Genomic DNA, 57,671 nt, shown 5'->3' on the forward strand with positions numbered 1-57,671 from the left:
GGAACCCGCCAGGAAGGACAAGAGCAGCAGTTCCCGCGGGAAGCTCGTCCCGCAACGGGTCGAACACCTGCACGTCCGCGCCGGCAGCAGTCAGGAGTTCACGGTGCTCGGCATAGCCGAAGGTGAAGGCAGGGCCGCCCGCCATGGCAACCACGGGACGAGACTCGGCATGTGCGCCGACCTCGGCAACCGGATCCCATGCAGCTGCACCCACGTTCGAGGCGGCCAGTGCGCGAACAGCGTCCAGTTCGACGTGCGAGGCAATCAAGTCGGACATCGCGTCCACTGCGGCCACAGCGGCGGCGCCGTGCTCGGCCGCCGGAATCAGACCGAGGTGCCGGGAGGGAACTTCTAGTTCCGTCAACCGTGGCACAACTCCGAGCACTGCGACGCCGACCTTGTCGCACGCATGACGCAACACCTGCTCGTGACGAGCGCTCCCGACGCGATTGAGAATGACGCCGCCGATGCGCACACCTGCGTCGTAGGTCGCGAAGCCGTGGAGTACGGCGGCCAGACTCTGACTGTGCCCACGGGCGTCGATCACGAGGATTACCGGCGAACCGAGGATCGACGCGACCTGCGCCGTCGATCCCTCCGCCGACGGCTGCGAGTTGGCCTCGTCGATCTTTCCGTCGAACAGACCCATGACGCCTTCGACCACGGCGATGTCACAGCCGGCGGTTCCATGCCGGTAGAGCGGTCCGATGCGATCCGGGCCGACCAGAACAGTGTCGAGGTTGCGTCCGGGCCGCCCTGCCGCGAGTCCGTGATAACCCGGGTCGATGTAGTCCGGCCCCACTTTGAAGGGTGCAACGCTGCTTCCGGACCGTCGCAGCGCGCCGATCAATCCCGTTGCCACCGTGGTCTTTCCGCTACCCGAGGCAGGAGCGGCGATCACCACGGCCGGAGTGGAAGGACTTACCATTCGATGCCCCGTTGACCCTTTCGGCCGGCATCCATCGGGTGCTTGATCTTCGTCATTTCGGTCACGAGGTCGGCGGCGTCGATCAGCGCCTGCGGGGCATCACGCCCCGTGATGACGACGTGCTGGTTGCCTGGGCGATCGCGCAGTGTCTGCACTACCTCGTCCACGTCCACCCAACCCCACTTGAGCGGGTACGTGAACTCGTCGAGGACATAGAATCGATGCTCTTCGCCTGCAAGCCTTCTCGCGATCTCCTGCCAACCCTCCGCAGCGGCAGCAGCATGATCTTCCTCGCTACCGGCCTTGCGTGTCCATGACCAACCTTCGCCCATCTTGTGCCACTGCACCGGCCCACCGACGCCGGTTTCGTCATGCAGGTTTCCGAGCGCGCGGAACGCGGCTTCCTCGCCGACCTTCCACTTGGCACTCTTCACGAACTGGAACACGCCGATGTCGAACCCTTGATTCCAGGCACGCAGCGCCATGCCGAAAGCTGCGGTGGACTTACCCTTTCCCGGGCCGGTGTGCACGGCAAGTACCGGCGCGTTACGACGCTGACGCGTGGTCAGACCGTCGTCGGGAACTGTCTCGGGAACACCCTTGGGCATCGTGAACTCCTGAGCTGGGATCTAGGCTGCGGCGCGGACGACACCCGCGACCTGCTGCGCTGACAATTCGGCAAGGCGGACGTAACCGCCACGTAGTTCTCGGGCCAACTCGGCTGCCAGCCCCAGACGCACGAGGCCGGTCTCGCAGTCGACGACGATGGAAGCGACGGACGCGTCGGCAAGAAGATGCGCGGCGACGCGGGCGCGGTGCAGCGCGTCCTTGCCCCCGGTAGCCCGGCCGTCGGTGAGCGTGACGACGAGGGCGCGGCGCTGCGGGTCACGAAGCCGTTCCCGCAGAACCACTTCGCGAGCACGCAGGAATCCCTCTGCGAGTGGGGATTTGCCGCCGGTCCGCATCGACTGCAGGCGACGGACGGCGATGTCCACCGAAGAGGTCGGCGGCAGTACGAGCTCTGCTTCACGACCACGGACAGTGATGACCGCGACCTTGTCGCGGCGCTGATAGGCGTCGCGGAGCAACGAGACAACCGCACCGGTGACCGCGGAGAGGCGGTCGCGTGCTGCCATCGACCCCGACGCGTCGACAACGAAGACGATCAGATTGCCTTCTCGCCCTTCACGAATCGCGCCGCGGAGATCAGCGGGTGCCAGCCGCAGCCGTCCAGCAGTGCGGCCGCGCGCAACTTGAGACTCGGCTGCGGCGAAGACCGTGCTCGTCAGATGCAATCCGTGGCCACGTTCCCGCGTGGACCGCACGACTCGTCCACGGGACGACATGGACCGCGAGCGGCGTCCCGGTGCACCTTCGCCGACACCAGGAACCTCGAGGAGCTTGGCCTTGAATTCGCCGGCCGGTGGCGCCGAGGGGCGATCGGTAGCGCGTACTCCCCCACCAGGTCCGTCAGGGTCTTCCGGGCCGTCGTCGTCCGGACCCTCGTCGTCCGGACCGCCGTCTTCGGGGCCACCATCTTCCGGGCCACGGTCTTCGTCAGGGCCACGGTCTTCGGGATTCTCGGGAGGTTCGGGCTCTCCGTCGCGCGCGTCGTCCTCTACCTGCGACTGGGCGTCCTGATCGGCCTGCTCGAGTGCATCGTCCAACTGCTGCTGATCCAAGCCGGGCTCGTCGAACGGATCGCGGCGGCGGCGGTGCGGCAGCGTCAGTTCCGCAGCCACTCGCACGTCCTCCGCAGTGACCTCACTGTCGCCTCGCCAGGCAGCGTGGGCAGTCGCGGTGCGCGCCAGCACCAGGTCCGCGCGCATACCGTCGACGTCGAACGACGCACACAGTGAGGCGATTCGACGCAGCTCGCGGTTGCTCAGCTCGACCGAGTCCAGTTTCTCACGCGCCGTGAGGATTTCGGCCGCGAGCTCCTCATCGGCGGATTCGTACCGAGCGACAAACGCCTCGGGGTCGCGCTCGTAGTCGAGCCGGCGACGCACCACTTCCATGCGTACGTCGACGTCGCGGGAAGCTGCGACATCGACCGCCAGTCCGAAACGGTCCAACAACTGTGGACGCAGTTCTCCCTCTTCGGGATTCATCGTGCCGACGAGTACGAATTTGGCCGGGTGCGAATGGGAGATTCCGTCACGCTCGATGTGAACGCGACCCATCGCCGCGGCGTCGAGAAGCACGTCGACCAGGTGGTCGTGAAGCAGATTCACCTCGTCGACGTACAGAACTCCCTGGTGAGCCGCGGCGAGCAGTCCAGGTTGGAAAGCGCGCTCACCGTCGCGGAGAACCTTCTCGAGGTCGATGGACCCGATCACTCGGTCTTCGGTGGCGCCGACGGGCAGTTCCACCAAGCGGGCCGGTCGTGTCGTTCCGGCGTCGTCGACCGCGGGCAGCAGCGCAGTCAGCGCGCGCACGACCGTCGACTTGGCAGTTCCCTTCTCACCGCGGACCAGGACTCCACCGATCCCCGGATGCACAGCACACAGAATCAGCGCCAACCGCAATTGATCCTGGCCGACCACAGCACTGAACGGGAAGCCCGCCACTGGTCGATCTTCTTCACTTCGCACGTCGATATCCCTCCACCTCTCGGTTTCCTCGCCGAGAATTTGGCTGCACTCGAATGTCGCGGCAACCTGGCTGAGATCTCCCGGTCAGTCGGTAGAGGAGAGATCTTTCACAGTGGCGGGACCGCGCCTGGATCGAACAGGACTTCCCCGCGAACATTCGGTATCGAAAAAACCCTAGTCGGCTCGCTTTTCCACGAGCCGACCAGGGTCAAATCTCCGACAAACTAGCTGACAGCCACGAAAGGCTCTCCCCCGCCACGGCGCATCGGGGTGTGCGGGATGCCGTCTTCGATGAACTCTTCGCCGTCAGCCTTGAATCCGTGCTTGGCGTACATCTCGACCAGGTAGGTCTGGGCGTTGATCCGACACGGCGCTTCGCCGACCTCGGCAAGTGCGGCCTGCAGGAGGCGGGTCGTGTGGCCCTGGCCGCGAGCCTGACGCGACGTGCAGAGGCGTCCGATTCGGAAGCTCTTGTTTCCGTCGTCGTGCTCTTCGAGCAGACGGAGTGTGCACACCACCTGGCCGTCCTGCTCGAGCCAGAAGTGGCGTGTTTCCGTCAGCAGGTCCCGCCCGTCCAACTCGGGATACGGGCAGGCCTGCTCGACGACAAAGACCTCCACTCGAAGCTTCAACAACTCGTAGAACGTCTTGTTGTCGAGGTCGAGTGCCCATGAACGCTTCAAAGCTGCTGTTGCCGTCATGGGTTGGACTATCACACAGTCGCGACGGTATCCGCGACCGGAGCCGATTCGGAAGCACCAGCGGAATCGAGCTCGAGAACCTTCGAGGACCAATCCCAGACCTGGTTGAACAGGCCTTCGTTGTCGGTGAGTTTGACGCCGATGGACGGAACCATCTCGCGAAGCTTGCCCTTCCAACCCTGGAACTCGGTCGGGAAGCAGCGCTCGAGTACGTCCAGCATCGCCGGGACGGCCGTGGACGCACCGGGCGAAGCGCCGAGCAGGCCGGCGATGGAGCCGTCCTCAGCGGCGACCACAGCGGTACCGAATTCGAGGACGCCGCCCTTGCCCTTGGCACGGCGGATCACCTGGACGCGCTGGCCCGCGGTGATGAGCTCCCAGTCCTGAGCCTGCGCCTTGGGCGCGAATTCACGCAGATCCCAGATGCGACCGGCTTCGTTCTTGGCGAGTTCGCTGACCAGGTACTTGACCAGGCCGAGCTCGCTGACGCCGACGCCGAGCATCGAGAGGATGTTGTTCGGCTTGACCGAGCCGGGCAGGTCCGTGACGCGACCCTGCTTGAGGAACTTCGGCGACCATCCGGCGTACGGGCCGAACAGCAGACCCGGCTTGTTGCCGATGACACGGGTGTCGAGGTGCGGCACCGACATGGGCGGGGCGCCGACGGCAGCCTTGCCGTAAACCTTGGCGCTGTGCTGGTCGATGAGTTCGGGGTTGGTGCATCGCAGGAAAGCACCGCTGACCGGGAAGCCACCGAAGCCCTTGGCTTCCTTGATGCCGGACTTCTGCAGCAGGTGCAGGGCGCCGCCACCAGCACCGACGAACACGAAGCGCGAGCGAACGGTGCGCTTTTCGCCGGTGCGACGGTTGGTGACCTTGACGGTCCAGGACTTGTCCGAGTTCTGGGTCAGGTTGGTGACCTCGTGGCCGAAGTACATCTTGCCGCCGGTCTTACCGATGTAGCCGATGAGCTGCTTGGTGAGCGCTCCGAAATCGACGTCGGTGCCGTCCTGGCTCCAGTTCAGGGCGATGGGATCGGAGAAGTCGCGTCCCTTGGCCATGAGCGGCAAACGCTCGCTGAACTCGGCCGGATCGTCGATGTACTCCATGCCGCGGAAGAGCGTGTGGCCGGCAAGTGCGTCGTAGCGAGCACGCAGGTACTTGGCGTTGGCCTCACCGTGAACGAAGCTCACGTGTGGGATGGGGTTGATGAATTCCTTGGGCTGAGTCAGGACGCCCTGCTCGACCGCGTGTGCCCAGAACTGGCGGGACACCTGGAACTGCTCGTTGACGTTGACGGCCTTCTTGATGTCGACCGTGCCGTCGGAGTTCTCCGGGGTGTAATTGAGCTCACACAGGGCGGAGTGACCGGTTCCCGCGTTGTTCCAGGGGTCGCTGCTCTCGGCTGCGACGGCATCGAGCCGCTCGAAGGTCGAGATCGACCAATCGGGCTGCAGCTGGCGCAGCAATGCACCCAGCGTGGCGCTCATGATGCCTGCGCCCACGAGCACTACATCCGTCTTCGTCTCTACCGCGTTCTGATTCGACACTGGAGAATCGACTTCCTTGTCATTAGCCGTGCGCGCATCCGCCTGCTGTGTTACGCCGAATAGGTTACCCGTGCGTACTCGCGCGGTTCACCACCCCCAATTGTGCTCTACAACGCGCACCCGAAACGACGATTAGATTGTGATTTGTGACTACTTGGGTTCCAGACGTCCTCGGTGACGGATATCAGCAGCTGACGATCCCGCTCGGAACGGATCCGGACGGCGAAGGCGAGGTGGACGCAACACTGGTCCGCTACCAACCGCGGAAGGAGGCGGTGAAGACACGTCGTGCCGTCTTGTACGTGCACGGATTCACCGATTACTTCTTCCAGAAGCACCTGGCCGAGCATTTTGCCGAGCAGGGCTACGCATTCTTCGCACTCGACTTGCGCAAGTGCGGGCGATCCCTCAAGCCGGGACACACGGCGCACTACGTCTCCGACCTTGCGCTCTACGACGCCGAACTGAACGAGGCGCTGCGCATCGTCCGCAGCGAGACCGACGGGAGCGAGGTGCTGCTCATGGCGCACTCGACCGGCGGTCTGATCGTCCCGCTGTGGCTGAACCGTTTGCAGCGCAAGCCCGGTGGCAGCGACGGCGCCGGAATCTGCGGGCTGGTGCTCAACAGTCCCTGGTTCGATCTTCAGGGCCCCTCGGTGGTGCGTAACGTGGGAACCACCGCGATCGACGCCCTCGGACGGGTATCGGCGAAGACGGTGATTCCGGGAACCGGACTACCGACTTACGGTTCCAGCCTTCATGTTTCGGCAAACGGAGTGTGGGACTACAACCTCGACTGGAAGCCGCTGGCCGGCTGCCCCGTCACCTTCGGCTGGATGCGGGCCGTCCGAGCGGGTCACGCGAAACTTCACCGCGGCCTCGATATCGGAGTGCCCGCGCTGATTCTGCGCTCGAAGAAGTCGCAGTTCGCCAAGGCGTACAACCCGAGCGTCGACCTCGCCGATTCCGTTCTCGACGTCAAGCAGATCGCACGCTGGGCGGGTTGCCTCGGCGATCGCACCACCATCGTCCCGATCGACGGCGCCCGTCACGACGTGTTTCTTTCGACCGAGAAGCCCTTGGCCACAGCCTTTTCCGAACTCGACCTGTGGCTGGAGTGGCTCGACGGCCACCTCACTCCGGCCGCAGAAAGTTCGGCAAGCACAGCAAGCAACACACAGGAGATCGCGCAGTGACGCACTACGACCTTGCAATCATCGGCAGCGGATCCGGAAACTCGCTGCCCGACGAGCGGTTCGACGGCAAGAAGATCGCAATCCTCGAAGAGGGCACCTTCGGCGGAACGTGTCTCAATGTCGGGTGTATCCCGACCAAGATGTTCGTCTACGCCGCCGAGGTGGCACGCACCATCACCACTGCCGAGAAGTACGGCGTCGACGCCACGCTCGACGGCGTCCGTTGGTCCGACATCGTCAAGCGCGTCTTCGGCCGCATCGATCCCATTTCCGCAGGTGGTGAGCGGTACCGCAGCGAAGACAGTCCCAACACCACCGTCTACCGCGGCCACGCCACGTTCACCGGAGACAAGACGATCGACACCGGAACCGGCGAGACGATCACCGCCGACCAGGTGGTCATCGCTGCCGGTTCGCGTCCGATCATCCCGGAAGAGATCGCGTCGAGCGGTGTGAAGTACTACACCAACGAAGACATCATGCGACTGCCCGAACTTCCCGAGCACCTGGTGATCGTCGGTTCCGGATTCATCGCCACCGAGTTCGCACACGTGTTCTCCGCGTTGGGTTCTCGCGTCTCGATCATCGGTCGCAGCCAGAGACTGCTGCGGCACCTCGACGACGAGATCTCCGAGCGCTTCACCGAGTTGGCCGAACAGAAGTGGGACGTCCATCTGGGCTCCCCCCTCACGTCGGTACGCGGCGACGGCGACAAAATTGCCGTCGAACTGGCAAACGGCACAGTCGTTTCCGGTGACGTCCTTCTCGTAGCAGTGGGCCGCCAGCCCAACGGCGATCTACTCGGTCTCGACAAGGCCGGCGTCGAACTCGACGACAAGGGCTCGATCGTGGTCGACGAATACCAACGCACCACCGCCGAGGGCGTCTTCGCACTCGGTGACGTCTCGTCGCCGTACCAGCTCAAGCACGTCGCCAACCATGAAGCGCGCGTTGTTCAGCACAACCTGCTTCAGGACGCTTGGAAGGACACGTCCGAGCTTCGCAGCACCGATCACCGCTTCGTGCCGGCAGCCGTGTTCACCGACCCGCAGATCGCCGACGTCGGAATGACGGAGAAGCAGGCTCGCGACGCCGGACTCGACATCACCGTCAAGGTGCAGGCATACGGCGACGTCGCGTACGGCTGGGCGATGGAGGATCAGGAGGGCATCTGCAAGGTGATCGCCGAGCGCGGCACCGGACGCATCCTCGGTGCCCACGTCATGGGCACTCAGGCTCCGACCGTCATCCAGCCCCTCATCCAGGCGATGAGCTTCGGTTTGTCAGCTCAGGACATGGCGCGTGGCCAGTACTGGATCCACCCGGCCCTGGCCGAAGTGGTCGAGAACGCGCTGCTCGGCCTCGACATCTGAGCCCCGCAGCCCTAATGACGCCGAAAAGGCGGGCACTCCGCACAGTGGGAGTGCCCGCCTTTTCGTAGGTCAGAGTTTCACCAGGGGCTGGTACGCAGCACGATCTCGGTTGCGAGTTCGGCCGGTGCCGACTTGACGACGTCGTCGACACCCGGAAGTTCCGTCACGCGGAAGTCGGAGTACACGAAACGACCGCTGGCGTCGGCGATGGCCCGACCTCCACTGCCCACGACTACGGTGGTCGGAACCTCGACCGGCGGTACGCCGGCAATATCGCTGGCCGACGGATGTCCACGGTCCACGGCGATCAAACTCGCGAAGCGGCCGAACTGACGTGCAGCCAACAGCCACGCGAGATCGGCGCCCTCCCGGTGACCGACCAGGTTCACCCAGGCGATGTTCAACTCGTCCAGAAGTACCACTGCCGAGGTCTCGTCGAGATTCTCGATCGATTCCACCGCGACGGTCCGCAGATCCGAATGATGCAGTCGCTCACACACATCGTCGTACAAGTCGACGGGGTCGCCCTTGCCGGGGAGCAGGAGTACCGCATGCTTGCTGACCGGCCCGTCGATCCGAACGGTGCACGAACCACTGCCCACCGCAACTCGAGTCAATTCCATGTCTGGAAACGGTACGCGATCCACACTGTGGAGGACCCTGGAGTCGACAGAAGTATGACCACTCATACATTCTCACCACCGCCGGCGAGTCCGATTTGTTCGCTCTGCACCGCCTCTCCCCTGAGCGAAAGTGGCTTTCGGCGCATCTGAGGCGACGGACGTACCGTTCGCTCGAGTGGGGGGTGGGCGAAGCGCCGAGCGCCTGACCGGAGGAAGCGCCTCGGTCAGCCCCTCATTGCCGGCTGATCTCGGTGCCGGCTGATCTCGGTTCCCGTCGACGTAACCAGCAGAACCAGTGCGTCCGCAGTGCGCGCGCAGAACGCGTCACCGTCGGCGAGGCCACTCGTGAGGCCCCGCACGATGGTGGTTGCAACGAGAATGTCGAAGGCCACATCGGCGGTCGACACGATTTCCGTGTCGGACCGCTCGGGAAATTCGACACGCACGCGCTCGGCGAGCGCGAGCCGGGCCGGGTCTTCCGATCTCCGAACCAGTTGTTCGTAGGCGCCGTCTTCTTGATGGTAGGCCGACAGCAGGCCGGGAATCGCCGCGCGCGTTGCCGGTTCGGCAACTCTCGCGAGGAACCATCTCGTCCAGGCCTGCATGTCGTCACGCAAATTCGACGTGGTCACCGGTAGCGCCGCATCCTGCATTCCGAAGACCGCATCCTCGATGATGGATTCCTTGGTCGCCCAGCGCCGATAGATTGCCGCGGTGCCCAGTTCGGCCCTTCGCGCGATGGCTGTGATCGTGGTCTTCTGGTAACCCTGCTCCGCCAGTAACTCGCGGGCGGCGGTGAGGATGGCGTCGTCCACCTGCGGATCTCGAGGGCGCCCCACTCCGACGGTGCCGATACGTCGATCTTTGCGTTCGTCCACAACTGCGGACAGTACCCGACCGGTTTCGCGAAAACTATTACGTTGCGTAGCGCTCCGTAATAGATTGTGAACACCCCACTCCGTCGACACAAGGACCGACTGTGATCACACCGCACGACGAACTACTCATTCATCAACTCCCGACGACACTCGACCACGTCTCCCAAAGTGACCTGCGCTGGACCGAACGCATCGTGATGTACGGCTTCGACAAAACGGGCGAGATCAGCATCATGACGGGACTGGCCAAATACCCGAACCGCAACGTCCTCGACGCCTACGCGATGGTGACGCGCAAGGGTGAGGAAGCCCGCGTGGTGCGCCTGTCCACCGAGTTGAACCCTCAGACCGGAGGACTGGCAGCGTGGAGTGTGGGGCCGTACACCTATGAAATCGTCGAACCACTCCGCCAGGTACGTTCCACGGTCGACGCAAACGAACACGGATTGAGCCTGCAACTCGACTTCCACGGCGACTTCCCGGTGTACGAGCAGACGGCAGCGTTCCATCGCACGCGCGGCCGCGTTCGCGAAGACGCCCGACGCTTCTACCAGAACGGCACCGTCACGGGTTGGATCGAAATCGACGGCACCCGCATCGACATCGATCCCGACAACTGGTGGTTCGGCCGCGATCACTCGTGGGGCGTACGACACGGCGGTGGCGGCGGCAGTCTGTCCGAGGGCGCGAACCTGCAGCCGTCCGAGGTTCCGGACGGAGTCCTCTATTACATGGGGATATTCCAATTCGACGACGAGGTAGTGCATTTCGCGCAGCGCGAAACCAGTACCGGCGCGCGCTGGCAGTTCGAGGGCGAGGTCCTCTTCCCGATCGGTTCCGGCAAGGACGCGCTACCGATCATCGACGTGGAACACGACCTGAAATTCCGTGACGACATGCGGGTGGTCGAATCCGGCACTTTCACCGTGCACCGAGCGGACCGGACCACCGACGTGATCGAGGTGAATCCGGTGTGCGATTTCTGGCCCGGACTGGCCGGTTACGACGAGTACCGGGGGTACGCCTCCGGCATGTACCGCGGCAAGGACTTCAGCGACAGCTTCACCGTCGACATCACGAACCTCGACGAAATCCGGCAGGTGAGCATGCTCAGCGAGACGCTGTGCGAGGTCCGCATGGGAGACAAAGTCGGATACGGGCTCGTGGAAATGGTCTTCATGGGCGTGAATCCCCGCTACGGGTACACCGATTGGAGCAACACACGGACAGGTACGAACAATGACTGACCGAACAGCCGCAGAAGACATCGCACCCGCCCTTGAACCACTTGTCCGGGAGCACATTCCGGGTACTCGAGGCGCCAAGATCGTCAACTTCAAGCGCACCGAACGCGGATTCTCGACGGAGACATACCTGTTCGACCTCGATGGCGCCACTGGCGAGTCGAGTGGTTTTGTTTTCCGGCGTCCACCGGAGGTTTCGCTGTTCCCCGACTACGATCTCCGCCGCCAGTTCCTCGTGACACAAAGGCTCGCGAAGTCCGACCTCGCAGTCCCCCACGTTCGGTGGATCGACAGCGGTGACAACCCACTCGGCAGCCCCTACTACGTCATGGACCGCATCGGTAATGCCGAGGCGCCCAGCGACTTTCCGTCATATCACAGTGCCGGGACATACTTCGAAGCCGATGAGGCAGGCCGAGCGAAGATGTGGTGGGGATGCGTCGAGACGATTGCGCAGATTCATCGCTTGGACCCGGACAAGCTCGAACTCGGATTCCTCTCCTACCCCCAGTTCGGCACCCATCCGGTCGAACAGGCGGTGAACTACCTCGACTGGGCCGTTCGTTGGGCATCGCCGGACCTACCGCCGATATTCGACAAAGCACTGGCCTGGCTGAGGGAGAACATCTACCAACCCGAACACGTGACACTGTGCTGGGGCGATGCCCGGATGTCGAACATCCTCTACGGCCCGGACCAGTCGATCGCCGGGGTTCTCGATTGGGAGATGGCGTACCTCGGCGATCACGAGGCCGACCTCGCCTGGCTGTTGTTTCTCGATTGGGCGTGTAGCGAATTCGAGGGACACACACCTTTGCCAGGCACTCCCAGCCGAGAAGAGACCATTGCCCGCTACGAGGAACTGACCGGCTGGAGGGTCGAGAACCTTTTGTTCAACGAGGTACTCGCTGCGGTTCTGCTCGCTGTTCCGCTCCTGCGCCTGTCCACGCACCTCCAACTCGGCGAACATACGGATATCACCGCGTTCYGCAAACATCGTCTCGAACAGTTGCTGCTAGACGCGTAGTCGTCCGCGTGTGATTCTCCGCAAGGCTCCCGAATCATTCCGACGGGATTTCCTGCCACTCGGCGGACAAGCGCGAAACCCACACAGGCGTGCGCCGTTCCATGAATGCACGAACACCTTCCGCCGCGTCCGGCTTCCCCATGACGCGTAGATGCAGGTCCGTTTCGATGGCCGCCACCGTCTCCGGTCGACAGCTGCTGCTCTGGCTCTGCCAGAGCAGTCGCTTCGAGAGTGCCACCGACATCGGTGCAGTGTTCGTCGCAATGTCTCGGGCGATCACCAACGCCGCCGAAAGCACTTCGTCAGCGGGCAGGCAACGGCTACCCAACCCGAGCGCGATTGCCTCGGCTCCGTCGGACGTCCTTCCAGTCAAAAGGATGTCGGCGGCCACAGCCATTCCGGCGATGCGCGGAACCGTCCAATGCGCCATCGCATCCGGCAACACACCGAGGCGAACCTGCGGAATTGCATACTTGGCGTCAGCTGCAAAGATTCTGATATCGGCCTGCATCGCGATGGTGAGGCCGATTCCGATCGCATGTCCGTTCACCGCTGCGATGACCGGCTTTCGCAACTCGAACGCCGGCGGATCCACCGGTGATGACGAAAACTCCTCGCCGTCAGGTGAATCGAAGGTGCCGGCGCCGTCGCCAAGATCTGCACCCGCGCAGAATGCTGGTGGCGCACCGGTCAGCACGATCACGCGAACGGAATCGTCTTCGTCGAGCTTTCGGTACGCCTGCCCCAATTCTCGACCCATGTGCTTGTTGAAGGCATTCCGTTTGTCAGGCCTGTCGAGGGTCACGACGGCAACGCCGCCGTCCACCGAAACCGAGATCATTGCCCCACCGCTTCCGTCCCGACGGCGTCGGCCGGATGCGCAGCCAGGACGTACAGAGATCGTGCGAGGGCATCTACAAAGCCGTCCTGACCCTCGAGCCCACGGGTCAGCCCCTGCATTGTCGTCGTTCCGGCCAGCAGATCGAACAAGAACATCGCATCTGCACCTGCCGGGATCTCACCACGCCTCACCGCGTCGTCCAGCAGATCCTGAAACGCTGCACGAACCGGCGCACCGATAGCCAACAGACGTTGTCGCGCCTCTGCCGTCCGCGAATCGGCAAGCAGGCCAGGAACTCCGGCCCGCGCCGCGGGGCGGGCAGCGCGGACCAGGAAGATGTGCACCCACGTCGTCAGATCCACCCGCAAATCACCGGTCGACCGAGGCAATGGATGTCCGCCCGGTCCATGCACTGCTTCTTCGATCAGGGCTTCCCGTGACGACCAGCGACGGTAGATGGCCGGCGTATTGACACCGGCAGTCCTGGCAATCGCCGAAATGGTCGTCTGCTGATACCCGACTTCGGCCAGCAGTGTGCGAGCTGCAAGCAGCACAGCCTCGTCCTTGCCTGGGTCGCGCGGTCGTCCGATACGGGCGGGAGACTCGGTTTTCACCATTACATATTAACTCGTAACGTTATCTCCTACCTGAACGAACGCAGTTCAGGTGCCGGACGGCTTGGGGAGCCTCGTCATTCCGTAGACGTGATCAGCGCGCACCGTGAGGATCTGTCGACGCTCCGCAACCATTGCTTCGCGGTACTCCTCCCAATCAGGATGCTCCTGGCCGCTGATGTCCCGGTACAGCTCGACCAGTGCGTCAGACACTTCGTCGTGAGGATCGGCCGCGACGGGTGTCACCACGGCAAGTCCTTCGATCACGGCGTAGCTCCAGAAGTCGGGCGCGCTGACGTGGAGGGAAACCTGCGGATCGCGGATCGCATTTTTACTCTTGGCGCGATCGGCTGTGATGGACACGGAAGCCGTCTTCGACTCGACGTCCCAGCGGTAAATGATGTTGGACAACTGTGGGCGGCCGTCACGCTTGACGGTTGCCAGCACGCCTTGTTTTCCCTGGGCCACGAGTGCGAACAACGCTTCGGCGGTGTCTGTGTCATTGCTCATATCTGCACCAACGACGCCGTGCGGCCGGTTTGTTCCGGAGGCAGTCCAGTTCGAAGATCGCGGACCGCAATCGCGCGATGTCTCTTCCCCCGATGGACGACAGCGGACAAAGATGGTCGGCATGGCAACTTCTCACGACATCCTCCGACTGACTGCGTTCAGTTCGGATCCGGCCGGCGGTAATCCCGCCGGCGTGCTGCTCGACGCCCGCGGGCTCGACGACCCCGAATTACAATCCGTTGCAGCCGAAGTCGGGTATGCCGAGACGGCGTTCCTCATCGAACCGGAACTCGGAGGCAACCCGCGCCACAGCCGGATCCGGTACTTCTCCCCTATCGCCGAAGTACCGTTCTGCGGTCATGCCACTATTGCGACGGCCATCGCTCTCACCGAGCGAGACGGCGACGGAACCTTCACATTCGAAACACCGATCGGACCGGTATCCATCGACACGGCGACCGACGAGGACGGAAGGTCGACCGCGACCTTCACCAGCGTCGAACCGTCGGTCTCGCCGATCGATCACGCCGTGCTGACAGCGCTGCTCGGGCTCATCGGCGTCGATTCGTCTGCGCTCGACGCGCGGTATCCCGCAATGCTTTCGTACGCCGGCAACACTCACCCGATCGTCGTACTTCGTGATCAGTCGACATTCGACGAGTTCACCTTCGATCCATCCGCAATGCGAATTCTGATGGACGCGCAGGGGTGGGCCGGCACGGTGACAATCCTGCACCCCCTCGACGACAACACCTTCGAAGCCCGAAATCTGTTTCCGGTGGGAAACATCGTCGAGGATCCTGCAACCGGGTCCGCAGCGGCGTCGACCGGCGGTTACCTGCGCAAACTCGAACCCGCGGCCACTCCGCGGCGGATCACCATCCACCAGGGCCGACACGTCGGGCGTCCCAGTGTGCTCGAGGTCGACATCCCAGTCGACGGCGGTATCTCGGTCACCGGCACCGCAGTGCCCGTCGTCGACGGGCAATAGTCAACCTCAGCGATGAGTTTCTGCCCGCCGGCGGGTCTATTCACCAGAGCGACGTCACAAGACCATCGCATCGAGCCGGGAGAACACCATGTCTGCAATCACGTCAACCGCACACAACCTCCACGTCACCAAGCCACGTGCCGTACTCGGCGCCACGGTAATTGCTCTCGTCGTCAATCTGATCCTGTGGTTGATCGGCCTCGCATTGGGCGGATCCTTCGAGATGACAGATCAGGGAAAGCCGGCGAGCGTCGCGCCTGGTGGGGTCATCACATTGACGGTGGTGCCACTGCTGGTCGGTTTGTCGGTCGCAATGTTGATCTCACTGAAGTGGGAGCCGATCATCCGCATCGCCCAGATCGTGGGTGCAGTCGTGGCGCTCGGCACCATCGCTTTGACCATTGCCGCAGACTTCGACGCCGCCAGCACGGTCATGCTCGCGCTGATGCACGTGGTTGTCGCCGCGGGCGTCGTCGTCGCGCTCGAGGCTGTACGTCGGTCCCCCTCGAACTAGACAGCGGTAGGCGGCGCCGAATACGTCTCGACGATCTCGGCTGCCACGTCGCGCAACCGGGTATTCGTCGTCTGAGACTGCTTGCGCAGCATGTGAAATGCGGTGTCGGCGTCGATCCGATGGATGGCCATCAGCATGCCTTTGGCCTGTTCGATCGGCGCCCGGGTCTCGAGCGCACGTTGCAAGGCATCAGCCACCGCCTTGGCGGACTTGAAACGAGAGAAGTCGCCGATCGCGCGTGAGACCGTTGTCGTGAGAATCTCCATGACATCCGCGTCGACGCGGTCGAATGCCGCTGAGTCGCGTCCGTACAGGTTGAACGAACCCAGTCGCTGATCCGGCGTGAAGAGCGGCGCCGCGAGAAAGGACTTGATCCCTTCGTCCTTCGCCGCCGCCGCGAACCGCGGCCAGCGTTCCGCGCTGGTCTCGGCATCGACGACAACGGTTTCACCGCTTCGAGCGGCATGCAGACATGGTCCGTCGCCGGCGTCGTATTGCTCGATGTCGACACGCAGAGTCCGCGAATCGGTATGAACGGCGGTGTAGGTCTGCCCGGCCAGATCGATGGTGACGCCGATGCTGTCGGCGCCCTCGATGGCGTCGTTCGCGATTTCGACGGCGCGCTGGAGCAAAACCACGAGTTCGTCCTCGTCGCCGATACTTCCTCCGAGCGCTGCCAGCAACTCCCGGACCGCGCTTGCAGTCAGCCGAGTTTCCGCAGCCTCGACGGCGACGTCAGCACCCGTTGCCGTCGCATCGTCCGGCATTACCGACGGCACCGAATCCTCGGTTCTCGGGTCGAAGCCTCTGGGGTCGAAAGCGGTATCCACGACGAAGCATTCTTCCAGCTACCCGGGCCGTCAGGAGAGTGAGTTCGGTGACAGAACCCGGCAAACCGCCGAGTCGTCATCGCCATCGGTCGAGCGCGAGACCCAGATTCCGCCTCGCGCGAGTGTGTTGGCCGCGCACCGCGTCCGGACTCAGTTCCAGGACAACTGCGATCTGTGGATACGTCATGCCCTCCACTTCCCGCAAGACCCAGGCGGCGCGCTGACGCAGCGGTAGACGATCGAGTTCGGCTTCAAGGGCGTCGAGAAATGCTGTGCCGCATACTTCCTCGCTCGGATCGCGCAATCGAGTATCGACTTCGTCCCGAAGTCCGTCGACATCGGCGGCGCAGGAGCCGACTTTTCGATGGACATCCGAGATCTTGCGAGAACAGATCGCGAACAACCAGGTCTTGATGCTCGAGCGCCGCTGAAACCCCGGAAGTTGGCGCCAGGCGGCAACGCAGGTTTCCTGGACGATGTCGTCGACGTCACTCTCACTGGTGACGAGTCGACGGGCAAATCGATACAAGTGCGGGCCGTATCGGCGAACGATGACGTCGAAGGCCGCATGATCGCCGAGCATTGCCGAGTCGACCAGCACCTCGTCACTGAAGTCGGTAAGCAAGCCGTCGAATTGATCTGTCACCGCGCACACTCCTACTAGGGAGCCGTCGCGGGAGTGAGGCCTGGCTATTCTACCGCGTGCACGCCGACGCCCGCGGGAGCGCTCTCAGGCTTCGAGTGCGGAGGCAATGACGGGAAGCCCGACAGGCGCCCCACCGTTGATCAGTTTCTCGAGTAGATCCTGATCGAGGTGCTGCTCGACGAGATCAGCGAGAAGGTCGAGTTGTTGTTCTCGCACCGCGGCAACCGAGGTGTCGGGTGCAGCAACAAAACCGGGAACCGCGATCTCACGCAGCAGGCTGCGCCGAAAGTCGTCACTCTCCAGGAGACCATGCCAGTGTGTCCCTCGAACAGACCCTCGCACACTGCCTTCCGGCACACCGCTCGAGTCCGCCAGCAATGGGCGGTCCCCGTTGCGCACGACGCGTCCGTGATGAATCTCGTACCCTGACACCGAGATACCGTCGGCGGAACCGGTTACCTGCGCCAGCACTTTGTCCGGAGCGAATTCGATGTCGAGGTCCAGCAGACCGAGTCCTGCGGTGATCCCTGATCCTGATTCGACGTCATCGACGATGGAGTTACCCAGCATCTGGTATCCGCCGCAGACTCCCAGCACTGCCTGCCCGCGGCCCGCTCGGGCGATGATCTCGTCAGCCAGGCCGGTACTACGCAACCACTCGAGGTCACTCACGGTGGACTTACTACCGGGAATCACCACGAGGTCTGCGTCGCGGATCCGCGACGGATCGGTCACCCACGAAACTGCCACGCCCGGTTCACATGCCAGCGCCTCGACATCCGTCGAGTTGGAGATGCGCGGGAGCCGGACCGCAGCAACGGTGAGCCAAGCCGAACCGACGGGTGGGCCAGGGCGCCCTACCGGGGCGTTGCCGGTGACGCCAAGCGAATCCTCGGCGTCGAGCCAAAGATCGTCGGCAAACGGGATCACTCCGAGAGTGGGTCGACCGGTGAGGCTGCGCAGTTGATCCAGTCCGGGTTCCAACAGTGCAACGTCACCGCGGAATTTGTTGATCACAAATCCCGCGATCAATGCCTGGTCGCTCGGCGAGAGCACAGCAACGGTCCCGAACAGATGGGCCAGGACGCCGCCGCGATCGATGTCACCGACGACGACGACCGGAATCTGCGCAGCCTCAGCCAATCCCATGTTGGCAAGATCCGTTGCGCGCAAGTTGATTTCGGCCGGTGAACCGGCGCCTTCACAGATCACGACGTCGAACTCGGATCGAAGCGATTCGAGATCTTCGGCCACGACGGCGCGAAGCCACTGCCGATGCTGCATGTAATCGCGAGCACCCACCGTGGTCATCGCCTTGCCCCGAACGACCAGTTGCGAAGTGCGATCACTCCCCGGCTTGAGCAGCACGGGATTGAATCGAACACTCGGCTCCAGACCGCATGCCCGCGCCTGAAGTGCCTGCGCACGGCCGATCTCTCCGCCGTCCAGCGTGACCACGGAGTTGTTCGACATGTTCTGCGCCTTGAACGGCGCCACTCGGACGCCTCGACGCGCCAACATGCGACACAATCCGGCTACCAGAACGCTCTTGCCTGCGTCGGAAGTAGTGCCGGCTACCAGCAGAGCGCCGCGCATCGCCGAACTCAAGGCAGGGTGAGAATCTCTGCACCGGTCTCGGTGACCACCAAGGTGTGCTCGAACTGCGCCGTCCACTTACGGTCCTTGGTGACGACGGTCCAGCCGTCCTCCCAGATCTCGTAGTCGATACCACCGAGGTTGATCATCGGTTCGATCGTGAAGACCATGCCCGGTTCGATGATCGTCTCGACCGCGGGCTCGTCGTAGTGCAGGATCACGAGGCCGTTGTGGAAGGTCTCGCCGATTCCGTGTCCGGTGAAGTCCCGGACGACGCCGTACCCGAACCGATGGGCGTAGGACTCGATGACGCGTCCGATCACGTTGAGCGCGCGGCCGGGCTTGACGGCTTTGACGGCCCGCATCGTTGCCTCGTGTGTGCGCTCGACGAGCAAGCGGTTCTCTTCGGACACGTCACCGGCGAGGAACGTCGCATTGGTGTCCCCGTGCACTCCGTTGATGTATGCGGTGACGTCGATATTGACGATGTCTCCGTCCTGGATCACGGTCGAGTCGGGGATTCCGTGGCAGATCACCTCGTTGAGAGACGTGCAGCACGACTTGGGAAAGCTCTTGTAGCCCAACGTCGACGGGTATGCGCCGTGGTCGAGCATGAACTCGTGTGCGATGCGGTCGAGCTCGTCGGTCGTGACACCGGGAGCGACAGCCTTGCCGGCTTCCTGCAGCGCGCCGGCAGCGATCTTGCTGGCGATGCGCATCGCCTCGATCGTCTCCGGCGTCTGAACCCAGGGCTCGTTGCCCTCTTTGGCGGTCGGCTTCCACGCGTACTCGGGCCGCTCGATCTTCGAGGGCACAGCGAGGACGGGAGAGACGGTTCCAGGGACCAATGGGGTACGCACAGACATGCAGAACAGCCTAGACCTCGCGTCGCGCGTCAGCCGGATGCACTCCAGTTCCGGAAAACCGGATCGACGAGAATTCTGATGGGGGTCGACATCGTCTGTCCGAATTCCTCGAAGAGCTTGTCGCGAGATTCGAAGGTGCCCAGATCACGGTCGACGAATTCGGAGAAGTCCAAGCAATCGCACGAAATTGATTTGCCCCAACTGATCGGAGCGCGTCCGATCGCGTCGAACAGTGTCTCCTCGCCGGTATTCGTGAACGGTTCGAGCGCTGAGACCACCGCAGGTGAAACGATCTCGGAGATGTCCTGCCAGCGCCCGTCGACCAGAAATTCCGGCCACGCCAGCAGCACTGACTTCGGAATCACCGCATGTAGACGCCGAAATCTCGGGTACCAGAACTCCCCACGAAGTACGAGACCGCGAACTCGGGTGGCGATACCTCGGCGGCGAGCCAACGCTTCGACGATAGCCAGTCTCTGACTGCATGATCCGCGTCCTCGGCTCAATGTCACCGAGACGGGTTGCCGGTCGTCGAGGCCGTACACCGGCCGAATATTTGCAGCGACGCTGCGATGCGCCGACACCAGGAACTCCTGCGCCGACTGGATCGCACCTTCTGCAATGTCCTCGTAGAGGCGAGCCACGTCATCGTGGCCCCAGTCGAGAATCGGCGTCGCGGTTATATCGCCACCGGACACATCGTGGCGGATGTCACCTTCGCGGATTCCGCCGAGCAGCACGCACGTCATGTCTCGACCGTAGTGCGCGACCGGAATCGGTGGAGCCTGACAGAATCCGAACCGTGAAGAAATGGCTGCTGTTGATCACCGCGATCCTGACCGAGGTGTCTGCGACTCTGGCTCTGCGCGCGGCCCTCGATCACCCCGCCTGGTACGTCGTGGTCGTCGGCGGATATCTCGCAGCATTCACCGCGTTGTCGTTCGTCCTGCGGGAGGGCATGGGACTCGGTGTTGCATACGGAATCTGGGGCGCAACCGGAGTTGTCCTGACCGCGGTGTTCGCGACTTTCCTTTTCGGCGACCCCCTGACAGCCACCATGGGCGTCGGCATTGCCCTGGTCATCGGCGGAGTCCTCTGCGTTGAACTCGGTTCCCAGGTTGCTGCCGACAGCGGGCCGGCGGACCCGGCATGACCTTCGTATTTCTGATCGCTGCAATTATTTCCGAGGTCACCGCGACGTTGTCACTACGGATGGCGTCGCAGGACGGCAGCGACAAACGATGGCTCGCGGTTGTCACCGTGGGGTACCTCGCCGCTTTCGCTTTCCTCACGCTCGCACTCGACGCGGGCCTGACGATCGGCGTTGCGTACGGCATCTGGACTGCTTGCGGGGTGGCGCTGACGGCAATCGCATCCCGCATTCTCTTTCGCGAACCGCTGACCAAGCTCATGATCGTGGGGATCGGCCTTATCGCGGCAGGCGTGCTTCTCATCGAACTCGGTGCGGGCCACTGAGCCCAGCAAACAGGGTGTAAGGTTTACCTAACTTTGCTTTGGAGGTAGTCCGCGGTGCCGATCCCTGCCCTGCGTGAAATCGACGGTGGCCTCCACCTGTCGGATTCCGACCGCCACACTCCGATGGCGCGCGCCGTCCCGGCGCCGTTCCAACTGACGACGTACATCGTCGAGACCGACCACATCACCCAGTGGCCACAGCACGCTCATGCCGAGCACGAACTCATCTGGTCCGACCGCGGCGTCGTCAACATGATCATCGACAATCAACTCTGGACCGTCACGCCCGGCGTCGGCCTGTGGATCCCTCGCGGGGTCCTCCACGAAGGTCAAGCCAATCCCCACGTCGCATTCCGCGCCACTCTCTTCACCCCCGAGTTGTGGACTCCCACCTGGAACGAACCGTGCATCGTGACCTTGAGTGAGGCAGCCCGGGTACTGCTGATACACCTCGCCCATACCGGAATGCCTGCAGAACAACGCCTTCGGGCACAGCAGGTCTGTGTCGATCTCCTCACCCCGGCATCGGCACCTCACTTCGACGTACCGATCCCCCGCGATCCCCGGCTTCGACAACTCGTCGACAAAGTGTTGTCGGATCCCGCCGACGATCGGTCACTCGACCAGTGGGCGCACGTTCTCAACCTCAGCCGACGCACGGTCACCCGGATTTTTGCCGCGGAACTTGCGCTCAGTTTTGCGCAATGGCGCACTCTGGTTCGCATGAGCACAGCACTGGGCATGCTCGGGACCGGGATGAGTGTGAACGCCGTCAGCCGTCGAGTCGGCTACGGGACGTCGAGCTCGTTCATCGCTGCTTTTCGTAAGACGGTCGGCTACACCCCTGGCAATGCGCTCGCCGCTGTCAACTGACTCGAGCCTGACCTGTTGTCGACATCTGCTGGCCCCTTCGCTACACGCACGCGCCCTACATTCACTTAGGTAAGCCTGCTCTCATGTGCGTACCGCACTGAGTCGTGCAAGCACTTCCCCGATCAATCCCGAGGAGTTTCGCGTGTTCAGATCTGCCCGTCAGAGAATTCGTCCCCAACGGAAGAGGCGAATTGTCGTTGCGCTGATGGTGGCGGCCGCACTGCCTCTGACCGCCTGCACGCAGTCGTCATCGGACGCCCAGGAAAATAGTTCGTCGGCATCTGCTGTCGAGGACGGCGCATACCCCGTCACGATCGAGCACGCATTCGGCGGCACCACCATCGACAAGGAACCGACCAGGATCCTCACCCTCGATTCCGCAGCGGCCGACACTGTCATCGCCCTTGGCGTCACTCCGATTGCAATGCAGAAGGACTCGTGGGCCGGCGACGCCGACGGCTTCCTCCCGTGGACGCGCGCGGAACTCGAGAAGTCGGGCCAGCCGCTGCCCACACCGGCGCCGTACTACTCCGACAGCGGTGAGCTTCTGTTCGAGCAAATCCTCAATGCCGCACCCGACCTGATTCTGGCCCCGTACTCCGGTTTCTCCGAGCAGGACTATCAGCGCCTGAGCTCGATCGCCCCGACACTCCCCTACGACACCAAGCCGTACCAGCCGAGTTCGTGGCAAAACCTCGCCACCGATGTCGGCAAGGCCTTGGGGCGCCCGGCCCAGACCGCGGATTTGATCAAGTCCGTCGAAAAGACGGTGGAAGAGTCGAAGACCAGCCATCCTGAATTCAATGGAGTCACGTTCGCCTTCGGGTCCTACATCCGCGAAGGCGAAACCGAGACCGCCATCTACGGCCCGGACGATCCGCGCGTGAAGTTCGTCGAAAACCTCGGGCTCACAGTTGCTCCCGACGTGGTCAACGGTGCCAAGAACTTTGCAGGCGACTCGTTCCTGTTCGGCATCAGCATGGAAAAGCTCGACACGATAAACACCGACGTATATCTCGGATGGGCAAGCGATCAGTCGGAAGTCGACAGCACGTTGGCCAACACCCTGTTCGCACGGTGGCCGGTTATCGCCAACGGGAAGGACTTGTGGATCACCGACAATCGCCTGACAGCCGCCACCATGTACGTCAGCGTTTTGAGCGTTCCATGGGCAACTGACGAGCTGGTCCCCCAGTTGACCGAACTGGTTGCGAAGTAGCAGCTCGGCCGTCCTGATCAGAGACTTGTAGGCCACTCACTGCGCAGCGTTGCAAAAACCACAGTGTCGGTCCACTCGTTCTTGATCCACGCGTTCTGCCGAAAATGCGCCTCTCGCCGCAACCCGATTCGCCGCGCGAGTCGCGCCGAGGATTCGTTTCTCGCATCCATCTGCGCGACCACGCGGCGCAATCGGGGTGTCGCGAAGACCAGGTCGATCAGAGCGGTCACAGCTTCCGTCGCGAACCCTCGGCCGCCGAAGTCGGGCGAGAATAGGTCGCGGCGAGACATTCTGGTCTGCACTGCCTCTCGCGCATCGTCCGGGCTCCAGGGTTCGTTGAACAAATACCGGCACACGTCGCTACGCCCGTAGAAGGTGAGAAGGTCCTGATGATCGCCGGGACGGTAGGTACGAAGCACCAGTCGATCCGTCCGAATTGTTACCGGCGCAGTCGTCGGCGTCATGCCTGCGTCCTCCACATCCATGCCGTCACGGTAGATCCTCTCGGATTCGTGGGCGAGCGAATATCGCGAGGATATTCAGCGCTCAATGTTTGATTTGCCCCGTGGCGGGATACTTCACCACCGTAAATAGTCGCAATACGGAGTTACGCCAGGCAATTTCGCACTTGATACCAAGGGGCGGTCATGGCCGAGGAATCACTGGTCAAGCAAGGTGTGGCAAAAGGAAGCGCGCTGGGCGGAGCCGTTCTTCTCGTCACCGTCGGCGTGCTCGAAATTCTCCAAGGCATCTCGGCGATATCCAAAGACGATGTGACCGTCGTCGGCCCTGAATACGCGTACCAATTCGACCTCACCTCCTGGGGATGGATTCACCTCGTACTCGGCGTGCTCGTCACCGCTGTCGGAATCATGCTCTTCACCGGCGCGACGTGGGCACGGGTAGGCGCGATAATCTTCTGTTCGCTGTCGATCCTCGCGAATTTCCTGTGGCTACCCCACTCTCCGTGGTGGTCGATCACCATCATCGCGCTCGACGTATTCGTCATCTGGGCTGTCGCGACATGGAATCCCGACGTGATCTGAGGTCTCGACTCCGGATCCACCCATCGAATTCAGCGTTTTCATCTGTGCGGCAGCAGTTTCCCTCCGGAGAGGAACATGATGGCAAACGGCACGAACGACGGCCCACTCCAGGAGGACGAACGTGCCGAACTATCCAGGTTGCGGCAAGAGGTTGCAACGCTCCGCGAGCAGACTCCCAGCGCCCGCGAAACGACCGTCGAGCAAGTCTCCCGGCCACCTCGACACGGACTGCGGTGGACTGCCGTGGCGATACTGCTGGTGTTGGTCGCGCTCCTTGCCGTCTTGTCCGTGACCACCCGCTTCACCCGTAGTCAGATACTCGACACGGACCGCTACGTCAGTACGGTCGCGCCACTGGGCGAGAACCCCGCCGTTCAGGCCGAGATCACGAATCAGATCACCGACGAGATCTTCGATCGTGTCGACGTCGAGGGGCTCACCACCGACGCACTCACCGCACTGACCGACGTGTCGAATCTTGCGGCCAACGCGCCGCGTCTGGATCAAGCCGTAGTGGGGTTGGCACCGGTGATCGCCGGCCAGGCAAAGAGCTTTGTTCATGACACGGTGGGCTCGCTCGTTCGGTCACAACAGTTCGAGGACTTGTGGATTCAAGCGAACCGATCGGCGCACAACGCACTGGTCTCGGTCATGACCGGAGATTACGGCCCCAATTCCGTCGAAGTCGATCAGAGCGGAACCGTCAGCATTTCGCTCAGTACGATCATCGACAGGGTCAAAGCAGCTTTGATCGACCGCGGCTTCGCCTTCGCAGACAAAATCCCCTCCGTGGACAAGGAATTTGTTCTCTTCCAGTCCCCCGAGCTGGTGAAGGCTCAGCGAGCCGTCTCGGCACTCGACAAGGTCTCAGCGGTGCTGCCGTGGTTGGGAATCGCTTGCGCGGCAGCCGCTGTCGCCGTTGCGCCAACCGGTCGCAGGCTCCGCGCACTGTCCCTGGTCGGCCTGTCGATTGCGTTGGGAATGCTGGTTCTCGCGATCGGAATTCTCATCGGACGCGCAATCTACCTCGACAGTGTGCCCACCGATATCCTCTCGCCAGACGCCGCGACTGCCGTCATCGACACAGTTCTGGTACCACTGCGCACGAGCCTGCGAGCGGTCGCGGTCCTCGGCGTGGTGATAGGGCTCGGGGCCTACCTGGTCGGTGGGTCGTCGTCGGCGATCGCCGTTCGACGAGGCTACGGGCAGGCATTGGACTTCGTCCGGCATTCTTCAAGCGGCCGTACGCCGAATCAGGTGGAGCGGTGGGCCAATCAGCTTCGTGTTCCGCTGCGCTGCGCCATCATCGGCATCGCCGCACTGTTGCTGCTCTTCTGGCGCTACCCCACCGGTCTGGTCGTGGGTTGGATCGTCATCATTGCGCTGGTTGCACTCGTAGCTCTCGAAGTGCTGGTTCGTCCCGCACGCGCCGCCGCGCAGGACGCCCGGCCTGACGACGCCGGAACCGACGACGCCAGGCCTGGGGCAGAAGATACAAAAACTACGCCAGCGCCTTTGCCTTGATTGCCTGGAATTCCTCTTCGTTGATCGCGCCGGAGTCGAGAAGCTCTCTGGCGTCGGCAATCTGCTGAGTCGGAGACCTGCCGGCGACGGTTCGAATGTAGTCACTCTGCGCGTGTATGTGCTGTTGAGCGGCCTCCATCGACCGCCGAGTCATTCCGTCATTCTTGACAACCACGTAGATCATCGCCGACAAGAATGGAATGACGAAGAGGAAAATCATCCACAACGCCTTGGCCCAACCCGAAGTCTCGTGATCACGGAACAAGTCGGTGATGATCGAGAACAACACGCTCAAATACGCCACAAAGGCAAAGCAGACGAAGATGAACCAGAAGAATTCCCAGAAACCTTCCATGTCAACGCTCCCTGTACTCGGTTTACACATAAGGAGTTCGGGAGGCTGACATTCCGCGCCTGAAATCTGCAGTCGGCCAAAACTCCCTGGTCCAAGGTCATTTCAGTATGCGCCGACGACGTCCGTTCCGGCTACAGTTCGAGAGGGTTCAGCACTGCGGACCGTTCATCCATTATCGGAATCACGATCATCCGGTTCGAGATCTCGTGTCTGGCCGCCTTTTCGACAAGGAGAGGCACGAAATCACGTATCCGACACCCCGCAAAACGTTGGTGAATTGTTCGCACTCTGTTTTCGATCTCCGGTGGAGGAACATTCGGATACCGGGAAATCAGGCGAGTGATCACCCGCTCGACGTGGAGCAACTCTTCGTCGCCAGTCATCAATTAATACTCGCGCTGATCGCTGACACCGTCAAGACTCGAAACGGGCTCGAAAACAACACGATTCGAGTCGCGATCCCGGAGAGAATAGGTTGACCGAATACGGGGCATACACATACGAGCGGACGATGCCCCGCGCGCTCACGTCTCCAAGGAGTGGAAGTGGGAAAGAACGCTCGGATTCTTCACGACGACGCGGCACTCGTCGCAGAAAAACCGATGAAGAACAAGGTATACCGCCACGAACTCAAGCCGATGCACGGTGAGCTCGTGGCTTTGCAGGAGTGGGTCAAATCGTCTGGCGCCAAGGTCTGCATCGTGTTCGAAGGCCGAGATACCGCGGGGAAGGGCGGAGTAATCAAAGCCATCACCGAACGCGTGAGTCCACGAGTGTTCCGGGTGGTTGCTCTACCGGCGCCGACCGAGCGAGAGCATTCGCAGATGTATGTCCAGCGTTACGTCCCACATCTCCCGGCGGCGGGCGAGATCGTCATCTTCGACCGAAGTTGGTACAACCGTGCCGGAGTCGAACGAGTGATGGGCTTTTGCACCGAAGAACAGGCTCATCAATTTCTCCAGCTCATTCCGACCGTCGAACGCGCGATCGTGGAATCGGGAGTCATCCTGCTCAAGTACTGGCTCGAGGTCAGCGAAGAACAGCAGCTCTTACGTCTGCAAAGCCGGATCGACGATCCTCGAAAGATCTGGAAGCTGTCGAATCTCGATCTGAAGTCGTTCAGTCATTGGTACGACTACTCGCGTGCTCGCGACGAGATGTTTCGCTTCACCGACACCGGCTGGGCGCCCTGGTATGTCGCAAACAACGACGACAAGAAACGCGGACGACTCAACATCATCAGTCACATTTTGAGTCAGATCCCCTACGAGCCCGTGCAATCCACTGACATCACCCTGCCGAAACGGCAGAAGGCCCACGGCTACCAGACGCCCAAACAACCGCTTCACTGGATTCCGACCCGGTATTGACGATCGCCAAGGAAAGGACGTGCGGTCATGAGCCCCACGCCGTGGCATGCGCAGAGTGGCGAATCAGTCGTGTCCGTACTGCAGTCGGACCAGCAGCGCGGACTGCAATCGAGTGAGGCCGACCAACGTCGACAACGCTACGGGTCGAACGAAATCACCTCGACGCCACCGCCGTCGACGTGGTCGATCGCACTGCTGCAACTGAAAGATCCGATGAACTTGATGCTCGTCGCCGTGGCCGCGGTCAGCATCGCCATCGGTGAAGTGCCGACAGCGATCGTGGTGGCGGTGCTCGTCGTGCTCAACATCGTCCTCGGAACTCGACAGGAGTTGAAGGCACGGGCCAGCGTCGACGCGCTCGCCAAGATGCAGACACCCCAAGCACGTGTCATTCGTGACGGGAACCTGATTCAGCTCGACGCTACCGAACTGGTGCCGGGTGACGTCGTCCAAGTCGAGGCAGGAGACATCATCGCTGCCGACGGGCGGTTGCTCGCCTCGACCACCCTGGAGACACAGGAAGCCGCATTGACCGGGGAAAGCGCGCCGATCCCGAAGGACCCGAAAACGCTGAGCAATGAGGATATTCCACTCGGAGACCGCAGCAATCTGGTGTTCCAGAACACCTCGGTCACCCGCGGCACAGCGACCATGGTGGTCACCGAGACCGGAATGCAGACGCAGATCGGCCAGATCGCGTCGATGTTGTCGGCCGTCGCCCCTGGCAAGTCGCCACTGCAACGAGAATTGGACTCTCTCACCAAACTTCTCGGCATCATCGCGTGGACGGCCGTGATCGTCATCGTCGTCATCGGACTCATTCGTGGTCAGGACCTGACAACGCTTCTGCTCCTTGGTATCGCGATGGGAGTGTCCGCGATTCCGACCGGCCTGCCAACCTTCGTCCAGGCAATGCTGGCCTACGGGGCCCGTCAACTGGCCGATGCCAAGGCCGTCGTGAAGAACCTGACCGACGTCGAAACTCTCGGCGCGACCAGTGCAATCAACTCGGACAAGACCGGCACGCTGACCATGAACCAGATGACCGTCCGATCGCTGTACGTCCACGGCCGTTGGTACACAGTCGACGGCGAAGGCTACGCCAAAGCGGGAAGGATCACGCAGGTTGCCGGCGAGGCACCGCCCGACTTCACCCTTCTCGCATACGGACTGTGTCTCGACAGCGATGCAACGGTTTCCGATTCCGGGGAAGTTGTCGGCGACCCGACCGAGGCCGCACTCGTGGTGCTCGCGGCAAAGATCGGTGCCGACGCCCCACTCACCAGACGGACCTACCCGCGGGTGGCGACGGTTCCGTTCGATTCCGCGTACAAGTTCATGGCCACGTACCACCATCTCGAAGTCGACGGCTCAAGTCAGTTCGTCGGATTGGTCAAGGGCGGACCCGATGTCGTCCTCGCTCGTTGTTCTTCGGCCTTTCTCCCCGGCCGCCGGCAGGTACCGATCGAGGAAGTCCGAGACGAACTCACGGCAGCAAATCAGTCCATGTCCGAGAAGGGTCTTCGGGTGCTGGCATTCGCGGTCAGACGACTCGACGGACGGGAAGACGCTGTCGTGGCGGACCCTATGTCCTTTGTCGAGGACCTGACGTTTGTCGGTATGGCAGGCATCATCGACCCGCTGCGTCCGGAGGCGGTCGATTCGGTGCGAACCGCACACCGGGCCGGCATCGAGGTCCGCATGATCACCGGTGACCATGCCATCACCGCCGCCGCGATCGGTGCCGAACTCGGACTCGGCCCGGGCGCGGTCGGCGGAGCCGAATTGCAAGCGATGACCGATGACGAACTCTCGGCCGCGTTGCCGAACCTGCACGTGTTCGGCCGAGTCACTCCGCAGGACAAACTTCGCTTGGTCGATGTCATGCAGAGCGGTGGCGCCGTGGTCGCGATGACCGGAGATGCTGTCAACGACGCCGCCGCGTTGAAGAAGGCCGATATCGGCGTCGCCATGGGCTCGGGCAGTGAGGTAACCAAACAGGCGGGCAAGATGGTGCTCACCGACGACAACTTCGGAACCCTCATCACCGCGATCACCCTGGGCCGCAACATCTACGGGAAGATCGTCTCGTACATCCGCTACCAGATGTCGAAACTCTTCTCGTTGGTACTCCTCTTCCTCGCTGCGAGCATCTTCAACATCAACGAGGGTGTGGCACTGACACCGCTGATGGTGCTGTTCCAGCACTTCTTCATCACACTGTTCCCCGTCGCCGTGATCATGCTCGACCCGCCGCCACCGGATCTGATGAACAAGCCGCCACGCGATCCCAAGATGCCGATCGCACATCGAAGCGCAGTCGCTCAGTGGCTCGCGTACGGCGTCTTGCAATTTGCCGTGACACTCGCAGCGATGCTTCTCGCACCCGGCGAAATGAGCACTACTGAGGCGAATGTCCCCATGACCACCGCATTCGTAGTGCTCTCTCTCGGTTCGATATTCGCTGGGTTGACCATGCGGCGTGATCCCGAGTCCGGCCTTGTTCCGCCGGTTCTCGGTGCCATCAAGATCTTGACCATCCCCACGGTCGTGACCGTATTTGCCGTCGAGGCGGGTGTTCTCCAGGATCTCCTCATGACAACCTCACTGACCGGCGCCCAGTGGCTCGTCTGCCTAGGCTGGTCGCTGATCATCCCGGTTCTCGTCGAGTTGGAAAAGGCGATCCGACGCCGCCGCCTCTCACCGACACCTGTCGCCATCACCGCGACCACTGCAGTTGCCCCCGAGCGCGCCCGTCACTCCGCTGAGGGAGGGACAATCACACGATGACGTGGACGGAGGGTCTAGGTCGGCTACCGGGGATCGCGACTGCCCGCGGGTACCGCCGCGAATGGCTGCGAACCGACATCACAGCAGGGCTCGTCTTGACGGCCCTGCTGATCCCGGCGGGGATGGGCTACGCCGAGGCCGCCGGATTGCCCGCGTACGCCGGTCTGTACGCAACCATCGTGCCGTTGCTCGCGTACGCGGTAGTCGGACCGTCGAAGATTCTTGTACTCGGGCCTGATTCGTCGCTGGCACCGCTCATCGCCGCCGCAGTCATACCGCTGGCGGTGGTCGGCGATTCGGAGAACGCGCTTGCACTCGCCGGGGTTCTCGCCGTCCTTGTCGGGCTCATCCTGGTGATCGGCGGATTCCTGCGTCTGGGTTTCGTGACCGAACTCCTCTCGAAACCGATCCGCCTCGGCTACCTCAACGCCATCGCGCTCGTCGTCGTAATCGGTCAGATTCCCAAGCTGCTCGGTTTCTCCGTCGACGCGTCCGGCCTCCTCGGTGAAATCGGTGAGATCGGAAAGGCTCTGGCCGGTGGAGATGTCGATCCCCTCGCTGCCGTCATCGGCGTGGGTTCGCTCATTGTCATTGTGGTCTTCCGGCTCTGGGTACCTGTTGTACCCGGTGTGCTGGTCGCCGTCGTCGCGGCAATAGTCTTGTCCGCCGCCGCCGGTCTCACCGATGACATCGGCATGGTCGGCGCACTGCCGGAAGGACTTCCCCTCCCCTCTCTCGGTGGAGTCACCTGGCAGGACGTCGGGCACCTGATCGGACCGGCGGCCGGTATCGCGCTGATTGCCTTCGCCGACACCGGCGTTCTCTCGCGCACCTTCGCCGCCCGACACGGCGAGGACGTGAACGGCAGTACCGAGATGAAGGCGATCGGTGTCGCGAACGTGGCCGGCGGACTGTTCGGCGGATTTCCGATATCGGCGAGCGGATCACGGACGCCGGTAGCCGAACAGAGTGGGGCGCATACACAATTGGCCGGTGTCGTCGGAGCACTCGCCGTCCTGGTGTTTGTCCTCGTCGCTCCCGGACTGACGGCATATCTGCCCGATGCAACACTGGCCGCCGTCGTCATCGTCGCCGCGTGTGCACTGATCGACGTGGGCGGCATGGTCCGCATGTGGCGCATGAGCACCGTGGAATTCGGCCTCGCCGTCGCGGCGTTTCTGGGCGTTGCCCTGGTCGGGGTGCTTCAAGGCATCCTTGTTGCGATCGGACTCTCCTTCGTAGCGGTCATCGCGCAGGTATGGCAGCCACATCGAACCGAACTCGTCGAGACGGGCGAACCCGCGGGATTCCACGACGTCGAACGCCACCCGGACGGACATCGCATCCCCGGCCTCGTGTTGGTGAGATTTGACGCACCACTGTTTTTCGCGAATGGCGAGATCTTCGACGAGTACGTTCGCTCCGTCGTCGCCAAGGCACCCGACCCGGTCGAATGGGTGGTCATTGCCGCCGAGCCGATCACCGGGCTCGACACGACCGCCGTCGACGAACTCGTCGATCTGGATACATTTTTGGAGGGCAAAGGAATTCGATTGGCATTCGCGGAGATGAAAGGTCCGATCAAGGATCGACTCATCCGATTCGGGGTCGGCGACAGGTTCGATTCGACGCACTTCTACCCGACCATCGAAGCGGCCGTGAACGCATTCCGCACCCGAACCGGCGACTGACAACGCCAGGCAATCGGGAGCCTAAGCTGCATTAGGTACCGTTTGGTATGGGATTCACGACGGACAACGTTCCGGCTCGCCGTATCGCTCAGGTCGCCGGGGTGGGTGGGATTGCCGTCGGTGTCATTGCGCTGATCTCGTTGTACTCCACCAAGCCGATCAACCCGTTGATCGCCGTGGCCTCCTTTGTCCCGATGCTGCTTGCAGTCACACTCGCAGCGTCCCTGATATGCCTGGTTTTTCGCCGCTGGATCCTGCTGGCGATCTCGGTGGTACTGACAGCGGTGGGCGCGTCGGTGATCAGTCCACTGTATGTAGCAAACAGTTCCGAAATCGACGGGCCGTCTCTGCGTGTAATGCAAGCGAACCTTCTCTTCGGGCAGGCAGACCCCGTCAGTTTGACTGCGACGGTGCGTGAGAAGGCAGTCGATGTCCTGACGGTTCAGGAACTGACCACATCACTCGAAGGCTCTCTGAGAGATCAAGGGCTCGAGCAACTGCTGCCGCATCACTACTTGGTACCGGACGAGGCCGGCGGGGGTGGCGCAGGTATTTACAGTCGTTATCCGCTGACGGAAACTCGGGAATTGAACGGCTTCGGACCTACCAATCTTGTTGCCGAAGTGGGATTCTCAACCCCGTTCACCCTTCTGGCGGTTCACCCCGGACCGGCGTACGTGACCCCGCCCGACGTGTGGACTGCCGAGCTGAGCACTTTGCGAAACGCGCTCGACGCCGCTGCCGCGGAGGGAACCGTCGTCGTCAGTGGCGATTTCAACACGACCTTCACGCACAAGCAATTCCGTGACCTTCTCGACGTCGGCTACTCCGATACCGCAGACCAATTGGGAGTCGGCATCGTTCGCACCTACCCGGCGGACAAAAAATTTCCCGCGATCGTCGGCATCGACCATGTACTTCTGCGGGGTGCACAGGCGAAGTCTCTCGAGCGCATCGAGATCGAAGGTTCCGATCACTACGGCTTGATCGTCGACGTGGCGATCCCCCAGTAACCGGAGAGCACCCGATCCGCGCGAACGCGTTACGGATCACCCGTGCTTCGGCATGCTTCGACCCGACACATCGATTGTTCGATGTAGATGATGCGGCGTACGCAGGACGATCGACCGGTCCACCACGGATACGCCCGGAAACTGCTCGGCGAGATAACCTTCCAAACGCTGCACGTCGTCGATCGAGCGCAGCCACACCGCCAATGCGATGTCGTAGCTGCCGATCGTCGAAGCAACAAGCCTCGCCTCACGCAGGAGGGAAAGGCGCTGAGCAATGGCTTCCTTTCGCCCCTCGAGACGTAAGAAATACCAGGCGTAGACCGGCCAGCCGGAGTAGGGCCGAGCAATCTCCGTGCGGACGACCAGGCGCCCCGTCGACAGCTCGTGAGAAAGGAGCGCCCCGGCGCGAGCCGGCGTGACGCCGAGGGCTGCAGCGAGGGCCGAGACGGTAATTCGTGGTTCGCGAGAAAGGATGTCGAACAGCTTCGACTGTTCCTCTTCGCTGGCGCGTACCCCACGACTCTTCGCCGCCGGGGCCGACTCGAGCGCGGCAATTTCTTCCGCATCGAGAGCACGTAGACGCCAGTTTCGTGCGTCGGAATTCGCCGAGGACACGATCTGAGTTCGCATCGCAGTGACCATCGGCAGCGATCGTGTTCGTTCCAAGACATACCTGGACAATTGATCGAGGTCAGTGCAGGTGAGCGTGACGAGTAGATCCCGATTGCCGGTTGTGAGATCGACTGTGAGAACTTCGGGATCGTGCGCGATCTGTTCGGCCACGCTCAAGGTCTGTGCCGGTGCGCATTCGATCTCGAGCAGTGCGGTCGCCGACACGATGGGACCCCCACGGTACGCAGCGATCCACGCTATCCCTTGCGAGTGCAGACGCTCCCAACGCCTGGTCAGGGTGACCGGGTCGGAACCGATCGCGCGTGAAAGCTCGGACCACGAGGCTCGCGGCCTGATCTGCAGTGCGTTCAACAGCCGAAGATCTTCGTCCTTGAGCACCTGATCCTGCACCGAGGACCTCACTTTCAAAAGAATGCTGCACCGAAACAGGATCGAAACGCATCGATCCTAACTTCATCACATCAATAGTCCACCAAATCCTGAACCTCGAGAACGCTTGCTTCTTGCGTTCGTTCGCCCCCTCGAGAAAGACACCGACATGACCGAAGCATTCCCTGTCTCGCATGACGATTCTCCGGTCAGCGATCAAACCGCGACGCGAAAGGTCGTTTTCGCCTTGAGGTCGCCACGCCTGTGGATCGTGGCGATTCTGCTCCTCGCGCTTGCGGCAGGTGCCCAACTGATCGGCCCCGCAGTGATTCCTGTCGGCGCTGCCGCCATCACGATCTTGCCCATGGTGTGGGGACTGATTGCCGGCGGTGCCGTCTCGAGTCAGAAGTGGAAACCTCTCGGCCTCGATCTTCAGGCCGCAGCCTCGGCAATCATGGGGTTGGCTGTTCTCTTGCTTTGCGCAAGACTGTCTTTCACCATCGGCCCGAACATCCAACTGCTGTTCGAGGCGGGCCCTGCCCTGCTACTGCAGGAACTGGGGCACTTGTTCGGCACTATCGCTCTCGCACTCCCGCTGGCGGTACTCCTTCGGATGGGACCGGCCACCGTCGGAGCCACCTTCTCCATCGACCGCGAGGGGTCCTTCGCGATGGTCAGTGAACGCTACGGTCCCGATTCCGACCAGTACCGTGGTGTCCTGTCGATGTACGTCTTCGGCACTCTGTTCGGTGCCGTGCTGATCAGCCTGATTGCGTCGCTGGCGACATCCTTCAACATCTTCGACCCCCTTGCATTGGCGATGGGTGCTGGGGTCGGATCCGGCTCGATGATGGCTGCCGCTGCCGCCAGCGTCGTTTCGGCACACCCCGAGATGGCCGACCAGGTACTCGCCGTAGCGGCAACATCCAACATCATCACCGGCCTCCTCGGCGTGTATGTCGGCATGTATGTCGCACTCCCCCTTGCCGATCGAATCTACGGCGCACTCACCAAGCGCTCGAAGTCGACCAGCGAACGGAAAGCCGACACTGCCCCACGAGCGGTTGCGCCGAGCGTCACCGTGCCGCTGACCACCATCGTTCCGATTCTGTTCGTCGGTGGGGTCATCGTCTCCTCGATCGCAGCGGGTGGCGTATCTCGATCGATCATCGTCGGTTACCTGATCCTCACCGGATTGTTGCTCCTGGGCGTCGGCGTGGCCCGCCTGACGCGCGGCAAGATCGCGGCGATGATCGCAATCATCACCATCGGCGCCTTGGCGACAACACCGTGGTCCCCCATCGGTGATTTCGTCTCGAGCACCGTCGGGACTGTCGACTTTCTCTCGATCTGCACCCTCACCTTGACTGTCGCAGGTCTCAGCCTCGGCAAGGACCTTCCCTTGCTCAAGACGATCGGCTGGAAGATCGTGCCCGTCGGAATCGTCGCGATCCTCGCCTCTTACCTACTTTCCGTGGTCGTCGCGGAGTTCGCGCTGGGCCTCTGGCACTAGAACTGCACCCGAAGACGCTCAGAACTGAAGACACCGCGATCCGAAGACACAGAGAACCAAAGATGTTGAAAGGAAGCAATACCCATGTCCATCGCTGACACCCTCACCCACACAGACTCGGTTTCGAGCACGATCGAGAAGTGGGCATCACGCCTCATCGATGTCAGCCACACGATCCATGCTCACCCAGAGCTGGCATTCGAAGAGCATCGGGCGTCCGCCCTCTTGGCGGACGCCGCACAGGAAGCCGGCTTCACGGTTACTCGCGCCGCCTACGGCCTCGAGACGGCATTCGAAGCTGTGCGAGGCTCCGGCCCCTTCCGCGTCGTAGTCTGCGCCGAGTACGACGCCCTTCCCGACATCGGTCATGCGTGTGGACACAATGTCATCGCCGCTGCCGGACTGGGAGCAGCTATCGCGCTCGGAGAGGTCGCGGAGGAACACGGCCTGACCGTCGTCCTTCTCGGTACGCCGGCCGAAGAACATGGCGGCGGGAAAGTCTTGCTGCTCGAACGTGGCGCATGGGAGGGCGCGGCGATGTCGATCATGGTCCACGGCGCTGCAGGTGAAGACGTCAGTTGCACCGTCACCGGAACGCAGGCAGTCGACCGGTTCGACGTGACCTACACCGGACGAGCCGCACACGCGGCCGCTGCGCCACACAAGGGCATCAACGCAGGTGACGCCGCCACGATCGCCTTGGTCGCCATCGGACTTCTCCGTCAACAACTTCCGTCCGACGTCAGGCTCAACGCCTACGTCGAGCACGGCGGCGAAGCAACAAACATCATTCCGGCCTCGACGTTGGTGCGAGCGGAAGTTCGGGCCGCAGAACTCGACGTGCTGTTGGACGCCAAGCGTCGCATGCTCGCCTGCTTCGAGGGCGCAGCTGTGGCCAGCGACTGCTCCTGGTCGACCGAACGCGCCGAACCGCGCTACGAGGAGCTTGTTCAACATCGCGTGCTGGCGACGATCTGGGACGAGGAGATCGCGAGCCTGGGCCGCACCGCGGCCGCCCGAACTCCCCTGACCGGCGGCTCGACGGACATGGGCAACGTGTCGAAGGTGGTCCCCTCGATCCACCCGATGATCGCGTTGCGCGGCGTCACCGGAGTTCCTCACACTATCGAATTTGCCGCTGATGCCCGCTCCGCAGCGGGCGACGAAGCTGTTCTGCACGGAGCAATCGCAATGGCGCGCACAGTGATCCGAGCCGCAACCGGGGACTCGCGCTCCAACCTCCTGACGATTGCGGCCCAGCGCGAGTCAGGAGCGACCACCGTCACGAGCGCCGAATGAGCACCACCGGCGTCTATGTTTCCGCTCTCGAATTCTTCTCCATCGGCATCGGACCCTCCAGTTCACACACGGTCGGTCCGATGCGCGCCGCCCACACTTTCGGCGGCGAGCTCTCCGCCGCCGGCTTGACCGCGTCGGTCGACCGAATTCGCTGCAACCTGCACGGCTCTCTCGCCGCCACCGGAATAGGTCACTGCACTCCCGACGCGGTGATTGCGGGACTTCGTGGGTTGGATCCTGAAACGTGCGAGCCGACCGACGTTCACGGGCGCTGGGCCGAACTGTCGGACGGCGGATCGGTGATGCTCGTCGGTGGCTCACTCGAACACGTAGTGTTCACTCGCGAGGACATGGTGTTCGAGCCACTCGTTCGCCGTCACGGGCACCCCAACTCGATGACACTGACAGCCTTCAAGGGTAACGAAATCGTCTGTACGAGTACATATCTGTCGATCGGTGGCGGATTCGTACTGCGCGCCGGAACGGAGACGCAAGCAAGCGCGCATTCGATCAACTCACGCTATCGAACCGCGAAAGAGCTACTGGCGGAATGCGGCTCCGGAACCATCGCCGAGCTGGCACTGTCGGACGAAATCGCGATGCATGGCCAGGATCGGGCATTCGCCGGCATCGACGCGATCTGGTCCGCGATGCGCGCATGCATCGAACGCGGCACCCAGACCGAAGGTGTATTGCCCGGGCGTCTCGGAGTTCGCCGAAGAGCACGGTCTGCGAACATTCAACTGGAACAACGTAACTGCGCACCATCCTCACGCGAGTGGCTGACCGTCTATGCCATGGCGGTCAACGAAGAAAATGCAGCAGGTGGCCGCGTGGTAACGGCTCCGACGAACGGTGCCGCAGGCATCGTGCCGGCGGTGCTCTATCACCACATACGTGCGACGGGCGCAGGCGTTCACGACGTTCGAACCTTTCTCCTCACCGCTGCCGCAATCGGATCGATCATCAAGGCGAATGCCTCGATCTCGGGTGCGGAGGCGGGGTGCCAGGGTGAAGTCGGAGCTGCCTGCGCGATGGCGGCAGCCGGCTTGTGCGCTGTCATGGGCGGATCACCACGACAAATCGAGAATGCAGCTGAGATTGCCATGGAACACCATCTGGGGCTGACCTGCGATCCGGTTGGTGGCCTGGTCCAAATCCCCTGCATCGAACGAAATGCCGTAGCCGCCTCGACTGCAGTCACCGCAGCTCAGCTCGCATACCTGGGTGACGGGACGCATGTAGTGAGCCTCGATACCGTCATCGAAACCATGCGCCAAACCGGAAACGACATGTCCGTGCGTTACAAGGAAACCAGTGAAGGCGGACTCGCCGTCAATGTCGTCGAGTGCTGAGGGGATGTCGACGGCAGCGGCGACGGCGGGCGGACGCCATCACCGGAAATATCATCCTCTCGAACGATGAAGTCCGGTGTACCGATTTCTACACTCGTTGACATGACCTTGTGGACGGTGACCAGATGATCGCTCATCACGCTGGAGGAATCCCACTGCACAACTCTCCACTGCACAACACTGCGGGGCCGACGCGCTCGACGCAGTCCTCCGGTCGCAAGATCGCCGCGTTGATCGCGTTGGTCGCCGGTTTCTCCGCTGCCTTCGTTCTCGCCCCGGGCATGCTGACGAGTAGGCCGGGCGATGGGTACGCAGGCGAGGGGGAACTCGTCGAGACGGTCCGCGCCGCGTTCGTCGAATACTGGAGTTCCGGTGTCCAAGCCTTCTCTCCGAGCTTGGAGTCCGCTGTCGACTACTGGCTGCGTTACCACGTGGCCAAGGCTGTGATCGCGGTAATCCTGCTGACGGTTCTGCTCGCACTCGGCCGCATGGTCAAGGCGTCGTTCGTGAACGCCGGCTCTCTGACGGTTGTAAAGAAACTCGCATTCGTCTCGGCGGGAGGCCTGGTCACGCTCCTCGCGCTGTTCTCTTCGGTACTCGTGATGGCAAATGTCCAAGGTGTTGTCGCACCCTTCTCTTCGCTGATCTCGATGTTGCCCGTGGCCCAGACGGATGGGGCACTCTCCGAAACTGTCGGGCAGGTCCGACAACAGCTCGCTCAGTCGACGGCCACCGGAAATCAGCAAAGTCCCGCCCTCGAACTGATGATCAGCGACTTCGCGCGGTATCACTTGGCCATGGCGGTGATCGCGCTGATCGCGGCAGCAATATCACTGGCCGTGACTGTGGTCGTGTGGGCACGCTTCGCGAGAACGGCACGATCCGACAGGCGGACGAGATTCATATCGGGGTCGATAGGCCTTTTCACTGCACTGTTCACGCTGGGATTGATCGTTGTCGGCGTAGCAAATATGGGCACCGCGGCAGACCCCGCACCGGCGCTGGCGGCGTTCTTCGACGGCGGGCTCTGACCCAAGTCAAGGGTTCAGGCCAGGGTTCCGTAGTCCCCCGGTACCGGTTGAGGAGGTACCTGGGGACTGCGTCTGCCGTACCCGGGGTCGATGTGTGAGTGCCCTCGGACAGGCAGAGTTCGACTCATGAAAACCGGAGCAAGACGCATCATGCTTGTCGGCCTGTGCAGCGCCATGGTTGCCGGCGCTGTAATCAGCTGCAGCACGGACAAATCCGCAGACAATCCCACATCCACCACTGACAAGGTCATGGACTCTGCCATCACCGGCCAGCTCGATTCGATCATCGACGCTGCGGTGAATTCGACGGGGATTCCCGGTGCGATGGTGGGCATTTGGGGACCCGACGGCAACTATGTGAAGGTTGCAGGAGTCGCCGACACTGCAACCAAGGCACCGATGGAGACCGACTTCTACCACCGGATCGGTAGCGTCACCAAGACATTTACCGTCACCGCCCTGCTGCAATTGGTCGACGAGGGAAAGATCGGTCTCGACGATCCGATCTCCCAGTACGTCGACGGGGTCATGGAAGGTGATGCGATCAGCTTGCGTCATCTGGCAGGGATGCGCAGCGGCCTCGTGGACTACACGACGTCTGAACAGTTTGTGATGGAATATCTTTCGGATCCTCGCCGAACTTTCACACCGGAGGAACTCGTCGGATACGTCAAGGACCTCCCACTCCAACTTCGACCAGGGACCACCGTCGACTACTCGAACACCAACACTATTCTGCTGGGAATGGTGATCGAAAAGGTCTCCGGCTCAAAACTGTCGGACGTCATCGACACCAAGATCACGACACCACTCGGCATGGAGCACACCAGCTTTCCCACGACCAACGCGTTCCCGACACCACACGCACAGGGTTACACCAACCAAACGCTCGACGAATCCGTGACCGCGGCGACGGACTGGAATCCGTCGTGGGGCGGCGCCGCGGGTGCAATGATCTCGTCGTTGGACGACATGCGCATCTGGGTTCCGGCGCTGGCCAAGGGCGATCTCCTCACCGACGACACTCAGAAGCAGCGCCTGCAGACCGTGAACTTGAGCGAAGGGGACGACAGCTCCGGCTACGGACTCGGATTGTTCAACAGCGGTGGCTGGATCGGTCACAACGGAAGCCTGCCCGGCTACAAGACAGTCTCGGTCTACTTGCCCGAGAAGGACACCACCCTGGTTGTCTTCATCAACACCGACATCGACGGCGAGACTGATCTGACCAGCGCGTTGATGGTACCGATCACCAAGTTGATCAGCCCCGACAACGTCTACGGCTGATCACTTCAGGTCCGATCGACAATTCCGACAAACGTGACATATCGGGTTCGATCTGTCGATAAGCTCGACCGTCGGCAGATCGAAACCCGAAAGAGGCGCTCATGGGATCGTTGAACGACTGGCTACTCAACAGCGACAGCCCGCTCGTGGGCATAGTCGGCGGCATCCTGCTGACGATCGCAATGCTCTCCGGCGGTACGGGCATGTAGCCCATTCACATCAGCATGTGATTCGTGACATCTTCACGTGACTCAACGAACATGTTCGTTACGAACATGTTCGTGTACCGTGAAAATATGCCCAATCAGCCAGCAAGTCCATCGAGCCGACGCAATCGTCCGGCCAAACCCGCTCTGACACGCGAGGGCATCGTCAGTACCGCGGTGGAAATCTTGCGGTCGGAGGGGTTGCAGAAGTTGACCATGCGTCGACTCGCCCTCGAACTCGACACCGGGCCGGCGTCGCTGTACGTGTACGTTCAAAATACCGCCGAATTGCACGCCGCCGTTCTGGACGAACTGCTCGGAGTCGTGGACCTCGCCGAAAATTCCTCCGGCACTTGGCAAGCGCGCCTCGAACGGGTGCTGACGTCCTACACGGCCATACTGTTCGATCATCCCGGCCTTGCCCAGTCGGCTCTCGTTTCCCGGCCCAGCGGAGTTCACTACGTACGCCTGCTCGAGCGCCTGCTGGCATTGCTCGACGAAGGCGAAGTCCCTTCGGGTCAAGCCGCGTGGGGCGTGGACTTGCTGCTGCAGTACGCGACGTCCACTGCTGCCGAACACTCGGCGCCGAACAATTCTGCCGACTCGGATGCCCAATGGAGCGCGTTGACCGACGCAATCCGGAACGCAAACCCGCAGACGCACCCACTCGTCGCAGGCCATGCAACAGCTCTACTTGCCGGTGAACCCACCGCGCGCCTCTCCTGGGGATTCCGCACGCTCATCACGGGCATCGAGAACACTCCACTCACTTCTTAGGAACCCACCATGAACCACTACCCCATCGCAATCATCGGCGCCGGCCTCGGCGGCCTCACCCTCGCCCGAGTCCTCCATCTCCGCGGAATCGATTCGGCGGTATTCGATTTCGAATCCGGACCAACAGCTCGGACCCAAGGCGGGATGCTCGACATCCACGAAGACTCGGGCCAGATCGCGCTTCGTGCCGCAGGCCTCTACGACGAGTTCCGCGCACTCGTTCATCAAGGCGGCGAAGAGACACGCGTCCTCGATCGAAATGCCGTCGTGCACCTGAGCGAGCAGGACACCGGAGACGGCGACCGCCCGGAAATCGACCGCGGCCAGCTGCGTGACCTACTGCTCAGCTCAATTCCGAAAGAAACAATCCGCTGGGGAGCAAAGGTCCGCAGTGCCCATCCGTTGCCGGACGGTCGGCATGAAGTCCACCTCGTGGATGGCACCCACTTCACCACCGATCTCCTGGTCGGAGCCGACGGCGCGTGGTCGAAAATTCGCCCACTGGTTTCAAACGCCACTCCTGCCTATACCGGAGTATCTTTCGTGGAGTTCGACCTTCACGACGCCGACAACCAGCACGCGAAGGCCGCTGAAACAGTCGGCGGCGGAATGATGTTCGCGCTCAGTGCCGACAAGGGCTTCCTTGCCCACCGTGAGACCGACAACAGTCTGCACATCTACGCCGCCCTGCGGGTTCCCGAGAACTGGTCAGCGAGTGTCGACTTCTCCGACGATCATATTGCGAAGAAGATTCTGCTGGAACACTTCTCGGACTGGGACGAGTCGCTGCGGTCACTGATCGTCGAAGCGGACAGCTCGCTGACCCCTCGCCCCATCCATGCTCTTCCCATCGGGCACAGTTGGAGCCGTACTCCCGGGGTCACTCTGCTCGGGGACGCAGCGCATGTCATGTCGCCGTTTGCCGGAGAGGGCGCGAACCTGGCAATGCTCGACGGCGCCGAACTCGGCGAGGCGATCGCGTCACATAGCGGCACGGAGGAAGGACTTGCTGCCTACGAAGAACGACTCTTCCCACGCAGCGCCGCATCGGCACAACAGTCGGCTGACGGTCTGGACATGTGCTTCGGCGAGAACGCACCCCAGGGGCTCCTGGACATGTTCAACTCACAACCGTGACCTGACGAATTCGGATCAGGTCGTCATGCCTCGAGGGCAAGCGACGAAGACAAACCACGGTGGGCTTCGACTTCATCGAGCAGTTGGTGGGCTTTCTGCTCGACCACGGACAGTGCATCGGCGCCGGCGACCCACCGACGCGGGGGTAGCGGCGAATCGACAAGTGCCACAAGTGCCGCTGCAAGTTTCACCGGATCCCCACCCTGGGCACCGTTCATGCTCTTCCACGCTTCGACGGTCTTGCCAGTCCGAGCGTCGTAGTCGTCTATCGACAATTCAGGCCAGATCGACGACGCACCCTCGACAAGCAGTTCGGTCCGGAAGAATCCCGGCTCCACGATCGTCGTCCCGATTCCGTACGGTTCGACGTCGAATCGCAATGATTCCATCCAGCCCTCCAGCGCAAATTTCGACGCGGCGTAGGCTGCGCAAAACTCCTGACCAACCAGGCCCGCAAGCGAACTGACAGTCACGACATGTCCACTCCGTTGCCTACGCATCACCGGCAACACCGCCCGTGTCACATTGATCGGCCCGAAAAAGTTGGTCTCCATCTGAGCGCGAAGTTGCGCCGGACTGACAACCTCGAAGAACCCGGCGTAGAAGTTTCCGGCGTTGTTCACCAGCACATCGATTCCACCGAATCGCGCAACTGCCGTGTCCACCGCAGCATATGCGGCTTGTTCGTCAGTGATGTCCAAGGCAATCACCAACAGGTCGTCATGCTCACCGATCGCTGCAGAAACACGGTCCGCATCACGCCCCGTTGCCACCACCGCGTGCCCGCCGGCAAGAGCCGCCTGAGCAATGTCGACTCCCATGCCCCGGCCTGCGCCGGTTACGAACCAGACCTTCTTGTCACCCATGTTCACTGTCCTCCCGTTTGATGGAGTCCAGTACAGAACAGATTCCACGGGCCTGGGAGTGCCTATCGTTCCCGGTAACAGCAGACCCCCTCGACGCCCCTCCTACTCGCGAAGAGTCGTCAAGAAGGCAATACGGTCACCACGGTAGAGCGAACGAACGCGCTCGATCGGCACACCCTCCGGATCGACGGAGGTCCGGTGCAGCAGAAGCATCGGCATCGAGGTCGTGGACTCGACGAGCGTTGCCTCACGCGGTGACGCGAGCACCGTCTCGATCCGTTCGGTTGCGGAGGCGAAGACCACGCCGATGGAACGGATAGCCGCGTACAGCGACGTCGTGGCATCGAAAGCGTCGAGCATTTCACCGAACCTGCTGTCCGGCAGGAAGGTTGATTCGAGTCCGATCTTCTCGCCGTCGGCAAAGAGGACACGCTCGAGATGAACGACGCTGTCGCCCACCTCGATACCCAACTCCGTGGCGAGACCGTCGTCGGCCGACATTCGTTCGAACGTCACAACCTTACGACTGGGCACTCGCCCAGCACTCAGTGCGCCTTCGGTATAAGAACGAATCGAGAGCGGCTGAACCAACTTCGGACTCGCGACGACAGTGCCCCGCCCCCTCCGCTCGATCCGTCCTTCGACAAGCAGATCACGAAGCGCTTGACGGACCGTCTCGCGAGCGACAGTGAACCGTGCCGCCAATTCCCGCTCGGACGGGACTGCGTCGCCCTCCTCGAGCCCACTGAGAATGGTCTCGATCTCGGTGCGCACCCGGTAGTACTTCAGCTCCGGTTCGATCACGACGCTCGAGGTCCCCGGCCCGGTGGACGTCTGCTGATTCATGGCGCAAGCGTACAAGAATTCGGTCTATACCAATTGTTAACCTGGAGTTCGTCTCGATTCCCCCTATTGGTCTAGACCAAACGTCACTATCTCTACATGCGAATTTTGATTGTGGGCGGAGGAATCCTCGGAACGGCGCACGCCGACGAGGCAATCCGCCGGGGACACGACGTCATCCATCTCGAACGCGAGCCCGAAGCCCGCGGTGCAACGGTACGGAACTTCGGATTGGTCTGGGTATCCGGGCGTGCTCCGCACGAACTCGAAGCCGCGCTGCGTTCGCGCGAGCTGTGGGCGGACCTTGCCGCCCGTGTCCCCGGCGTCGGATACCGCCCGGCCGGCTCCATCACCCTCATGCGCACCGAGGAGGAGGTCGCGGTCGCGCAGGAAGCATTCGCTCGGCCCGACGCCGACAACCGAGGGTTCGCACTTCTCGATCCCGACGCCGTTCGCGTCGTCAACCCCGCGCTCCGGGGCAAGTTTCTCGGCGGACTGCACTGCACCCTGGACGCCGCTGTCGAGTCACGGCAAGCGCTCCCCGCCATCCGTTCTTACCTCGAATCCACCGGCCGTTACACCTTCCACGCCGGAACGGAAGCCCGCGAGATCACGACGAACACCTCCGGCGTACACATCCGCGACGACCACGGTCGCAACTTCGACGCCGATCTCGTGATCGTCTGCCCCGGAGCAACACTCGGCGGATTGGCCCGCGATCTCGCCGGCGATCTCCCGTTGCGACGTGTGCGCCTGCAGATGATGCAGAGCGCCCCACTCGGCGAAAAGCTCACCACCGCAATCGCTGACGGTGACAGCTTCCGCTACTACCCCGGTTTCGCCGGATCTGCCCTCGATCACCTTCGCACGGTGCAGCCACAGGAACCGACTGCCGAGGAGCACCGCATGCAACTCCTGTGCGTGCAGCGCTTGCACGGCGGACTGACCATCGGTGACACCCACGAATACGAGGAGCCCTTCGACTTCGACGTCGACGAGTCGCCCTATCGCCATCTGTCCGGAGTGGTGGAAACACTTCTGGGACGCGATCTTCCGCCCATCGTCAAGCGATGGGCGGGCGTCTACAGCCAGTGCCTCGACCCCTCACAACTTGTTCACCGCGCACAAGCCGCCGACAACGTCTGGGTGGTTGCCGGTCCCGGTGGCCGCGGCATGACGCTCGGCCCGGCATTGGCGGAACAAACCGCCGACAAGCTCGGTCTCTGAATCCTTCCGACACGAAAGACTTCTCATGTCTCCCATCACCCTTGCCGTTCTCGACATGGCCGGCACCACCGTCGCCGACGACGGACTGGTTCTTCGCGCGTTCGCCGCCGCTGCCGAAGCCGGCGGACTGCCTGCCGAAGGCCCGGAAGCCGACGCCGCTCGCCAGTACGTCCTCGACACCATGGGCCAGTCGAAGATCGTCGTGTTCCGGGCGATCTTCGGTGACGAGAACCGCGCCCAGGCCGCGAACGCCGCCTTCGAAACCACTTACGATTCCCTCATCGACCAGGGCCTGGCCGAGCCGATCCCTGGCGCGGAGAAGGCGATCACCACACTGCGCGAGGCCGGCATCAAAGTTGCCTTGACCACCGGTTTCAGCCGATCGACGCAGGACAAACTCCTCGTCGCACTCGGCTGGGAAACCCTCGCCGATCTCACCCTCTCCCCCGCCGAGGCCGGTCGCGGTCGACCGTACCCGGACCTGATTCTGACTGCCCTGCTCAAACTTTCGATCGACGACGTCCACCAGATCGCCGTACTCGGCGACACGTCCAACGACGTGCTCAGCGGCATTCGCTCCGGCGCATCCATCGTCGCCGGAACTCTGACCGGCGCACACGACGAGCAACAGCTTCGCGACGCCGGAGCCACCCACATCGTCCCGTCCGTGACGGAGTTCGCCGAACTCCTCACCCACTCCTGATCTCACCTCCGAAAAAGGAATCGTCATGCGTCTACGCCCGAGCATCGCTGCGGCCGCTCTCGCCGTGTCCGTCCTTTCGTTCACCACTGCCTGCGGTGGCACCGGCACTGCTGCCGGATCAGATACCGAGACCGTCACCGTCTACAGCGCCGACGGTCTGTCCGGTTGGTACAAGGGAAGATTCGACGCCTTCACCGCGCAGACCGGTATCGCCGTCAACCTCGTGGAAGCCGGATCCGGCGAGGTCGTCTCGCGGGTCGAGAAAGAACAGTCCAACCCACAGGCGGACGTGATCATCACGCTGCCGCCGTTCATCCAGAAGGCCGACGCCCAAGGTCTGCTCGAGCCCAGCGGAATCGACACCTCCGCCGTTCCCGCGGACGAGAAGGACGACGCCGGCAAATACGTACCCGTCGTCGAGAATTACCTCTCGTTCATCGCCAATCCGACTGCGTCACCCGCCCCACAATCTTGGGACGACCTGCTCACTGATCAGTTCAAGGGCAAGTTGCAGTACTCCACGCCCGGCCAGGCCGGCGACGGTACCGCGGTGTTGTTGCTGCTCCAGCATCTGATGGGCAAGGAAGGCGCACTCGACTACCTCGGAAAGCTCCAGGCCAACAACGTCGGTCCCTCGTCCTCCACCGGAAAGCTCCAGCCCAAGGTCAGCAACGGAGAACTCCTGGTCGCCAACGGTGACGTCCAGATGAACCTCGCCTCCATCGCCGACGACGGCTCGAAGTTCGACATCTTCTTCCCCGCGGGAGCCGACGGCGCTCGCACCACCATTGCACTGCCCTACGTGATGGGCCTCGCCAAGAGCGCACCGAGCAGCGAACAAGCCAAGAAGTTGATGGAGTTCCTGCTCTCCGAAGAATCCCAGAAGACCGTCGCCACCGATGCACTCGGCGTATCGGTCCGCGAGGACGTCCGAAGCAGTGCCGGTGAATCGACCGACAAGAACACGCCGTCGGGAGTTCTGCAGGGCGTCAACGTGTGGACCCCGAACTGGAACGACGTCCTCAGCTCGCTCGACGCCGACATCGCCGCTTACCAGAAAGCCACCGGGAGCTGATCATGGCAAGAACCAGACTGGGGCGGACGCTCCCCGAGACCGTCGGTGTTCACGGAGTGATCGAACATTCCGCTCCGGCCATCACCTTCGATCGCGTCAACGTCGCCTACGGCCGCGGGAAGACCGCAACCCATGCACTCGTCGATTTCAATCTGCGAGTGGCACCGGGTGAAACTGTGGCACTGCTGGGGCCCAGTGGATCCGGCAAGTCGACCGCTCTGAAGGCCCTCGCGGGATTTGTCCGCCCCACGTCCGGTTCCGTCAAGCTCGGCACCCGAGACGTCACCAATCTGCCTCCCGCACAACGCGGTATCGGCGTCGTCGTTCAGTCGTACGCACTCTTCCCGCACATGCGAGTTTCCGAGAACGTAGCCTTCGGACTCCGAGCCCATCGCGTGCCGCGGTCGGAGATCGGCCCTCGCGTAGCCGAAGCCCTCGACATGGTCGGGATGTCGGCGTACGGAAAGCGCCTTCCCCGTGAGCTTTCCGGCGGTCAACAGCAGCGAATCGCAATCGCCCGAGCCTTGGCAATTCGCCCTGGAGTACTCCTCCTCGACGAACCACTGGCCGCCCTGGATGCGCAACTTCGCGAGAGCATGCTCGGCGAACTGGCGAGACTGCGCGCCGCACTACCTGACACAGCCATGCTCTATGTGACGCACGATCAGAGTGAAGCCCTGGCGCTCGCAGACCGAATCGCAGTGATGCGCAACGCCAGACTCGCGGACATCGACACCGCCGAGGCCTTGTGGAAACGCCCGCCGTCCAGCTTCACCGCGGCCTTCCTCGGGGGTGCCAACCTGCTGCCCTGCACCGTCACACGCGTCATCGGCACCTCCGCACTGGTCTCGATCGGTGGCACGCCGTTCACCGCTCACGCCCCGCAGCCCGAGATCGGGCACATCGAATGGGAGTCCGACATGGACGCCTACCTGTGTGTTCGTCCACACGCGGTAGGCGTAACCGGCGTCGGCGCACGAGGATCATTCCCGGCGCGCATCGTCTCGAGCGTCTGGCGCGGTTCCACGACGCGACTGACGCTGGCTGTCCGTGGCCTCGACGACGTCCGCGTCGACGTGGATGTTCCAGGGCACGACGAACGACCGGTCGACACCGAAGTGGGCGTCGTCTTGCCCACGGACGGCAGTGTCCTGGTGCCGGCGGATCGCCACCCATGACGACAACCTTGGAACGCCCTGAAACCGCTGTGCCCCAGCACAAAGACCCCATCCCCTGGCGCCGGATCGGGTGGACGCTACCGCCACTGCTTCTTGTCCTCGTGTTTGCTGTCTATCCCACTGCGCGTGTCCTCACGGAATCGCTGAGCACCGGAAGCGGCACCGGGTTGTCCACGTGGTCCTCCGTGCTCGGTTCGGAACTGTTCCGAACCGCACTGTGGCGGACCATCCAGATCGCCGTGGCGTCGACTCTGGGGTGCCTGATCCTGGGAACCTTCCTCGCCTTGGTGCTTGCCTTCGTTCCATTCGCCGGATCCAAGGTGGTGGGGCGATTGATCGACACCGTGCTCGCCCTGCCGTCATTCCTGATCACGCTGGCGTTCACGTTTCTGTACGGCACGGCCGGCGCCGTCAACGCCTTGATCATCAGCATCACCGGCGACGCGAGCGGCCCGCTAAATTTCCTGAACACTCCGTTCGGAGTCATCGCGGCCGAAATCACCTTCTTCACACCCTTTGTCGTGCGTCCGCTATTGGCCGCGTTCACCCAGATTCCGCGTGAACAGCTCGACGTTGCAGCCAGTCTCGGCGCGTCACCCGTCCGAGTTCTGCGGCAGGTGGTGATGCCGGAAGCGTGGCCAGCCCTCCTGGCCGGTGGATCGCTCGTACTTCTGATGACACTGAATGAATTCGGCATCGTGCTCTTCACCGGAGCAAAAGACGTCGTAACTCTTCCGGTCCTCATCTACACCCGCGGCATCGTCACCTTCGACTTGCCCGGCGCGGCAGTGATCGCGACGGTCCAGGTCGCACTCTCACTCGGCCTGTACTGCCTCTACCGATTCACCTTCAACAGATTGATGGGAGGAAGCCGTGCTGCTGTGGACACGAAGCTCTAGGGCTCTCGTACTCGGATTCTTCACCCTCGTCGTCGCGGTGGTTTTTGTCGCGCCCATCGCCACCGTCGTCGCAGCTGCCTTGGCCGGATCGTGGACCGGTCCACTTCCGTCGAATCTCGGCGGCAAGAACTTCTCCACGGCGCTGTCCGACGAGAACTTCGCCAGCCTGATCGTCAGTTTGCAGACTGCGTTCATCTCGGGAGCACTGGCATTGATCGTCGGAACGTGGGCCGCGCTGGCCTCTCGTGAGGCACCGATGTGGCTGCGGCGCATCACCGATGCCGTATTCCATTTACCGATTGCGGTTCCGTCGGTCGCGATCGGCTTGGGTCTGCTCATCACTTTCAACGAGCGCCCACTACTGCTCGGCGGCACCAAATGGATCGTGATCCTCGCTCACACGGTTCTCGTGCTTGCCTTTGCCTTCAGTTCCGTATCGGCCGCGCTCGAACGGCTCGATCCCGCCTACCGTCAAGCTGCCGAATCACTCGGCGCCGGCCCAGTGCGGGTGCTGACGCGGGTGACGCTACCGCTGCTGCTCCCAGCGTTGGGTGCGGCCGCCGGGCTTTCCATCGCACTGTCGATGGGTGAGCTGGGCGCAACGGTCATGGTCTACCCGGCGACATGGAAGACCTTGCCGGTCAGCATCTTCGGACTCACCGACCGCGGCCAGGTATTTCTTGCCGCAGCAAATACGACACTGCTGCTTGCAGTTACCCTGATCGCCCTCATGGTGGTCGGCAGAATCCGTCGGCGCTGACCTTGCTGTGCGCCTTTATTAACCGCCCGCGGTTAATAAAGGGAACAAAGTGCACCGTGCGTGGGTACGCGTGCGCTGCAAACTTCTTCTTCACCAGGGTTTGCAGTTCCTTCTCGAGTTCGTCGTCACCGTCGACACCTTCGCGAAGTACGACGAACGCCTCGAGGACCTCACCGCGCAACTCGTCGGGCATGCCCACCACTGCCGCCTCGATGACGTGCTCGTGCATGACCAGCACGCTCTCGACGTCGAAGGGACCGATGCGGTAGCCCGCCATGATGATGACGTCGTCGTCGCGCGAGGAGAAGAAGAAGAATCCGTCCTCGTCCGTCATTCCGGCGTCACCGGTGATGTACCAGCGACCGTCTTCGCTGAATCGCTGCTTCGTCTTCTCCGGCGCATCGACGTATCCGGTGAACCACATCAACGGGCTGTTGTGAGTATCGATCGCCACGCGTCCCTGAGTGCGAGCCGGTGCGATGTCATCCGAATTGTCCTCCAGCACAGCGGCAGACCAGCCCGGCAACGGACGACCCATGGATCCTGGACGGACGTCCTCGCGGAGTCCGTCGGCCCAGGCGTTGACGATGAACATGCCGTGCTCGGTCTGGCCGTAGTGATCACGAACCTCGACGCCCAACGAGTTCTTCGACCACGCAACAACATCGGGAGTCAAGGGCTCACCGGCCGAGGACGCGCGGCGAAGCGAGATGCCTTCCGGAACGGGTGCCTTGTCGGCACGCAGACTGCGGTACACGGTCGGAGCAGCGGCAAAATTGGTGACACCGAACTTCTCGATGATCTGCCACGTCAGCGGCGCGGAGAATCCGGCGTGCAGCAGAATGCTTCGCGTTCCCGCGGCAAGCGGACCGAGCAACGCGTAGTACAGCCCGTACGCCCAGCCCGGGTCTGCGGCGTTCCAGAACACGTCGTCCTGACGGACGTCGAGGCCGAACTCCTGGTAGGCGTGGAACGACGCGAGCGCGCGCACCGGAACCGGCACGCCCTTGGGTGTCCCCGTGGTGCCACTGGTGAACAACTGCACCATCGGTGCGTTGCCGCCGACTGCCTGAGCAGCGCCCTTCGGGTCTTCTGCATCCTGAGCTGCGACAAGTGCATCGAAGTCCAACTCGTCACCGGCCGCGCCGCCCGCGACGATGACCTGCCACGCTGCGTCGGCGGGGATGTCCTCGCCCGGCGCGAGCTTGTCGAGCTGATTGGCGTCGGAAACGACCACCTTCGCGCCACTGGCCGTCAAGCGGAAAGCGATGGCCGGCGAAGCGAACGCCGTGAACAAGGGCACGTGGACCGCGCCGCGGCGCCAGATTCCGAGGAGCGCGACCACGAGGTCCGCAGACTTGCCCATCAAGGTCGCGACGTTGTCACCCGGCTCGACTCCGAGGTCCGCCAGAGCTGCCGCGAAACGCGCGGACTGCTCACGTAGATGACCGTATGTGAGGTCCACCGAGCTAAGGTCTGCCTCGACGACGGTGAATGCAACGCCATCCGCGGGATGCCGATCGCAGAGCAATTCTGCGGCGCTGGCATGCGGGGTGTCGTACTGGTCCAGCAGCTCGCGCACCCGTGCGGTGGGATCGGTGCTCATCAACTTGCTCCTTATCGATCGTCGTATGGTTGGCCCGACCGGTTACGTTGGCGGCTCGTCATACGTACTGTTCACCCCCTATGATCTAGCTCACAAGAGAACTTCACTACCCCCAGAAAGGGGTACCTGCGTGAATCGACATGCTTCGTCACTTCTGCGTCCCCGCGACGGGGACGCTATGCGAGGTGAACTCCGAACGATTGCAGCTCAGGGCGTTGTTCCCGTGCTGTTCGGAGGCGAGGTCCAGGACGGAACCCTGCACCTGAGCGAATTCGTCGGCACCCGCACCAACAATCTCAAGGGCTTGGCCATCCCGCCGCGCTCGGGCATGGGCGGACGCGTCGTCGCCCAGGGTTCACCGATCACCGTCAACGATTACGGCAATTCGCAGTCCATCACTCATCACTTCGACCGGCCTGTTCTCAGCGAGGGCCTGCATTCGATCATCGCCGTTCCGGTCATCGTGTCCGGCAAATCGCGCGCTGTCCTCTACGCCGCGATCCGTGATTCCGCGCCTCTCGGCGATCGCACAGCAGACGTCATGGTCAGCGCATCCCGGCGTCTCGGGATGGAGTTCGCCATCCGCGACGAGGTCGATCGTCGCCTGCAACTACTTCAGGCCGCCGCCGCGACCACCGCCGACGGTATGTCTTCGGAAGAGATCCGCGGAGTCCACGCCGAACTACGCAGTGTCGCCCAGACCGTGACCGACACCGACTTGCAGACCAAGCTCCGCGGACTTTCCCAGCGTTTGGCCAACCTGCTGCGGCCTACCGCCGACGCCGAATCCGACGTCGCGCTCACCCCGCGTGAAGTGGACGTTCTCTCGCAAGTCGCACTCGGCTGCACCAACATCGAAGCCGGCCAAAGGCTTTCCCTTCGACCTGAAACAGTCAAGAGCTATCTGCGAAGCGCGATGGGAAAGCTGGACGCGAGCTCACGCCACGAAGCCGTGGTGACCGCCCGCAGGTTGGGACTGCTCCCCTGACGGGTCAGTAGCCTTCCGGCAGGGCGGTGAGCATGTCGCGGGTGACTGCGACGGCGTTGTCCGAACTTCCGCCCCGCACAACCAGAGTGGCGAAGGCCAGGTTGCCGCGATAGCCGACGAACCACGCATGCGATCCCCCGTCGACCTCGGCTTCACCGGTCTTGCCGTACACCTCACCCTGATCTTCGACGCGTTCTGCAGTACCGCTCGTGACCACGAGTCGCATCATGCCGCGCAGACCGTCGACCATGGCCGGCGTGATCGCCGGGCGCTCACCGTCGATGGTGGTTTCGCGCCCCGAAATCAGTTGCGGCACCGGAGTCGAACCGTTCGCGACCGTCGCAGCTGCCATCGCCATTCCGAACGGACTGACCACGACCTTGCCCTGACCGAACCCGTCTTCCGTCCGCTGGACCAGGTCCGACGCCGGCGGCACCGAACCGGAATCGATCGGCAATCCCACCACGTTGTAGTCCTGGCCGATGCCGAACTGCGCTGCGGCAGTGGTCAACGTGTCTGCCTGCATCTCGCTGGCCAACTTGGCGAAGGACGTGTTGCACGAACGCGCGAAGGCCGTTGCCATCGGCACCGTGCCGAGTGCGAACTCGTTGTAGTTGGGGACGCTGCGCTCGCCGATCTCGATTCGGCCCGGGCATGGCACCATCGTGTCGGGGGTCGCCTGACCGGTCGAAATTGCCGCCCCTGCAGTGATGATCTTGAAGGTCGAACCAGGCGGGTACTGACCCATCGTCGCGACCGGCCCGTCGCGGTCAGCTGCCTTGTTCTGCGCGACGGCCAGGATCGCGCCACTCGACGGTTCGATCACCACCATCATCGCCTGATCCTTGTTCACGTTCACCGCGCGCTGAGCAGCGATCTGGATGTTGCGGTCCAGACTGATACTGAACGACGGAACCGGTTGTGGCGCAGTCTCGGTCAACACGTCGGTGTCGACGCCGTTCTGGTTGACCGTGACGACACTCCAGCCGGCTTTGCCGTCGACCTCGTCGATGATCGTCTTCTTGATCTGCCCGAGAAGGTCAGGCGCGAACTCCGGGTCGGTCGACACGAGATCCGATTCGTCCGATACCGATACTCCCGATATCGCACCCAACTGCGCCGAAACTTGGTCGTAGTCGTCACTGCGCAGCCGCGTCACCAGATAGTCACCCTTGACGGCCGTCGAGGATTCGGCGATCGACTGACCGGTCAGCGACGCATCGAACCGCCCGAGAACACTTGCGAGACTGTTCGCGGAACCGATGATGTCGTTGCTCTTGGAGCGATCGAACTTCACTCGGTAGACGATTCCCGGCACCAGGACGTCGGTCCCCGAATGCTCGTTGACCCGCGCTCGCGGCGCCGCGGTTGCCCGCAACGACATCGTCTGCTTGTCACCGAGGCGCGGATGAACGTCCGTCGAACTCCAACGGACGGACCAGTCGCCGTCCTTGCGTCCCATCTGCAGCTCGCCGTCGTACGTCCAGACGCGGTCTTTCGGCAGGTGCCACTCGTAGGTGTAGCCGACCGTCGCAGTGTCACCGTTCATCTTCACCGACGTGGTCTCGGCAGTCATCGACTCCGCCTGAAGCGCATCCCAGGTGTCACTCAATACAGGACCCGCGGAATCAGGCCGGTCCGTCATTTTTGCTGCCTCGTCGATGTCCCTGTCACCGAACGCACTCAGGAACTGCTGCGCGACGGGCTCGGGGCCAGCGGGTTTCGGAGTACACGAACTGATCCCCACCGCCAAAAAGATCACGGTGCAGGAGGCCAACAGTTGGGCCGAGCGACTACGAGAGAAATGCCGAGTGTTCATCGAGCCCCATAGTAGGGCGACAAATGCTCCACCCAGCGTAGGCGCGACCATTGCACGCAGCTTGGACGCTCAGTCGAGCAGCACCGTCGAGAAGGTCGCGACCTGCCGGAACCCCACCCGCGAATAGGTCGACCGCGCAATCGTATTGAAGCTGTTGACGTACAGGCTCGCAATGCGACCGGTCGCCATGATCGACTCCGCTACAGCCGCTGTACCGGTCACGCCGAAGCCCTGCCCACGAAATTCCGGGTTGACCCACACGCCCTGAATCTGGCCACAGCGAGCAGACATCGAACCGACCTCCGCCTTGAAGACGACCTGGCCGTCCTCGATATGCGCCCACGCTCGACCAGCGGCGATCAGGCTTGCCACACGATGTCGATATCCGCGCCCACCGTCGTTTGCACGCGGATCGACGCCAACCTCTTCGATGAACATCGCGATCGCGGCAGGCAGATAGATCTCGAGTTCGTCCGAGCGAACCTGCCGCACCAGTGGGTCCGACGGGCATGCCAGCGGCTCGGATACCGCGAGCAACGGCTGTTCGGGGCGAACCTCCCGCGCAGTTCCCCAATCGAGCTCGAGCATCTCCCACAGCGGCAACGCCAATTCGGCGCGACCGACCACCGACGAGCACATGCGCGGAATCCGACAGGCGCGGTCAGCGAATGCCCGAATGTCATCCGGATCGCCTCGAAGTGGAACCAGATTTGCCCCGGCAAAGCACAGCGAGGACAACGGCCCGCCTCGACTCCACAGCTCGCCGTGAATCATTCGTGGGTCGACACCGCATTCTTCGACGCGCGCGGCAATCATGCAGGCGGCCACCGGATCGGCGTCGAGTACCCGTCGGACGTCTTCGAGATCTCGACTTCCGACCTGCTTGGCTCCGAGGAGTTTGAGCATCCGTCAACCCCCTCGACTCGACTGCGCGTCCACGAATATCACTACCCGATCATGATGCACTCAGATTGCCACGAACCTGACACCGACGGGGAAGATTCATCCGGCAATCACTCAACTCACGGTGACGACCGGCGCACCCTCCGAAGCGTCACCCTCCATGCTTTCGGCGATTTTCATCGCTTCTTCGATCAAAGTCTCGACGATCTGCGCCTCGGGCACCGTCTTGATGACCTTGCCCTTGACGAAGATCTGGCCCTTGCCGTTGCCGGACGCCACACCGAGGTCAGCCTCACGTGCTTCACCCGGTCCGTTCACGACGCAACCCATGACTGCCACGCGCAGCGGGATCTCCATGCCTTCGAGGCCGGCAGAGACCTCGTCGGCAAGTGTGTAGACATCGACCTGTGCACGGCCACACGAGGGGCAAGAGACGATCTCGAGCTTGCGGGGACGCAGGTTCAGAGACTGCAGAATCTGGTTACCGACCTTGATTTCCTCGGCCGGCGGGGCCGAGAGCGAAACCCGGATCGTGTCGCCGATACCCTCCGCGAGCAGCGCACCGAAGGCGACCGCGGACTTGATCGTGCCCTGAAACGCCGGCCCTGCCTCCGTGACGCCGAGGTGCAACGGGTAATCGCATTTGGCGGCGAGTTGGCGGTAAGCCTCGACCATGATCACCGGATCGTTGTGCTTGACGGAGATCTTGATGTCACCGAAGCCGTGCTCTTCGAACAACCCGGCCTCCCACAGCGCGGACTCGACCAACGCTTCGGGCGTCGCCTTGCCGTACTTCTCCATCAACCGAGGATCGAGCGATCCCGCGTTGACACCGATACGGATCGGAATGCCTGCGTCACCGGCAGCCTTGGCCACCTCTTTGACACGGCCGTCGAATTCCTTGATGTTGCCCGGATTGACGCGCACCGCAGCGCATCCCGCGTCGATTGCCGCGAAGATGTAGCGCGGCTGGAAGTGGATGTCGGCGATAACCGGGATCTGGCTCTTCTTCGCAATGATCGACAACGCGTCCGCGTCTTCCTGACGCGGGCAGGCGACACGGACGATGTCGCAACCGGACGCGGTCAGTTCCGCGATCTGCTGGAGCGTTGCATTGACATCGTGCGTCTTCGTGGTGCACATGGACTGCACCGAGATGGGGAAATCGCTGCCCACACCTACCGTGCCGACCTGCAGCTGCCGTGTCTTGCGTCGAGGAGCAAGAATCGCTGCGGGTGCCGAGGGCATTCCCAGTCCGATAGGGATGGTCACGTCTGTGCCTTCTTTCATAGCTTCACTGCAAGTTTAGCCGGGCGATCGCCGCACTACCGCGCGGCAACCGTCGCCATGCTCACACGGTCAGAAGATCTTGATCGGATTGACGATGTCAGCCGTGAGTGTCAGCAACATGAACGCGCCACCGATCACGATGAATACGTAAGTAATCGGAAGGAGTCTCGTGTAGTCGACCGGGCCGCCGGGAATCAAGCCGCGGCGAGCGCGGAACCAATCGCGGATCTTCTCGTAGAAGACCACCGCGATGTGACCGCCGTCGAGCGGCAACAGCGGCAGGATGTTGAAAACACCGAGGAAGAAGTTGATCGATGCGAGCAGCCCGACGAACATCGGCCACTCGGCTCGATCAGCGGCCTCGCCACCGATCACGCTGGCGCCGACCACGCTGATAGGTGTGTCCAGTGCCCGCTCGCCGCCCGTGATCGACTCCCACAGAGCCCCCACCTTGGACGGAATGTCGGCCAACGCCTTCACCGAGTCGACCATGATCTGTCCGGTGTAGTCGAAGGCTGCCGGAACAGCAGTGAGCGCGTTGTACTCGACCAACGCCGAGCCCGGACCACCGATTCCGACAGCGGATACTTCCTGCTTCACGGGAACGCCACTGGCCGAGTTCACATATCGCTGGACTCGTTCGGGGACGACCGTGATCGACAACGCCTCTCCGTCGCGATCAACCGACAACACGATCGGGCCATCCACACCTCGAATAGCAGCTGCCACCTCGGGGAAGGTGCTCGTCGACTTTCCATCGACTGCGGTGATCCGATCCCCCGATTTCAGGCCCGCATCTCCTGCGGGGCCTCCACCCGAGCACTCTGTCAGCTCGAAGTTGCCGTCCTGGCCCAGCTGATCGGGGGCTACACACGTGACCTCTTGGACCACTGGCTGAGCGGGCTCAGTTCGGCCCCAACCGAGGAGCAACGCGTAGATCAGGAGGAACCCGAGAATGAAGTTCATCGCGATACCCCCGGACATGACGACGACACGCTTCCACGCCGCCTTCTTGTACATCGCGTGCG

56 protein-coding genes (2 of these 56 running past the window's edge) are annotated in these 57,671 nt (G+C 62.5%); 30 read left to right on the top strand and 26 right to left on the bottom strand.

Features of this window, described 5'->3' with window-relative positions; genetic code table 11:
* The 5 genes from AC1DVN_RS22290 to mqo form a co-directional block, all read right to left on the bottom strand.
* Positions 1-928, bottom strand: the 5' portion of a protein-coding gene (locus AC1DVN_RS22290) for a cobyrinic acid a,c-diamide synthase CobB (RefSeq protein ID WP_047888845.1). Its footprint begins 449 nt before the window's first position; only the first 928 of its 1,377 coding nucleotides appear in the window; it begins with the start codon at positions 926-928; its stop codon lies off the left edge, out of view.
* Complete coding sequence (gene cobO / locus AC1DVN_RS22295; protein ID WP_019748043.1) at positions 922-1,536, bottom strand: cob(I)yrinic acid a,c-diamide adenosyltransferase; 615 nt, start codon at positions 1,534-1,536, stop codon at positions 922-924. Before cobO ends, AC1DVN_RS22290 begins: the two co-directional genes overlap by 7 nt.
* A gap of 21 nt (positions 1,537-1,557) precedes the next feature.
* Complete coding sequence (locus tag AC1DVN_RS22300; RefSeq protein WP_046378419.1) at positions 1,558-3,522, bottom strand: magnesium chelatase subunit D family protein; 1,965 nt, start codon at positions 3,520-3,522, stop codon at positions 1,558-1,560.
* Positions 3,523-3,746: 224 nt separating this feature from the next.
* Positions 3,747-4,223 carry a GNAT family N-acetyltransferase gene (locus AC1DVN_RS22305; protein ID WP_003942808.1) on the bottom strand — a complete coding sequence of 159 codons (477 nt, stop codon included), beginning with the start codon at positions 4,221-4,223 and terminating at the stop codon, positions 3,747-3,749.
* An 11-nt stretch (positions 4,224-4,234) separates the two neighbouring features.
* A complete protein-coding gene (gene mqo, locus AC1DVN_RS22310; RefSeq protein WP_020907417.1) occupies positions 4,235-5,773 on the bottom strand; it encodes a malate dehydrogenase (quinone) in 1,539 nt (512 codons plus the stop codon).
* A 146-nt stretch (positions 5,774-5,919) separates the two neighbouring features.
* Here mqo and AC1DVN_RS22315 point away from each other — a divergent pair, with 146 nt between their 5' ends.
* The gene (locus tag AC1DVN_RS22315) at positions 5,920-6,969 is read left to right on the top strand and encodes an alpha/beta hydrolase (protein ID WP_020907416.1); all 1,050 of its coding nucleotides are present in this window, start codon (positions 5,920-5,922) and stop codon (positions 6,967-6,969) included.
* The gene (gene mtr, locus AC1DVN_RS22320) at positions 6,966-8,342 is read left to right on the top strand and encodes a mycothione reductase (RefSeq protein WP_211916905.1); all 1,377 of its coding nucleotides are present in this window, start codon (positions 6,966-6,968) and stop codon (positions 8,340-8,342) included. Before AC1DVN_RS22315 ends, mtr begins: the two co-directional genes overlap by 4 nt.
* 77 nt (positions 8,343-8,419) lie before the next feature.
* On the opposite strand, the gene AC1DVN_RS22325 is transcribed toward mtr, so the two are convergent.
* Positions 8,420-8,965 carry an alpha/beta fold hydrolase gene (locus AC1DVN_RS22325; protein ID WP_003942671.1) on the bottom strand — a complete coding sequence of 182 codons (546 nt, stop codon included), beginning with the start codon at positions 8,963-8,965 and terminating at the stop codon, positions 8,420-8,422.
* A 224-nt stretch (positions 8,966-9,189) separates the two neighbouring features.
* A complete protein-coding gene (locus AC1DVN_RS22330) occupies positions 9,190-9,843 on the bottom strand; it encodes a TetR/AcrR family transcriptional regulator (RefSeq protein ID WP_477845914.1) in 654 nt (217 codons plus the stop codon).
* Between the two features lie 101 nt (positions 9,844-9,944).
* Between AC1DVN_RS22330 and AC1DVN_RS22335 the strand changes: the two genes are divergently transcribed.
* Together AC1DVN_RS22335 and AC1DVN_RS22340 are read left to right on the top strand one after the other, a co-directional pair.
* Positions 9,945-11,090: an Rv3169 family protein gene (locus AC1DVN_RS22335; protein WP_477845913.1), complete on the top strand. Its 1,146-nt coding sequence runs from the start codon at positions 9,945-9,947 to the stop codon at positions 11,088-11,090.
* Complete coding sequence (locus tag AC1DVN_RS22340; RefSeq protein WP_477994233.1) at positions 11,083-12,114, top strand: phosphotransferase family protein; 1,032 nt, start codon at positions 11,083-11,085, stop codon at positions 12,112-12,114. The genes AC1DVN_RS22335 and AC1DVN_RS22340 overlap by 8 nt, the downstream gene beginning before the upstream one ends.
* Before the next feature lie 34 nt (positions 12,115-12,148).
* Here the strand turns inward: AC1DVN_RS22340 and AC1DVN_RS22345 are convergent, their stop codons facing one another.
* The 3 genes from AC1DVN_RS22345 to AC1DVN_RS22355 are packed head-to-tail and all read right to left on the bottom strand — an operon-like array spanning position 12,149 to position 14,079.
* Positions 12,149-12,955 (bottom strand): enoyl-CoA hydratase/isomerase family protein, encoded by an 807-nt coding sequence (locus AC1DVN_RS22345; RefSeq protein WP_477994234.1) that lies wholly within the window; start codon positions 12,953-12,955, stop codon positions 12,149-12,151.
* Entirely contained in the window at positions 12,952-13,569 is a 618-nt protein-coding gene (locus AC1DVN_RS22350; protein ID WP_477994235.1) for a TetR/AcrR family transcriptional regulator, read from the bottom strand. The genes AC1DVN_RS22345 and AC1DVN_RS22350 overlap by 4 nt, the downstream gene beginning before the upstream one ends.
* 48 nt (positions 13,570-13,617) lie before the next feature.
* Complete coding sequence (locus AC1DVN_RS22355) at positions 13,618-14,079, bottom strand: PPOX class F420-dependent oxidoreductase (RefSeq protein ID WP_099698180.1); 462 nt, start codon at positions 14,077-14,079, stop codon at positions 13,618-13,620.
* 121 nt (positions 14,080-14,200) lie between these two features.
* Between AC1DVN_RS22355 and AC1DVN_RS22360 the strand changes: the two genes are divergently transcribed.
* Positions 14,201-15,070, top strand: a complete 870-nt coding sequence (locus AC1DVN_RS22360) for a PhzF family phenazine biosynthesis protein (protein WP_230091136.1) — start codon at positions 14,201-14,203, stop codon at positions 15,068-15,070.
* Positions 15,071-15,158: 88 nt separating this feature from the next.
* Entirely contained in the window at positions 15,159-15,584 is a 426-nt protein-coding gene (locus AC1DVN_RS22365; protein ID WP_029255162.1) for a DUF6069 family protein, read from the top strand.
* Here AC1DVN_RS22365 and AC1DVN_RS22370 read toward each other — a convergent pair.
* The 5 genes from AC1DVN_RS22370 to AC1DVN_RS22390 form a co-directional block, all read right to left on the bottom strand.
* Entirely contained in the window at positions 15,581-16,414 is an 834-nt protein-coding gene (locus AC1DVN_RS22370; protein WP_477845910.1) for an ANTAR domain-containing protein, read from the bottom strand. The genes AC1DVN_RS22365 and AC1DVN_RS22370 overlap by 4 nt on opposite strands.
* Positions 16,415-16,490: 76 nt before the next feature.
* The gene (locus AC1DVN_RS22375; protein ID WP_021333021.1) at positions 16,491-17,060 is read right to left on the bottom strand and encodes an RNA polymerase sigma factor; all 570 of its coding nucleotides are present in this window, start codon (positions 17,058-17,060) and stop codon (positions 16,491-16,493) included.
* An 84-nt stretch (positions 17,061-17,144) separates the two neighbouring features.
* Positions 17,145-18,656 carry a cobyric acid synthase gene (locus AC1DVN_RS22380; RefSeq protein WP_477845909.1) on the bottom strand — a complete coding sequence of 504 codons (1,512 nt, stop codon included), beginning with the start codon at positions 18,654-18,656 and terminating at the stop codon, positions 17,145-17,147.
* A gap of 8 nt (positions 18,657-18,664) precedes the next feature.
* Positions 18,665-19,522 carry a type I methionyl aminopeptidase gene (map, locus tag AC1DVN_RS22385; RefSeq protein ID WP_042951658.1) on the bottom strand — a complete coding sequence of 286 codons (858 nt, stop codon included), beginning with the start codon at positions 19,520-19,522 and terminating at the stop codon, positions 18,665-18,667.
* A gap of 29 nt (positions 19,523-19,551) precedes the next feature.
* Complete coding sequence (locus tag AC1DVN_RS22390; protein ID WP_046378409.1) at positions 19,552-20,271, bottom strand: transglutaminase domain-containing protein; 720 nt, start codon at positions 20,269-20,271, stop codon at positions 19,552-19,554.
* Between the two features lie 53 nt (positions 20,272-20,324).
* Here AC1DVN_RS22390 and AC1DVN_RS22395 point away from each other — a divergent pair, with 53 nt between their 5' ends.
* The 4 genes from AC1DVN_RS22395 to AC1DVN_RS22410 all read left to right on the top strand — a co-directional run bounded on the left by AC1DVN_RS22395 (position 20,325) and on the right by AC1DVN_RS22410 (position 23,090).
* Positions 20,325-20,675: a DMT family transporter gene (locus AC1DVN_RS22395; RefSeq protein WP_046379886.1), complete on the top strand. Its 351-nt coding sequence runs from the start codon at positions 20,325-20,327 to the stop codon at positions 20,673-20,675.
* Positions 20,672-20,998, top strand: coding sequence for a DMT family transporter (locus tag AC1DVN_RS22400; RefSeq protein WP_019748027.1), 327 nt, complete (start codon positions 20,672-20,674; stop codon positions 20,996-20,998). The genes AC1DVN_RS22395 and AC1DVN_RS22400 overlap by 4 nt, the downstream gene beginning before the upstream one ends.
* 54 nt (positions 20,999-21,052) lie before the next feature.
* Positions 21,053-21,871: a helix-turn-helix transcriptional regulator gene (locus AC1DVN_RS22405; RefSeq protein ID WP_020907402.1), complete on the top strand. Its 819-nt coding sequence runs from the start codon at positions 21,053-21,055 to the stop codon at positions 21,869-21,871.
* A 142-nt stretch (positions 21,872-22,013) separates the two neighbouring features.
* Entirely contained in the window at positions 22,014-23,090 is a 1,077-nt protein-coding gene (locus AC1DVN_RS22410) for an ABC transporter substrate-binding protein (RefSeq protein ID WP_020907401.1), read from the top strand.
* Between the two features lie 17 nt (positions 23,091-23,107).
* Here AC1DVN_RS22410 and AC1DVN_RS22415 read toward each other — a convergent pair whose 3' ends face one another.
* Positions 23,108-23,575 carry a GNAT family N-acetyltransferase gene (locus AC1DVN_RS22415; RefSeq protein ID WP_477994236.1) on the bottom strand — a complete coding sequence of 156 codons (468 nt, stop codon included), beginning with the start codon at positions 23,573-23,575 and terminating at the stop codon, positions 23,108-23,110.
* Between the two features lie 162 nt (positions 23,576-23,737).
* Between AC1DVN_RS22415 and AC1DVN_RS22420 the strand changes: the two genes are divergently transcribed.
* Positions 23,738-24,136: a DUF7144 family membrane protein gene (locus tag AC1DVN_RS22420; RefSeq protein ID WP_019748023.1), complete on the top strand. Its 399-nt coding sequence runs from the start codon at positions 23,738-23,740 to the stop codon at positions 24,134-24,136.
* 78 nt (positions 24,137-24,214) lie between these two features.
* Positions 24,215-25,660, top strand: coding sequence for an ABC transporter ATP-binding protein (locus tag AC1DVN_RS22425; protein ID WP_046379885.1), 1,446 nt, complete (start codon positions 24,215-24,217; stop codon positions 25,658-25,660).
* Here the strand turns inward: AC1DVN_RS22425 and AC1DVN_RS22430 are convergent.
* Positions 25,638-26,015 (bottom strand): SHOCT domain-containing protein, encoded by a 378-nt coding sequence (locus AC1DVN_RS22430; protein WP_020969370.1) that lies wholly within the window; start codon positions 26,013-26,015, stop codon positions 25,638-25,640. The genes AC1DVN_RS22425 and AC1DVN_RS22430 overlap by 23 nt on opposite strands.
* Positions 26,016-26,146: 131 nt before the next feature.
* On the bottom strand, positions 26,147-26,398 hold the full coding sequence (locus AC1DVN_RS22435) for a three-helix bundle dimerization domain-containing protein (protein WP_019748020.1): 252 nt from the start codon (positions 26,396-26,398) through the stop codon (positions 26,147-26,149).
* 219 nt (positions 26,399-26,617) lie between these two features.
* On the opposite strand from AC1DVN_RS22435, the gene ppk2 reads away from it, so the two are divergent.
* From ppk2 to AC1DVN_RS22455, 4 genes are read left to right on the top strand one after another with little or no spacing between them, the layout of a single operon-like run.
* A complete protein-coding gene (ppk2, locus tag AC1DVN_RS22440) occupies positions 26,618-27,385 on the top strand; it encodes a polyphosphate kinase 2 (protein WP_153212522.1) in 768 nt (255 codons plus the stop codon).
* A 27-nt stretch (positions 27,386-27,412) separates the two neighbouring features.
* The gene (locus tag AC1DVN_RS22445) at positions 27,413-30,175 is read left to right on the top strand and encodes a cation-translocating P-type ATPase (RefSeq protein ID WP_477994237.1); all 2,763 of its coding nucleotides are present in this window, start codon (positions 27,413-27,415) and stop codon (positions 30,173-30,175) included.
* Positions 30,172-31,866: a SulP family inorganic anion transporter gene (locus AC1DVN_RS22450; RefSeq protein ID WP_019748017.1), complete on the top strand. Its 1,695-nt coding sequence runs from the start codon at positions 30,172-30,174 to the stop codon at positions 31,864-31,866. Before AC1DVN_RS22445 ends, AC1DVN_RS22450 begins: the two co-directional genes overlap by 4 nt.
* 47 nt (positions 31,867-31,913) lie before the next feature.
* Positions 31,914-32,879, top strand: coding sequence for an endonuclease/exonuclease/phosphatase family protein (locus tag AC1DVN_RS22455; RefSeq protein ID WP_020969367.1), 966 nt, complete (start codon positions 31,914-31,916; stop codon positions 32,877-32,879).
* 36 nt (positions 32,880-32,915) lie between these two features.
* Here the strand turns inward: AC1DVN_RS22455 and AC1DVN_RS22460 are convergent, their stop codons facing one another.
* Positions 32,916-33,914: an Lrp/AsnC family transcriptional regulator gene (locus AC1DVN_RS22460; RefSeq protein WP_223257884.1), complete on the bottom strand. Its 999-nt coding sequence runs from the start codon at positions 33,912-33,914 to the stop codon at positions 32,916-32,918.
* Between the two features lie 136 nt (positions 33,915-34,050).
* On the opposite strand from AC1DVN_RS22460, the gene AC1DVN_RS22465 reads away from it, so the two are divergent.
* The 7 genes from AC1DVN_RS22465 (at position 34,051) to AC1DVN_RS22495 (ending at position 42,486) form a co-directional block, all read left to right on the top strand.
* A complete protein-coding gene (locus AC1DVN_RS22465) occupies positions 34,051-35,394 on the top strand; it encodes a DUF3100 domain-containing protein (RefSeq protein ID WP_046379884.1) in 1,344 nt (447 codons plus the stop codon).
* Positions 35,395-35,478: 84 nt separating this feature from the next.
* Entirely contained in the window at positions 35,479-36,693 is a 1,215-nt protein-coding gene (locus tag AC1DVN_RS22470) for an amidohydrolase (protein WP_046378407.1), read from the top strand.
* On the top strand, positions 36,690-38,048 hold the full coding sequence (locus tag AC1DVN_RS22475) for an L-serine ammonia-lyase (RefSeq protein ID WP_477845907.1): 1,359 nt from the start codon (positions 36,690-36,692) through the stop codon (positions 38,046-38,048). The genes AC1DVN_RS22470 and AC1DVN_RS22475 overlap by 4 nt, the downstream gene beginning before the upstream one ends.
* A gap of 125 nt (positions 38,049-38,173) precedes the next feature.
* Complete coding sequence (locus AC1DVN_RS22480) at positions 38,174-39,079, top strand: hypothetical protein (protein WP_477845906.1); 906 nt, start codon at positions 38,174-38,176, stop codon at positions 39,077-39,079.
* Positions 39,080-39,205: 126 nt separating this feature from the next.
* Positions 39,206-40,366 carry a serine hydrolase domain-containing protein gene (locus AC1DVN_RS22485; protein WP_047888828.1) on the top strand — a complete coding sequence of 387 codons (1,161 nt, stop codon included), beginning with the start codon at positions 39,206-39,208 and terminating at the stop codon, positions 40,364-40,366.
* Between the two features lie 296 nt (positions 40,367-40,662).
* Entirely contained in the window at positions 40,663-41,349 is a 687-nt protein-coding gene (locus AC1DVN_RS22490; RefSeq protein WP_020969360.1) for a TetR/AcrR family transcriptional regulator C-terminal domain-containing protein, read from the top strand.
* 9 nt (positions 41,350-41,358) lie between these two features.
* The gene (locus AC1DVN_RS22495) at positions 41,359-42,486 is read left to right on the top strand and encodes an FAD-dependent oxidoreductase (RefSeq protein WP_046378404.1); all 1,128 of its coding nucleotides are present in this window, start codon (positions 41,359-41,361) and stop codon (positions 42,484-42,486) included.
* A gap of 23 nt (positions 42,487-42,509) precedes the next feature.
* Here AC1DVN_RS22495 and AC1DVN_RS22500 read toward each other — a convergent pair whose 3' ends face one another.
* Positions 42,510-43,352 (bottom strand): SDR family NAD(P)-dependent oxidoreductase, encoded by an 843-nt coding sequence (locus AC1DVN_RS22500; protein WP_020969358.1) that lies wholly within the window; start codon positions 43,350-43,352, stop codon positions 42,510-42,512.
* A gap of 102 nt (positions 43,353-43,454) precedes the next feature.
* Positions 43,455-44,198 (bottom strand): GntR family transcriptional regulator, encoded by a 744-nt coding sequence (locus AC1DVN_RS22505; protein ID WP_051720809.1) that lies wholly within the window; start codon positions 44,196-44,198, stop codon positions 43,455-43,457.
* A 96-nt stretch (positions 44,199-44,294) separates the two neighbouring features.
* Between AC1DVN_RS22505 and AC1DVN_RS22510 the strand changes: the two genes are divergently transcribed.
* From AC1DVN_RS22510 to AC1DVN_RS22535, 6 genes are read left to right on the top strand one after another with little or no spacing between them, the layout of a single operon-like run.
* Complete coding sequence (locus AC1DVN_RS22510) at positions 44,295-45,422, top strand: TIGR03364 family FAD-dependent oxidoreductase (protein WP_477994238.1); 1,128 nt, start codon at positions 44,295-44,297, stop codon at positions 45,420-45,422.
* Positions 45,423-45,447: 25 nt separating this feature from the next.
* The gene (locus tag AC1DVN_RS22515; RefSeq protein WP_019748003.1) at positions 45,448-46,125 is read left to right on the top strand and encodes a phosphonatase-like hydrolase; all 678 of its coding nucleotides are present in this window, start codon (positions 45,448-45,450) and stop codon (positions 46,123-46,125) included.
* A gap of 25 nt (positions 46,126-46,150) precedes the next feature.
* The gene (locus AC1DVN_RS22520) at positions 46,151-47,200 is read left to right on the top strand and encodes a 2-aminoethylphosphonate ABC transporter substrate-binding protein (protein ID WP_019748002.1); all 1,050 of its coding nucleotides are present in this window, start codon (positions 46,151-46,153) and stop codon (positions 47,198-47,200) included.
* 2 nt (positions 47,201-47,202) lie between these two features.
* Positions 47,203-48,378, top strand: coding sequence for an ABC transporter ATP-binding protein (locus AC1DVN_RS22525; protein WP_477994239.1), 1,176 nt, complete (start codon positions 47,203-47,205; stop codon positions 48,376-48,378).
* Positions 48,375-49,277: a 2-aminoethylphosphonate ABC transporter permease subunit gene (locus AC1DVN_RS22530; RefSeq protein WP_019748000.1), complete on the top strand. Its 903-nt coding sequence runs from the start codon at positions 48,375-48,377 to the stop codon at positions 49,275-49,277. The genes AC1DVN_RS22525 and AC1DVN_RS22530 overlap by 4 nt, the downstream gene beginning before the upstream one ends.
* Positions 49,252-50,037, top strand: coding sequence for an ABC transporter permease (locus AC1DVN_RS22535; protein WP_019747999.1), 786 nt, complete (start codon positions 49,252-49,254; stop codon positions 50,035-50,037). The genes AC1DVN_RS22530 and AC1DVN_RS22535 overlap by 26 nt, the downstream gene beginning before the upstream one ends.
* Here AC1DVN_RS22535 and AC1DVN_RS22540 read toward each other — a convergent pair.
* A complete protein-coding gene (locus AC1DVN_RS22540; protein WP_477994240.1) occupies positions 50,006-51,643 on the bottom strand; it encodes an AMP-binding protein in 1,638 nt (545 codons plus the stop codon). The two genes, AC1DVN_RS22535 and AC1DVN_RS22540, sit on opposite strands and share 32 nt — an antisense overlap.
* A 178-nt stretch (positions 51,644-51,821) precedes the next feature.
* Here AC1DVN_RS22540 and AC1DVN_RS22545 point away from each other — a divergent pair, with 178 nt between their 5' ends.
* A complete protein-coding gene (locus tag AC1DVN_RS22545; protein ID WP_021343935.1) occupies positions 51,822-52,631 on the top strand; it encodes a LuxR C-terminal-related transcriptional regulator in 810 nt (269 codons plus the stop codon).
* A 4-nt stretch (positions 52,632-52,635) separates the two neighbouring features.
* Here AC1DVN_RS22545 and AC1DVN_RS22550 read toward each other — a convergent pair whose 3' ends face one another.
* From AC1DVN_RS22550 to AC1DVN_RS22565, 4 genes are all read right to left on the bottom strand, one after another.
* Positions 52,636-54,450 carry a penicillin-binding transpeptidase domain-containing protein gene (locus AC1DVN_RS22550; RefSeq protein ID WP_020907378.1) on the bottom strand — a complete coding sequence of 605 codons (1,815 nt, stop codon included), beginning with the start codon at positions 54,448-54,450 and terminating at the stop codon, positions 52,636-52,638.
* Positions 54,451-54,519: 69 nt separating this feature from the next.
* Complete coding sequence (locus AC1DVN_RS22555; protein WP_003942692.1) at positions 54,520-55,356, bottom strand: GNAT family N-acetyltransferase; 837 nt, start codon at positions 55,354-55,356, stop codon at positions 54,520-54,522.
* Positions 55,357-55,467: 111 nt separating this feature from the next.
* Positions 55,468-56,625, bottom strand: a complete 1,158-nt coding sequence (gene ispG, locus AC1DVN_RS22560; RefSeq protein WP_007734888.1) for a flavodoxin-dependent (E)-4-hydroxy-3-methylbut-2-enyl-diphosphate synthase — start codon at positions 56,623-56,625, stop codon at positions 55,468-55,470.
* 87 nt (positions 56,626-56,712) lie between these two features.
* Positions 56,713-57,671, bottom strand: the 3' portion of a protein-coding gene (locus tag AC1DVN_RS22565) for a M50 family metallopeptidase (RefSeq protein ID WP_021333037.1). It continues 253 nt past the right edge of the window; 959 of the gene's 1,212 nt are visible here — the last part of the coding sequence; the start codon falls outside the window, past its right edge; its stop codon occupies positions 56,713-56,715.

The organism is Rhodococcus sp. P4_E4 (assembly GCF_056401575.1).

Bases quoted from the DNA above. Each gene is read 5' to 3' on its own strand.
- cobO (WP_019748043.1), bottom strand. From the start codon at position 1,536: ATGCCCAAGGGTGTTCCCGAGACAGTTCCCGACGACGGTCTGACCACG.
- AC1DVN_RS22305 (WP_003942808.1), bottom strand. From the start codon at position 4,223: ATGACGGCAACAGCAGCTTTGAAGCGTTCATGGGCACTCGACCTCGAC.
- AC1DVN_RS22325 (WP_003942671.1), bottom strand. From the start codon at position 8,965: ATGGAATTGACTCGAGTTGCGGTGGGCAGTGGTTCGTGCACCGTTCGG.
- AC1DVN_RS22345 (WP_477994234.1), bottom strand. From the start codon at position 12,955: ATGATCTCGGTTTCGGTGGACGGCGGCGTTGCCGTCGTGACCCTCGAC.
- AC1DVN_RS22355 (WP_099698180.1), bottom strand. From the start codon at position 14,079: ATGAGCAATGACACAGACACCGCCGAAGCGTTGTTCGCACTCGTGGCC.
- AC1DVN_RS22360 (WP_230091136.1), top strand. From the start codon at position 14,201: ATGGCAACTTCTCACGACATCCTCCGACTGACTGCGTTCAGTTCGGAT.
- AC1DVN_RS22365 (WP_029255162.1), top strand. From the start codon at position 15,159: ATGTCTGCAATCACGTCAACCGCACACAACCTCCACGTCACCAAGCCA.
- AC1DVN_RS22380 (WP_477845909.1), bottom strand. From the start codon at position 18,656: ATGCGCGGCGCTCTGCTGGTAGCCGGCACTACTTCCGACGCAGGCAAG.
- map (WP_042951658.1), bottom strand. From the start codon at position 19,522: ATGTCTGTGCGTACCCCATTGGTCCCTGGAACCGTCTCTCCCGTCCTC.
- AC1DVN_RS22390 (WP_046378409.1), bottom strand. From the start codon at position 20,271: ATGACGTGCGTGCTGCTCGGCGGAATCCGCGAAGGTGACATCCGCCAC.
- AC1DVN_RS22400 (WP_019748027.1), top strand. From the start codon at position 20,672: ATGACCTTCGTATTTCTGATCGCTGCAATTATTTCCGAGGTCACCGCG.
- AC1DVN_RS22415 (WP_477994236.1), bottom strand. From the start codon at position 23,575: ATGGATGTGGAGGACGCAGGCATGACGCCGACGACTGCGCCGGTAACA.
- AC1DVN_RS22420 (WP_019748023.1), top strand. From the start codon at position 23,738: ATGGCCGAGGAATCACTGGTCAAGCAAGGTGTGGCAAAAGGAAGCGCG.
- AC1DVN_RS22425 (WP_046379885.1), top strand. From the start codon at position 24,215: ATGGCAAACGGCACGAACGACGGCCCACTCCAGGAGGACGAACGTGCC.
- AC1DVN_RS22430 (WP_020969370.1), bottom strand. From the start codon at position 26,015: ATGGAAGGTTTCTGGGAATTCTTCTGGTTCATCTTCGTCTGCTTTGCC.
- AC1DVN_RS22435 (WP_019748020.1), bottom strand. From the start codon at position 26,398: ATGACTGGCGACGAAGAGTTGCTCCACGTCGAGCGGGTGATCACTCGC.
- ppk2 (WP_153212522.1), top strand. From the start codon at position 26,618: ATGAAGAACAAGGTATACCGCCACGAACTCAAGCCGATGCACGGTGAG.
- AC1DVN_RS22445 (WP_477994237.1), top strand. From the start codon at position 27,413: ATGAGCCCCACGCCGTGGCATGCGCAGAGTGGCGAATCAGTCGTGTCC.
- AC1DVN_RS22450 (WP_019748017.1), top strand. From the start codon at position 30,172: ATGACGTGGACGGAGGGTCTAGGTCGGCTACCGGGGATCGCGACTGCC.
- AC1DVN_RS22455 (WP_020969367.1), top strand. From the start codon at position 31,914: ATGGGATTCACGACGGACAACGTTCCGGCTCGCCGTATCGCTCAGGTC.
- AC1DVN_RS22465 (WP_046379884.1), top strand. From the start codon at position 34,051: ATGACCGAAGCATTCCCTGTCTCGCATGACGATTCTCCGGTCAGCGAT.
- AC1DVN_RS22470 (WP_046378407.1), top strand. From the start codon at position 35,479: ATGTCCATCGCTGACACCCTCACCCACACAGACTCGGTTTCGAGCACG.
- AC1DVN_RS22475 (WP_477845907.1), top strand. From the start codon at position 36,690: ATGAGCACCACCGGCGTCTATGTTTCCGCTCTCGAATTCTTCTCCATC.
- AC1DVN_RS22480 (WP_477845906.1), top strand. From the start codon at position 38,174: ATGATCGCTCATCACGCTGGAGGAATCCCACTGCACAACTCTCCACTG.
- AC1DVN_RS22485 (WP_047888828.1), top strand. From the start codon at position 39,206: ATGAAAACCGGAGCAAGACGCATCATGCTTGTCGGCCTGTGCAGCGCC.
- AC1DVN_RS22490 (WP_020969360.1), top strand. From the start codon at position 40,663: ATGCCCAATCAGCCAGCAAGTCCATCGAGCCGACGCAATCGTCCGGCC.
- AC1DVN_RS22495 (WP_046378404.1), top strand. From the start codon at position 41,359: ATGAACCACTACCCCATCGCAATCATCGGCGCCGGCCTCGGCGGCCTC.
- AC1DVN_RS22500 (WP_020969358.1), bottom strand. From the start codon at position 43,352: ATGGGTGACAAGAAGGTCTGGTTCGTAACCGGCGCAGGCCGGGGCATG.
- AC1DVN_RS22505 (WP_051720809.1), bottom strand. From the start codon at position 44,198: ATGAATCAGCAGACGTCCACCGGGCCGGGGACCTCGAGCGTCGTGATC.
- AC1DVN_RS22510 (WP_477994238.1), top strand. From the start codon at position 44,295: ATGCGAATTTTGATTGTGGGCGGAGGAATCCTCGGAACGGCGCACGCC.
- AC1DVN_RS22515 (WP_019748003.1), top strand. From the start codon at position 45,448: ATGTCTCCCATCACCCTTGCCGTTCTCGACATGGCCGGCACCACCGTC.
- AC1DVN_RS22520 (WP_019748002.1), top strand. From the start codon at position 46,151: ATGCGTCTACGCCCGAGCATCGCTGCGGCCGCTCTCGCCGTGTCCGTC.
- AC1DVN_RS22525 (WP_477994239.1), top strand. From the start codon at position 47,203: ATGGCAAGAACCAGACTGGGGCGGACGCTCCCCGAGACCGTCGGTGTT.
- AC1DVN_RS22530 (WP_019748000.1), top strand. From the start codon at position 48,375: ATGACGACAACCTTGGAACGCCCTGAAACCGCTGTGCCCCAGCACAAA.
- AC1DVN_RS22540 (WP_477994240.1), bottom strand. From the start codon at position 51,643: ATGAGCACCGATCCCACCGCACGGGTGCGCGAGCTGCTGGACCAGTAC.
- AC1DVN_RS22545 (WP_021343935.1), top strand. From the start codon at position 51,822: ATGCGAGGTGAACTCCGAACGATTGCAGCTCAGGGCGTTGTTCCCGTG.
- AC1DVN_RS22550 (WP_020907378.1), bottom strand. From the start codon at position 54,450: ATGAACACTCGGCATTTCTCTCGTAGTCGCTCGGCCCAACTGTTGGCC.
- AC1DVN_RS22555 (WP_003942692.1), bottom strand. From the start codon at position 55,356: ATGCTCAAACTCCTCGGAGCCAAGCAGGTCGGAAGTCGAGATCTCGAA.